Here is a 44632-nt window from a genome sequence, read left to right as displayed (position 1 = left end):
GCCGCCGGCGACACCGCAGCGAACGAAGTGAGCGAGGAGCGCAGCGAGTGCACGGCCTCCCCGTGACTGGGGCTTTGGACGTGTTCACCGCGCCAGCAACGATCTCCTTCGTATGACCCCGATCACACACGAAACACCCGTTCGATAGGCAAGCGAGTTCTACCGGATCGGTCGCCTCTCAGGCCGGATCCTCATCCAGCCGCCGGAACGATCGGCCCGCGAGCCACACGCAGAACCCGGCGATCCCGAGGGTGGCGAGCGCCAGCCCCGCGCCGGGCTCGTACAGCAGCGGCGGGGAGTAGCCGAGCCAGTAGTCGACCACGACGTTCGCGACGCCGACCGCGCCGGCGACCGCCAGCGCGCCGCGGGTCGTCCGGCCGAACGCCGGGAACAGCAGCGCGAGGCCGACGAAACAGAGGTGCGTCCCCAACACGCCCCAGTAGTAGATCCACGCGTCGGGGGCGCTCACGTACGACTCGAACGCGAGGTTCAGCGAGACCAGCGGCCACAGCCCGAACTGGACGAGCCAGACGAACGAGAGCGTGTGGAGGTGCGCGAGCGCCCGGTTCGTGGGCGTCTCCGTCACCGGGTCGCCGGAGCCGACGGTCGGCAGGAGCGTCGCGAGCGAGAGCGCGCCGAGCGCGACCGCCACCGCCGAGTCGGCGTACAGCGGCCACAGCACCGTCGGGACCTCCCCGAGGCTGCCGGCGTAGTAGTCGACGCCGATGAGGAACATGAACGCGGTCAACACGAGGACGACGGCGAGGCTGCGGGCGTCCCCGAGCACCTCCTCCGCGATCGCGTCGCGAACCCGCCGGCGAACCGCCCGATCGCGAAGCCGACGAAGCCGGCGCAGCCGACGGAGAGAGGTCACGGTCCCGACTGCGCGGAGGGGCGGCTAAAAGTTCACGCTCCCGACACCGGGGTTATCAATCCCGGATATTTGCGAGACACCTTTTTCAACGGGAGCCGGGTGGATCCGCCCATGGACGGAGGGGACGCGGGGCGCGACCCCGTCACCGCGGGGGACGGTGACGGCGACCGGGAGGTGGGAGCGACGCCCTCGTCCGACGACGGTGCGAGCACGACGAACCCGAGCTCGAACGCGACGGCGACGAGGCCGTCGACCTCCACGAGCGCGACGCCGACGTCCGGCCACCCCGTCAGGGTCGGCCGGTACACCTGGCAGGAGTTCCTCACGGAGCGCGGCGACGACGACGTCGCCGCAACGCTGTACGAGTGGGTCCCGAACGTCCCCACCGTGCCGGCGAGCGCGATCAAGGGCCGGCTCGACGACGCGAACCGCACGGGCGCGACCCTCCGGGCGGTCGGGGTCGTCGAGCCCTTCCTGGCGGACGGCGAGACGCCGGTCGACGGTCACGGGACGCCCGAGGCTGGCACGCTCGTCGTCGGCGACCGTGACGTGATCGTCGACGGCCGCGCCGTCTTCGACGATCGCACTGCCCCCGACGGCCGCCTCGCGGGCGTCGACGCCCACGAGTCGGGGTCGGTCGTGGTCGCCGGCACGGACGTCGAGCCGGCTCCTGCCGGACTCCCGACCGACCTCGACTGGGAGCGGGTCGCGTTCGACCCGACCGACCTCCTCGGGTTCCATCCCGTCGAGTCCGCGGATCGGGTCCGGTCGGCCGCCGCGGTCGGCGAGGTTCTGTGGGACCGGTTTCACGCCCGGTACGACCAGTACGAGGTGCCGGTGCTGAAGGGGTACTACACGTGGGACGACTACGCCGACGAGTACTTCTACGACGCGGAGGGGAACCCGCCGACCGACGAGGAGGGGGAGCCGCTGGCGTTCACCCACGCGGACAAGGCCGACGCGCTGGGGTTCGACCCGGACCGGATCGGCGAGGCGCTCTCAGGCGGCGGAGAGGCGGCCGCGGAGCTCGCCGACCTGGTCGACGAGCGAACCGTGAATGTGGACCCGGACCTCGACGAGGACGCGTTCTTCTCGACGGCGGACGGGGCGACGACCTTCGTGAACCGGTACGACCTCGAGAAGGCGGTGCCGATGCCCAAGAAGACGCACTTCCGCGAGGAGGAGCGCTACTGGGTGAACGAGCCGTACGCGTTCGTGATCGTCTTCCGCTCGACGAAGGAGAACGAGCGGAAGTACTACGCGGTCCAGCCGTACCTGACGCGGATCGAGACGGACCTGATCGAGTTCCTCACGGGGAAGCTCCGGACGTCGATCAAGTACGCCGACGAGTCGATCGCGGGCGGCGACGAGGCGTTCCGCGAGGGCGTCATCGCCGAGGAGACGCGAACCCTGCTCGACCGGTACGGCCTCTACGAGGAGGCGTCCGGGACGAACGAGTTCGTGAGCGACCTCCTCGGCCGGCTCGATCGGATCGACCTCGATCGCTTTGGCATCGATCCGACCGCGGGGATTCCGGGCCGGCTCGCCGAGGCGCTCGGGTATCAGCCGACCGACGGGGGAAGCGACGGTGACGCCGAGGACGCCCCCGTCCGGATCAGCGCCCGCCCCGAGCCGGCGGTGCTCGAGGAGGACGCGCGGACCCTCTCGGCGTACCAGGTCGAGAAGCTGTTGTACTACCTCAAACGCGACTTCATCGGATACGAGCGGATCGACCCCATCAAACACGACATCAACGTCGAGGACGTCTCCTGTGACGGGTACGACTCGCCGGTCTTCGTCTACCACGCCGACTACGAGCAGGTCATCACCAACGTCTACCACGGCACCGACGAGCTCGACGACTTCGTCGTGAAGCTCGCCCAGCGGTCCGGCAAGGGGATCTCGAAGCGCCGGCCACAGGTGGACGCGACCCTTCCCGACGGCTCGCGGGCGCAGCTCACGCTCGGCAGGGAGGTCTCAGACCACGGGACCAACTACACGATCCGGCAGTTCAACGACGTCCCCTTCACGCCGATCGACCTCATCAACTGGCGGACGTTCTCGCTCGACCAGATGGCGTTCCTCTGGCTGTGTATCGAGAACAACAAGAACCTGATCTTCGCGGGCGGGACCGCCTCCGGGAAGACGACGAGCCTGAACGCCGTCTCCCTTTTCATCCCCTCGAACGCGAAGATCGTCTCGATCGAGGACACCCGCGAGGTCGAGCTGCCCCAGCGCAACTGGATCGCCTCCGTCACGCGTCCCTCCTTCTCGGACGACGACAAGGGCGACGTCGACGAGTTCGACTTGCTCGAGGCCGCGCTCCGGCAGCGCCCCGACTACATCGTGATGGGCGAGATCCGCGGCGAGGAGGGCCGGACCGCCTTCCAGGTGATGTCGACGGGCCACACCACCTACACGACGTTCCACGCCGACTCCGTCGGCGAGGTGCTCAAGCGGTTCACCACCGACCCGATCAACGTCTCGAAGACGATGTTCACCGCCCTCGACCTGGTGTCGATCCAGACGTCGACGCGGGTCCAGGGGCGGAAGGTGCGCCGGAACAAGTCGCTCACCGAGATCAACCACTACGACGCCGAGAACGACGAGATCAACGTCCAGGACGTCTTCCAGTGGCAGGCCGAGACCGACGAGTTCCTCCGGATGGGCGACTCGAACGTCCTCGAGGAGATCATGTTCGACCGGGGGTGGAGCCGCGCGACCCTCGACGAGGAGCTCCGCAAGCGTCGGATCGTCTTGGCCTACCTCATCGACCGCGGGCTCAACAGCTACGCCCAGGTGGCCGCGACGTTCCAGGCGTTCATCAACGACCCCGAGACGGTGCTCGCGCTGATGGCCAACGACGAGCTGGAGCGCTCCCTGGAGGACCTCCGGGAGATGGAGTCGGTCCTGATCGACGTCGACCGCGACAAGGAGGAGATGGTGCCGCGGCCCGATCCCGACGAGGACGGGCGCGAGGAGGCGGCGGCCATCCTCGACGACGCCGAGGACGTCTTCGAGACCTATCGCGGGTCGATCCCCGACTCGGTCGCCGACGCGCTGCTCGCGGTCGATCCCGCCCGTCGCGTCGAGGCCGCTCCCGACGAGGAGCGGGAGGCGCTCGCCGCGGTCACGGCCGACGCCGCCGAGTTCGAGGCGGAGGCGAGCGGGCCGTCCGCGCCGGAGGCGAACGGGGCGTCCGAGACGAGCGGCCCGACCAGTGGCAGCGACGTCCCTCCCGGCGACGGCTCCGCGGACGCCGACGGCGACATCGACTTCGGCCGCCCGTTCGGCGACGGGGTAGACGTGGTCGGACCGGTTTCAGAGGCCGACGCCGGGGTGAACGACCTCGTCGGAGGCGGCGGGTCGACCGAGGGAACGCCGGCGGACTCGATCGATCGCGAGTGGGACAGCGACGAACACGCCGAGGAGAACGGCGAGGTTGACGGAGAATCCGTCGACGAGACGGCCCCCGACGAGACGGCCCCCGACGAGACGACCCTCGATGGGGTGGAAGACGCGGTCGACGACGCGGATCCGGACGCGGGTGGGGCCGAAGGCGACGAGGAGAGGGACGACCAGGGTGGGACCGAACGCGACGACGAGAACGAGATCGAAGGTGACGAGGACGGCGCCGACGCCGACCCCGTCGACGACGGGTGGGGGTTCGAGGCCGTCGAGCCCGCCGAGGAGGAGGGGTGACGCCGTGAGTCTCCTCCGGAGGTCTCGATGAGCCTCGACGCGGACGTCGGCGGGGAGTCGGTCGACGGCGACCTCCTCGGGCAGCTGTTCTATCCGGCGTTCGGGCTGCTCTTCGACCCCGACGGCGACCTCGTCGGCGACGTCGAGCGTAAGCTCGCGGAGGCGCGGATGCCCGATCCGGTCGAGATGTACGTCTCGCGAGCGCTCGGGATCGGCGTGATCGCGGGCGTCGCGCTCGCGCTCGTCGGAACGCTGCTCGGCTACGGGGTCTTCGCGCTCGGACTGCTCTCGCCGGCGTCGCTCTCGCTCGGGATCCCCGTTCCCAACCAGGGAACGCGGCAGCTGCTGCGGTCGCTCGTGGTGCCGGTCGCCGTCCTCACGAGCGGCGTCGTCTTCGGGTCGATCGGGTTCGCCGCGGGGTTCGGCGGGCTCCTCGCGGTCCCGTACTCGCGGTCGGCGAGCCGAGAGCGGGAGATCAACCTGCTTTTAGCCGACTCCGTCTCGTTCATGTACGCCCTCTCGGTCGGCGGACTCAACCAGCTGGAGATCCTCCGGGCGATGGCGACCGCCGAGGACACCTACGGCGAGGTGTCGCGGGAGTTCCAGAACGTCATCAACGAGACGGAGTACTTCGGCACGGACTACCGGAACGCGATCCGGACGCAGTCGATGGAGACGCCCTCCGAGGAGCTCTCGCAGTTCCTCGCGGACATGCTCTCCATCGTCAACTCCGGCGGGGAGATGGAGCCGTTCCTGAAGGACAAAAAGGAGAAACACCTCCGCACGTCCAAACAGGAGCGCGAGATGACCCTCGAGACGCTGGAGCTGTTCGGGGAGATGTACATGACGCTCTCGCTCTTTCCGCTCCTGCTCATCATCATCCTCGTGATCATGGGGATGATGGGCGAGGCCGACGACCGCCTGCTGTACGTCACGGTGTACCTCCTCATTCCGCTCACGGGCGTCGGGTTTCTCGTGTTGGTCTCGACGGTCAAACAGGACGAGCCGGGCGACGGCTACCTCCGGCCCGACGGCGGCAGCGACCGGCTCCGCCAGACGAGCCGCGAGGGGCTGCTCCACTTCGGGCTGATCGAGGCGTTCGTCGGGCGTGCGAGCGTCTTCGACCGCATCCGCGACCGCGAGGGCACCCACAAGACGAAGCGGATCCTCGCGGCTCCGCACCGCTTCCTGCGGGACAACCCGCTGTACACGCTCGCGATGACGGTTCCGGCCTCGCTGGCGCTCGTCGGCGTCGCGGTCGCGTCGGGGTCCGCGCCGACGACCGTCGACGGCTGGATCGCCCGCCCCGTCTGGTCGGCGTTCGTCTGGGTGTACGTCCCGGCGTATCTGACGCTCGTGCCGCTCACGGCGTTCTACGAGTGGGACCAGCGCGCCAAGCGGTCGGTCACGGGGAAGCTGTCGGAGAACCTCCGGAAGCTCTCCTCCGCCAACGACACGGGCCAGACGCTGCTGGAGTCGATCCGGACGGTCGCGGACACCTCCTCGGGGACGCTCGCCGAGGAGTTCGAGGTGATCCACGCGAAGGTGAACTACGGGATGAGCCTGCGAGACGCCCTCGTCGAGTTCAACAACACGTACGCGGTCCCGCGGCTCGCGCGCACCGTGAAACTGATCTCGGAGGCACAGGAGGCGTCCTCACAGATCACGGACGTGTTGACCACCGCGGCGCAGGCCTCCGAGAACCAGGACGACATCGAGCGCGAGCGTCGGTCCCGAACGCGGATGCAGGTGGCGATCATCGTCATGACGTACGTGACGCTGCTCGGCGTGATGGCGATCCTCCAGACGCAGTTCATCGACGTGATGGGCGGGCTCGCGGGGAGCGCGTCGGGATCGTCGGCGGGCGCCGGCGCGGTCGCGGGCGGGGGCTTCGGCGGCAGCGTCGATCCGGCCGTGTTGTCGATGCTGTTCTTTCACGCGGTGACGATCCAGGCCGTGCTCTCGGGGTTCATCGCCGGCTACATTCGGGACGCCCGGCTCCTCTCCGGCGTGAAGTTCGCCGTCGCGCTGATGACGCTCGCGCTGGGGGTGTGGATCTATGTCGGGTGAACGACCCTCCGGAGTCCGGGCCGCGGACGGGACCCGAAGCGAGGCGCGCGGACAGACACAGATCGACTTCGCCGTCGGCGCGGGCGTGTTCCTGGTAACGCTCGCGTTCGTGGTCGCGTTCGTCCCGACGCTCTTCGAGCCGTTCGCGGCCGGCGAGACCGCCTCGCCGCTCGTGGCCGACCGGATCGCCGCCGGAACCGTCGACCGCCTCGGCGCCTCCGGGAACGTCTCCGGTGTCTCCACCGCGGTCCACGCGCCGACCGAACCCGGCGTCCTCTCGCCGGCGTGTACGGTCGCGTTCTTCGCGGCGAACGCGACGCTCGCCGACGACGCGGGCTGTCCGTTCGACGCCGGGACCGATCCCGCGGCGTCGTTCGGCGTCGACGACGACGTCCAGGTGGTGATACACGGGCTCGACGAGCGCGACCCCGCGGCGACCCCGGCGACCGTCGCGTTCGACACCCGGCACGGCCCCGTCGGGGCGACGCTGAACCGATCGACCGCACCCCCGACCGCGACGACCGGCGACGTCACCGTCGCCGGCCGCGTCGTCTCGCTCCGGGGGGTCCAGTACCGGCTGACGGTGCGGGTGTGGTGACGATGGTGCGGTCACGACTCCCCCTCGTCCCGAGCGCCCCCGACGACCGCGGCCAGGCACACACGCTGGAGGCGTTCGTGGCGGCGATGCTGCTCGTGGCCGGGCTCACGTTCGCGCTCCAGGCGACCGCGGTGACGCCGCTGTCGGCGAGCACGTCGAACCAGCACATCGAGAACCAGCAGCGCGCGGCCGCGACGGGGCTGCTCGAGACGAGCGCCGCGAACGGCGACCTCCGCGAGGCCGTCCTCGACTGGCACCCCGGCAACGACACGGTCGAGGCGGGATTCCGCGGGACGCACGGCGACGTCGGGTTCCACACGCGGGGCGGGCCGCCGAACGGCTTCGGCGACGCGCTCGACCGGACGTTCCTCGACCGGCGGATCGCGTTCAACGTCTACGTCCGGTTCCACGTCGAGCCGACGACGTACGACGCGACGCCGGTGAAACGACAGCGCATGGTGTACATGGGGACGCCGAGCGACAACGCGGTGACGGCGACCCGGACGGTCACGGTGTCGAACGACACCACGCTGACCGCGGACGGGTTCGAGGAACACACCCTCGAGGCGGTGGCCGACGACCCGGACGCGACGTTCTACGCGCCGCCCGTCGGCCCCGGCCCGACGTACAACGTGCTGGAGGTGTCGATCGTCACATGGCGGATGTGAACCCGGATCGGACGCGGGAGCGACGCCTCCGCGATGCGGACCGCGGGCAGCTCCTCGTCGTCGCCGGGCTCGTGATGGCGGTCGCGCTGGTGGCGCTCGTCGTCCTGTTGAACGCCACGATATACGCCGAGACGCTCGCGACTCGCGGGGTCGAGGACGCGGACCGGGAGGCGGCCGACGTCAGGGCGGCCGCCGTCGGCGGCGTCGGGGAGCTGCTCGAGGCGACGAACCGCGCGGGACCGTCGTCCCACGCGGCCGCGAACGACACCGTGCTCGAGGGGGTCGCCGATCTCGACCGTCGGATCGCGCGGAGCTACGCCGATCGGGGCGGCGCCGTCCGCCTCGACGCCGACGCGGCGGGGCTCCGTCGCGGGAAGCACCTCGCCACCGACGGCAACGCCACGTCGCTCGCGAACGCCACGGGCGCGACGACGTACGCGTTCGTCGACGGGATCGACCGGACGCGGGCGTTCTCGCTGTCGCTTGCGGTCGACGACCTGGCGACGACGACCGCGGCGAACGCGACCGGCGAGGCGTTCCACGTCGCGTTCGACGGGGCCGCACTCGCGGGGAGCCGGGAGGTGTACGTCTACCGGAACGGCTCCGGCGGCGTGGTCGTCGCGAACGGGACGAACGGTGCCGCCCCGACGGCCCTGTGTTCGGTCGCGGCCGCGCCGGGCGAGAACGTGACGCTGGATCTCACCGGCGAGCGGTTCGGATCCGCGGCGTGTCCGGGGGTCTGGCCCGCGGATCTGGTCGTCCCGACCGATCGGTACGGGATCGGGTTCGCGAACGCCGACGCGGCCGACGGCACCGTGACGGCGACCGTCCGCCCCCGGCCGGCGGGTACGGACCCCGCGACCGACCACGCCGGCGTCTCGCCCGCGGTCTACGACGCCGCCGTCGAGCTCCGGTATCGGACGGCCGACCTGCGGTTCCGAACCACGGTCCGGGTCGCACCGGGTGAGCCGCGTGCGTGACTCGGCTCCCGCCGGCGGGGCGGACGCTTCGGACGGGTCGGCGGATCCGAGCGACTCGGCGGAGCCGGGGAGATCCGAGCGGTCGATCCGTCGTGACCGCCGGGCGGTGAGCACGACGGTCGGGTACGTGTTGACGCTCGCCATCGGGGCGGCGCTGCTCTCCGGGGTCGTCATCGGCGTCGGCGGGGTCCTCGACGCGCAGACCGACCGGGCGGTACACGGCGAGCTGGCGGTCGCGGGCCAGTCGCTCGCGTCGACCCTCGAGAGCGCGGACCGAACCGCGCGGCTCGCGGAGGCCGGTCGCGCCGATCCGGACCTCGACCCGGCCGACGGAACCGCGGTTGCCGTGATCGAGGCCGACCTGCCGACGCGGGTGGCCGGGATCCCCTACACCGTCGAGATCGCGGGCGACCCGGACCCCGCGGTGATCCTCCGAACGACCCACCCCGACGCCAGCGTCCGGATCCCCTACCGATCGCGAACGGCGGTCGCGGAGACGACGCTCCGCGGCGGGCCGGTTCGCGTGACGTACGTCGCGGACGCCGCAGACCCGAGCGCCGGCACGCTGGCGGTGACGGAGCGATGAGCGACGGCCGCGGGGGGCGATCCGAGCGCCCGTTCCGCTCCGACGACCGGGGCGTGAGCGACGTGGTCGGCTACGTGTTGGTGTTCGCGCTGGTCACGGCGACGATCGCGTCGGTGTTCGCGGTGGGGATCACCGGACTGGAGGAGCGTCGGGACGCGGAGCGCGTCGAGAACGTCGAACGCGCCTTCGACGTCCTCGACGACAACCTGCGGGACGTCCAGCGACACGGCGACCCGAGCCGGGCGACAGAACTCCGGCTCAGCGGCGGCGAGCTGGCGCTGTCGTCGACGACGAACGTGACGATCGAGCAGGTCGACGCGAGCGGGACGCGGGTCGGCAACCACACCACCCGGACGGTCCACGCCGTGACGTACACCCGCGGGGAGACGACGATCGGCTACGACGCGGGCGCGCGGTTCCGGACGGACGGGAACACGACGCTGTTCCGGTCGACGCCGCGGTTCGTCTCGCTCGCCGGGGGGACGAACCGGACGGTCCTCCCGCTCGTTCGAACCCGGCCCGGCGACGGGCCGGCCGCGGTCGACGGCGACGGGACCGTCCAGATCGCGACCGACGCCGGCGAGGTGAAACGCTTCGCGTTCCCGGAGGACGCCGTCGCCCCCCACGCGATCCGGCTCCGGATCGAGTCGCCGCGGGCCGACGCGTGGGAGCGATACCTCGCCGAGACGGACGGCTTCACCGTCGACCCGGCGGAGACGACGGGCGACGTGGTCGTCGCGACGATCGACCGCGACGAGGCGGTGTACCTGCGCGTGATCGTGGTGGACGTCTCCTACCGTCGGTGAGCCGGCGGCGGGAGGGGCCGACTCCGCCGGTCGACTCACTCGAGCCGAACCGAGACCGCGTTTCGGCTCACGTGGAGGTACGTGATCGGGTTCCGTCCGGGACCGCCGCCGATCGTCAGGTCGATCCCGGTCAGATCGGCGTCGTACGCCATCGAGGACGCGCCGCCGAGGTCGAGCCGCTCGAACACGAACGCCCCCCGAAGGGTCGGGTTCCCGTTCGCCTCCACGTCGGCGTTCGGCGCGTAGACGATCGCGTCGATCGCGGCGTTCCCGATCCCGTTCGTGTTCTCCGCGATCCCGCCGTTCACGTAGAACCGGGTCCGGTCGGCGTCGATCGACGACGCCGTCGTCCCGATCGTCGGGTTGTTGAGTTCGACGCTCCCGTTGACGTAGTACGTGACCACGTTGTCGCTCCCGTCGGTGATCCGAAGGTCGTTGCCGCCGATCTCCAGGTCCCCGTCGATCGCGACGGTCACGTTGCCGCCGCTCGTATCGAACTCGACGTCGTCGCTCAACGAGACGTCCCCGCTCGCGTGGTAGGTCCCGGCGGTACACGTTCCGTCGCCGACGCAGTCGCCGATGGGTCGGCCGCTCGTCGAGGCGTTCTCGATCCGCTCGTCGATGACCGCCGACGGCGACGGGTGTGCGACGCCGAGGTCGTACTCGTCCTCGTGAAGCGGAACGTCCATGTTCGTGTCCTCGCTGCCGAGCGAGAGCGGCTTGTCGAGCGGCACCTCGCCGGGGACGACGAGGCGTGCGGTCGCGGTCCGGTTCGCGTCGTCGATCGTCACGTCTCCCTCCGCGCGCTGGCTGAAGAAGTCGTACCACCCCTCGTAGTAGTCGCTCGTGACCGTCACGACGACCGTCCCGTTCTCGAGCGGGTTGGAGACGTTCGGGAAGACGGTCTCGCCGGCGGTCGTTCGGCGAACCACTCCGGTTCCGCGGGCCGGGACGGGTCGGTCGCCCTCGCGGGTCAACTGAACGATCGGGAACGTGAGCGTCGAGTCGCGGTAGTGGTACTCCGGCGGCGATACCATCCGCCCGCGGGTGCCGTCGGTCGACCAGACCCCGCCGCCCTGGACCGCGATCTCCCGCCCGTCGCCGGCGTACACGAGCGTCCCGAGCGGGTACGACTCCGCGGTGACGTTCCCGTCGGGCCGCTCGATCCGGACCTCGACGCGGCCGGCGTCCTCCTCGAGCCGGAGGTCGCCGCCGTCGACCGACCCCAGATCGAAGCGCTTGGCGTCCGCCTCGCCGAGCGCGACGAGGCTGGCCCGCGAGGTGAACTCGGACATCCCGTTCTCGACGCCCGCCGCCTGCGCCTCGTCGGTGACGGCGCCGAGCGCGACGCTCCCGGTCGCCACCGTGGCCGTCACGGCGGCGATCGTGATCCCCAGGAGCAGCACGGTCCCGATCACCTCGCTCTGGGCACGCTCGCCGCGGTACATGTCGTGGCCTCTGGCCCCGGAACGGTTAAACGCCGGCCGCCGGGTATCGCGTCTGATAGCTGCGGTCCGGGGTCCGGGAGGTCCCGCGCGCGGACGCACCACTTAACACCGACGGCGCACGACGGTCGGACATGACGGCCCGGCCGCGGCGAGAGGAGAAACGACGCTTCAGGCGGGCAGCCGGGGTGAACGTCCTCGGCAACGCCGCGAAGATCGTCGCCGAGGGGGCCGCGGGACTCGCGTTCGGCAGCGTGGCGCTGCTGGCCGACGCGGCCCACTCCGTCGCGGACCTCGTCGCCAGCGGCGTCGTGTTCGTCTGGGGCGGGGCCCGCTACGACGGCGCCGACGCGGAGCATCCGCACGGCCACCAGCGGATCGAACCCCTGACCGCGCTGTTCGTCGGCGCGGTCGTCGCCCTCCTCGGCCTCAACCTGCTGTGGAGCTCGATCGAGGGGATCCGGTTCGGCACCGACGTGCGCTTCAGCCGGCTGCTGCTCGTCGCGCTGGCGTTCGCCCTCGTCGACATGTACGTCCTCTACTGGTACACGATGCGGGTGAACGCAGAGCTGGGATCGACCGCGCTCTCCGCGCTGGCGGTCGACTGTCTCAACGACATCTACACCACCGTGGCCGCGGTGATCGGCGTCTTCGGCGTGTTCTTCGACCTCCCGATCCTCGATCCGATCGCCGGCGGGATCGTGAGCCTGCTCGTCGTGTATCAGGGCGTCGAGATCGGCCGCGAGAACGTCACCTACCTCGTCGGTGCCGCCCCGCCGGCCGGCGATCGCGACCGGATCACCGCGTCGCTCCGCGATCACCCCGAGGTCGTCGGCGTCCACGACCTGCGGGTGTTCTACGACGGGACCGACCTGGAGGTCGAGGTCCACGTCGAGGTCAACGGCGAGATGACGCTCCGCCGGGCGCACGACATCGAGACGGAACTCGTCACGCGGCTGCGCGGGCTGGAGGACGTCGGCGACGTCCACGTCCACCTCGACCCCTCCGGGGTCGGCGAGTGGAAGGAGGCGGACGACGATCCGACCGACGGGGGACCGATCGACGGCGATCCGGCCGACGGCGGGCCGATCGACGGCGACTGACTCCCCCGTCGTCGCCGGCTCGGGCGGACGGGGCGCTCGGCCGACTCGACGCTCGCCGTGTGGATTATGCCTCTCACGCCCGTAGGATCGCCATGTTCGATCGCCGCTGGCTGGAGATGACCTGGCGCGACGGGCTGTTCGTTCACTGGCCGGTCGAGCCGGAGGTCGTCGCCGGACGGCTTCCGGAGGGGCTCTCCGTCGCCACCCACGACGGCGACGCGTACCTCGGGATCGTCCCGTTCGTGATGGCCGACATCCGTCCGCGGGGCTCGCCGATCGGCCGGTCGTTTCCCGAACTCAACCTGCGGACCTACGTCGACGGACCGAACGGCCGCGGGGTCTACTTCTTCAACCTCGATGCCGCAGACCCGATCGGCGTCGCGGTCGCCAGGCGGCTGTTCGCGCTGCCGTACTACCGCGCCCGAATGACGGTCGACCGCGACGACGACGCGGTTCGCTTCGCCAGCGACCGCACCCACCGCGGAGTCCCGCGGGCGACGTTCGACGCGACCTACGAGCCGTTCGGAGCGCCGTTCACGCCCGAGCCGGGATCGCTCGCCGCGTTCCTGGTCGAGAACTATCGCTTCTACGCCGACGGCCGCCGGCTCTACTGCGGCGAGATCGGCCACGACCCGTGGACCTTGCGGGACGCGAGCGTCGACCTGCGGACGAACACGCTGTTCGACGCGAACGGATTCGACCGGCCCGACGGGGAGCCGCTCGTCCACGCCGCCGAGCCGCTCGCGGTGACCGCGGACCGGATCCGTCGGGTTTGACCGCTCGATCGGCCCCTCGCGAGACCGTCGGGAGTCCCTACGGGAACAGGCCGCGGTACTCGTGGGCGCTCGCGGTGCGTTCGAGCGCGAGGGTGTACGCGGCGGTCCGGAGGTCCGGGACCGACCCCTCGTCGTAGCGCTCGATGGTCTCGTCGAAGGCGGAGCCGATGCGCCGCTCCAACTCGACGTTGACCGTCTCGAGCGGCCAGGAGAACTCCTGGGAGTTCTGGACCCACTCGAGGTACGAGACGATGATCCCGCCGGCGTTCGCGAGGATGTCCGGGACTACGGGGACGTCGCGCTCGGTGAGCACCTCGTCGGCGGCCACCGTCGTCGGGCCGTTGGCCGCCTCGACGATCGCGCTCGCGCGGAGGTCGTCGACGTTGTCGGCGGTGATCACGCCCTCGACCGCCGCGGGGATGAGGACGTCGACGTCGAGCGTCAGCAGCTCCTCGTTCGAGACGAGGTCGGCGTCGTCCCCGGACGAGCCGCCGGGAGCCTCCGCGCGCGCCTCGCCCGCGGTGTACTCCTCTATCATGCCGCCGGCCTCGACGTGGGCGGCCAGCGCACCCACGTCGAGCCCGTCGGGGTCGTAGGCGGCCCCGGTCACGTCGGAGGTCGCGACGATCCGCGCGCCCGCGTCGTCGAGCAGGCGGGCCGCGTTCGAGCCGACGTTCCCGAAGCCCTGGATCGCGATGCTCGCGTCGGTGAGGTCCCGTTCGAGGTACTCGAAGAGCTTCTGGGTGATGAGCGAGACCCCCCGGCCCGTCGCCTCGACGCGCCCCGGCGTGCCGCCGATCTCGAGGGGTTTGCCGGTGACGACCTTGGGGACCGTGTACCCCTCGTACATCGAGTACGTGTCCATCATCCACGCCATCGTCTGCGGGTTGGTGTTCATGTCGGGCGCGGGCACGTCGACGTCCGGGCCGATCATCCGACGGATGCCCTCGGTGTACCGTCGCGTGAGTCGCTCGAGGTCGCGCTCGGTGAGGTCCTTCGGTTCACAGATGACGCCGCCCTTCGCGCCGCCGTACGGGAGGTCGACGAGCGCCGCCTTCCAGGTCATCCACCCCGCGAGCGCCTCGACCTCACGCTGGGAGACCGTCGGGTGGTAGCGGACGCCGCCCTTGAACGGCCCCCGTGCCCCGTCGAACTGGCACCGGAACCCCTCGAAGACCTCCACCTCGCCCGACTCCAGCTCGACGGGAAGCGTGACCTTCAGGGTCCGTTCGGGGTGTTTGAGCCGCTCGAAGACGCCGTGATCGACGTCCGCGAACGCCTTGGCGCGGTCCATCTGTGCGAGCATGTTCTCGAACGGATCGTCGGCCATCGTCGAAGGGTCCTCCATGATCGATTATATTCCTTTCGCAAATATTGCGGAAGCGTGTAAATAACACGCATGGGCGGGGGCGGTCGGACGGCGCGGCGTCCGGGGACGCTCGAGTCCGCCCGTCCGCCGGATCTTATAAGCACCCGTCGACAACGGTGGTCCATGAGCCCTCGACACGCGACGGAGGACGGTCGATGACGACCCAGCGGCTCCACCCCCGCGTCCGGATCGTCTGGGTCCTCCGTGCGGTCCTCGCGGCCGCGATACTCACCGCTCCCGCCGCCGGCGCACACCACCTCGGGTACGTTCCCGAGTGGGTTCCGGTCGTCGCCGGCGCGACCCTCCTCGTCCTCGGCGTCGTCCACGCGCTCCTCCGGTACCGCCGCTGGAGCTACGAGATCCGCGAGGACGCGCTCTACCTCGACCGCGGCGTGATCACGCAGGTCAGAACGACGGTCCCGCTCGTGCGCATCCAGCACGTCGACTCCCGGCGCGGTCCCGTCGAGCGTGTCGTCGGACTGGCCTCGTGTGTGGTGTACACCGCCGGCTCCCGCGGAGCCGACGTCCGCATCCCCGGCCTGACGCCCGACGGGGCGAGCGACCTCCGCGAGGAGCTGAAGCGACTGGCGATCCGCGCCGACGGGGAGGACGCGGTGTGAAGCTCGCGCCCCAGTCGATCCCGTACCGCGCGCTCCAGAAGGTCGCGGGGATCGTGGTCGTCCTCTTCTTCGTCGTGAACGACACCGGGTGGGGCTTCCCGGCTGCCGCCGGCGCGGGACTCGCCGTGCTGCTCGTCGCCGGCGCGTACGAGGTCGCCTACTACCGCCGGTTCGAGTACGCGCTCACCGAGGACACCCTCGACATCCGCTCCGGCGTGATCTCGCGACGCGAACGGGAGATCCCCTACCGACGGATCCAGAACGTCGACGTGAGCCGGAGCGTGATCCAGCGCGCGATCGGCGTCGCCGCCGTCGACCTCGAGACCGCGGGCGGGTCGAGCACCGAGGGGTCGATCCGCTTCGTGACCCCCGAGGAGGCCACGCGGCTCCAACGCGAGGTCCAACGGCGGAAGTCCGCCGGTTCCGCGGCGGAGGGCGGCGATACTGACGCGGACGCGACGGGCCCGATCGAGGAGGAGCTGTTCGCCATCTCCCCGCGCGAGCTCGCGCTCGTCGGCGCCCTGTCGTTCGACGGCCGGCTCATCGGGCTCCTCGCGTTCGCCGGGTCGGGGTCGGTTCCGGTGGTGTCGGGGTATCTCCCGGACGTGTCGACGCTGGCGCTCAGCGCGGTCGCGGTCGCCGCCGTCGGGGCGCTGTTCCTCGTCTCGTGGGCGATCGGCGCGGCGGTGTCCTTCTCGAACTACTACGGCTTTCGGCTCGCGCGCGCCGGGGACGAGCTCCGGTACGAGCGCGGCCTGTTCCGCCGGTACAGCGGGTCGATCCCCACGGAGAAGGTCCAGACCCTGACGGTCTCCGACAACCCGGCGAAACGCGCGCTGGGGTACGCGACGCTCTCGATCGAGACCGCCGGCTACGCCCCCGGCCAGGGCGGCGAGTACGGCAGCGAGGCGGCGATCCCCATCGCGCGATCCGGACGCGTGTACGAGCTGGCCCGCGAGATCGAGCCGTTCGGCGAGCCGTCGTTCAGCCGGCCTCCGCGACGGATCCGCTGGCGGTACGCGTTCCGGTACGTCCTCCTCCTCGCCGTCCTCGTCGGCGTCGCCTTCGCGGCCGACTGGTACCTGCCGACGGAGATCCCGTGGTACGCGCCGGCCGCGCTGCTCCTCGCGGTGCCGCCGGCCGCCCACCTGAAGTGGAAACACCGGGGGTACTGGCTCGGCGAGGACCACCTCCTGACCCGAAACGGGTTCTGGAGCCGGAGCGTGCGGGTGGTTCCGTACTACCGGATCCAGAACGTGATCGACAGCCGGTCCGTCTTCCAGCGGCGGTGGAACGTGGCGACGGTCGTCGCCGACACCGCCGGCACCAGCTCGCTCACCGGGAGCGACGCCGCGGCCGTCGACTTCGACGTCGAGGAGGCGGAGGACCTCCAGACGTCGCTCGGCGACCGACTCCAGGCGGCGCTTCGCGACCGTCGGGGCGGGAGCGCGTCCTTCGAGTGGCTCGACGGCGGGGCGGGCGTGTCCGCCGAGGACGACGGGACGCTCGACGCCGCGGTCGACGCGGCCGCCACCGACGCCGACGCGAACGCGGGAGCGTCCGACGGGGACGCGGATCCGGACGCCCTCGACGCGGACGTGAACCCGGACATCTCCGACGAGGGCGTCGTCCGCCCCGACCGCTCGTCGGGCCGCGACTACTCGACGCCCGCGGAACGCGTCGACACCGGATCGTACGCGGTCGACCGGTTCCCGTCGGACGCCGACGTGGCGTACCGCCCCGAGGATACCGAGGGTTCGGCCGACGCGCCCGACGACGGGGAGGGCGACGGGACCGCGGAGGACGGCGAGGGGGCCGCGGAGGACGGCGGGACGGAGCCGGCCGGCTCGGACGCCCCGGACGGCACGGATGACGGGGGCGATCCGGACGACCCCGACGGGATCGACGACGGGCCGACCCGCTGAGTCACCCGTTACCGGGCGGGAGCGTCCGAGCCGTCCCGCGAGGCTTTTTTATGGGTCGTGCCGTAAAGACGGATAACTGAATGAGCGGACGAGAACACGACACGGCCGACCCCGACCTCGAGTGGTGTCACGAGGCGGTTCAAGGCGTGTCCCGTACCTTCGCGTTGACCGTGGACGTGTTGGAGGAGCCGATGGCCTCACAGATCTGTCTCGGCTACCTCCTCTGTCGCGTCGCCGACACCGTCGAGGACGCCGGCCACATCCCGCCGGCGGAACAGACCGCGGTCCTCGAGACCTACCGGGAGGCGATCGACCCCGACGGCGACGCCGAGATCGGCGACTTCCGGGCCGCCGTCGACGAGTGGCTCCCCGCTCCCGCGGAGCGCGACGAGGACTGGGCCGTCGTCGCCGAGTCGCCGACGATCGTCGCGACCTTCGAGGATCTCGAGCCCGAGGCGCGCGAGGCGATCGTCCCGCCCGTCCTCGAGATGGTGGACGGGATGGCGATGTTCGTCGATCGTCACGCCGAGGAGGGGGGACTCCGGATCGACGACCGCGACGAGCTCGAACAGTACTGTTACTACGCCGCCGGCACCGTCGGCAACCTCATCACGAACCTCCTCACGCGCGGCGAGGTCGGCGAGGCGCGCGCGCGGCGGCTCCGCGAGACCGCCGAGGAGTTCGGCCTCCTCCTACAGCTCGTGAACGTCTCGAAGGACGTCTACGACGACTTCACCGAGGAGAACAACGTCTACCTCCCCGCCAAGTGGCTGGAGGACGAGGGCGTCGACCAGGACGCGGTGATCGACCCCGAGAACCGCGAGTCGTCCGCCCGTGTCGTCGACCGCACCGCCGACTACGCCCGGTCGTTCCTCGACGACGCGCAGGCGTACCTCGAGACGATGCCGCTCTCACACGGCAACACGATGGAGGCGTGGACGGTGCCGTACCTGCTCGCGGTCGGCACGCTCAGGGAGCTCCGCTCCCGCCCGGAGGACGCGCTGACGGAGCGGGGCGTGAAGATCTCCAGGGAGGAGGTGTTCGCGGTGATGGCCGTCGCCGGCGACGCCGGCCGCGACTCGCTCGCGGACCTCAGAGAGACGATCGCGAACACCCCGTATCACCGCGCGGTCGAACCGGCGGACTGAGCCCGTCTCGACCCTCCTCCGCTCCGAACGTCCGATCAGATCCGACTCCTGGCCCGCGTCACCGCCGGCACCGAGACGCCGATCGTGTCCGCGATCGCCTCCGCCGCGCTCAACAGCCACTCCGCGCGCTCGACGCGCGAGTCGAGGTCGCCGGGACCGAGCCGGTACGCCTCGACCAACTCCTCGACGGTCGCGCCGCCGATCCACTCCTCTAAGATCCGGGCGGTCTTCACCGACTCCAGCCATCCCTCGAAGTCGTCCGGCTCGTTCATCCCCGTCGTCAGCCGTGCCGCGTTCCGCCGGGCGAACCGGTACATCTCGGCGCGCTCGCGGTTCCCGAGGTACGTGTCCTGCATGTCCGGGGTGTCACACACCACCTCGAAGACGGTGAGCGTCGTCGCCTCCGACATCCCGGCCGCGGTCCGGAGCCCGTCGACGATCCGCGCCCCGGTCTCCGGCCGGACGTACTGTCTCGAGGTGGTCTCGCCGACCGGCGTCGCGACGATCCGGTAGCGTTCCGCGTCCCCGCGTCGCCGCACCATTCCCGCCTCGACGAGGTCGTCGACCGCGACGGCGACCGCGTCGGCGAGCCCGCCCGCACCCGCCTCGCGGGCGTAGAAGGTGCCGTCGAGCACCGCGAGGATCTCCGCCTCCGTCTCCGCGAAGCCGGTCGCGACCGCCGAGAGCACGTGCGTCCGGAGCGAGGCCGGGTCGGCGAGCTTGGACTCGACGGCCTCCGGCTCCCCCTCGACGTACCGCTCCACGAGCGCCTCGCGGGTCGACTCCTCGCCGACGAGCACCGCCTCGCCGTGCGGGTCGAGCCCCGGCCGGCCGGCCCGTCCGCACATCTGGTGGACCTCGAGCGTCGGCAGCCACTCCATCGCCGACCCGGTGTACCGCTTCTGGTCGCGGACCACGACGCGGCGCGCCGGGACGTTCACCCCCGCGGCGAGCGTCGGGGTGGCACAGATACACGCGACGTGGCGGTCGCGAAACGCCGTCTCCACCGCGGCGCGGTGATCGGCTCGGAGCCCCGCGTGGTGGAACGCGACGCCCGCGCGGAGACGGTCCGCGAGCTCCCGGCCGGTCACCGTCCCGTCGATGTCGGCCACCTCGTCGCCGACCGCCTCCGCGGCCGCCCCGATCCCCATCCGGTCGGCGAGCCCGTCCTCGGCGAGCCGCTCGGCGAGCGCCGCGGCCTCCGCCCGCGAGCGGACGAACGCCAGACACTGGCCGCCCGCCTCGACCGTGTCGACGACGAGTGCGGCCGTCACCTCCGTCGCGTCGAGGTCGTCGTCGCGGTCGTCGGCTGCGGGCTCGTCGTCCGGATCGCCGACCGGGACGCGGCGGATCGTGCCGTCGTCGAAGGCGACCTCGCCGCCGACGCAGACGCCCGTGCGGAGGTCGACGGGTCGCCACTCCGACTCCACGAGCGTCGCGTCCAGCCAGTCGGCGATCTCCTCGGGGTTGTCGACGGTCGCCGAGAGCGCGACGACCTGGAGCGACGGGTTTCGTCGTCGAAGCGTCGCCAGCGTCACCTCGAGGGTCGGGCCGCGCCGCTCCGCGCCGAGCAGGTGGACCTCGTCGACGACGACGCACGCGAGGTCGTCGACCCACTCCGCGCCGTTGCGGATCGCGGAGTCGACCTTCTCGCTCGTGGCGACCACCACGTCGTGGCCCGCCAGCTCCTCGCCCGTCGCCTCGAAGTCGCCGGTCGAGATGGCCACGTCGACGCCGGGCAGCGCCGCGAACGCCTCGTACTTCTCGCGGGCGAGGGCGCGGAGCGGACAGACGTACAGCCCCGGCCCGTCGGCCGTCAACAGCGCCGACTGCGCGATGAAGGTCTTCCCCGAGGCGGTCGGCACCGCCGCGACGACGTTCGCGCCGTCACAGACGCCCGCCTCGACGGCGGCGACTTGCGGCGGGTACAGCTCGCGGATCCCCCGTTCCGCGAAGTGGTCGGCGAGCCGCTCGGGAAGGGGGAGGGAACGGACGCGCATCCGACCGTGCGTTCGCCGCGACCGTATTTAAAAGGTGTCCGCGGACGCGGGCGGCCCCCGTCCGCCGCGGCTCACTCCTCGGCGTCGAACTCCCGGAAGAGCGCCTCGAAGTCGTCCTTCTGGGTGACCGCCTCGAGCGAGCGGTCGGCCTCGTCGCGAAGCGTCTCGATCCGGGCGGTCAGCTCCTGGTACTCCTGGTTGTCCGCGAGCTCGCTCGCGCTCTTTTCGGCCTCGAGCATCGCCTTCTTCGAGGTCAACGCGAACAGGTCCTGAATGCCCGTGTCGTACTCTCCGCGGCGGAGGAGTCCCTCCACGGTCTCCTTGAGGGTGTCGCTCGCGACGGGCTTGACGAGGTAGTCGTCGAACCCCATCTCGAGGATGTCGAAGTCGGGCTCGACGGCGGTCACCATCGCGACCCGACAGTCGATCCCCCGTTCCCGAACGGCGGCGAGGACCTCGTCGCCGGAGAGTCCGGGCATCCGCCGGTCGAGGAGGATCGCGTCGACGTCGTCGTCGAGATCGTCGATGGTTTCGAGTGCCTCGTGGCCGCCGTACGCCGTCCGAACCCGGTACTCGTCGCCGAGCCAGGCGGCGTAGAGGTCTGCCAGGTCGGGTTCGTCCTCCACGACGAGGACGAGCGGCGGTTGTTCACTCATGGGTCACCCGAGCGACGACGAGTTCGCTCACACGTTTCGTCTCGTCGCGGACTATATTAAAATACCTCTTCGACCCCGACCGAGGAACGCGGGGGACGGCGGTCGCGGTCCGGTCGGAGGCCACGGTTCGATCGGGGGCCGCGGTCCGGTCGGACGCCCTCCTCCGGTCGAGGACCCGCGGGGTTCTCCCCGCGGTCATGCGTCGACTTCCCCTGGGATCGCCTTCTCCGGTCCGTCGTATCCCGTGACGGTGATGCGTCGCGCCTCGATGTCCTCGACGACCGCCCCCCAGCCGCCCACGGTCCACCGCCGGTCGTCCGAGCTCACTTCGACGGTCACCTGGCCCGCGAGCTGTCCGATCGGGATCTCGCCGTCGCTGCGGGGCTCGCCGGCGTACACCACGTCGGTGACGATGCCGGAGACGCTGACCGGGCCGCCGGAGCCGATCTCCGACCCCTCCACGGTCACGTGGACCTCGGCCCCCTCCGCGAAGAGCGGCTCGATGTCGCGCACGAACCGTCGGAGGTTGGCGTACACGAGCGGCGGGTCCTCCGGGCGTCCGTCGTAGACGACGTCCCACACCTCCCAGAGGCTGGTGTCGAAGTACCAGCGGAAGACGTACGTGAGCGAGAAGTCGCGAACGAGCACGCCGTACTCGTTGACGGACCGACGGTGCGGCGCGAAACACGTGGTGGTGCGGTCGACGATGGCCACGAACGGCGTCGGCAGCGTTCGGTTGCGGACCTCCGTCGCGACGCCCTCGTACTCCGTCGGGACCGCCTCGCTTCCGTCCGTCGTGTGGATCGACGCCTTCACGATCGCGCCGTTGTCGTGGGCGGTCGCCAGCGACTCCCGGAGGTCGTCGAACCCCTCCGGCGTCACCGCCACCTGTACCTCCGTTTCGGCCTCGGCGATGGCCTCGCGTGCGTGCTCGAACACCGTGTCGAACCGGGTGACGATGTCGACGCGGTGATGCTCGAGGGAGGGGGCCTCCCAGCGCGTCTCGATCTCGTCCGCGGCCGCCGAGAGCTCCTCGGAGCGTCGTCGCAGCTCCGAGAGCGCGGTGTCCGGCTCCGACGCGCGCGCTCTCAGCGTGTCGCCGTCGTACGTCTCGACGTACCCCTTCTCCTCGAGGTCCCGGAGAACGTCGTAGATCCGTGCGGCGGGAACGCCGCTTTCGTCCGCGAGCTCGGTCGCGCTCGCCGTTCCGAGGCGGAGGAGCGCGGTGTACGCCTGCGATTGATATTTCGAGAGGCCGGCGTCGCGCAACACCCGGCACAGCTCGGATGTGTCCATGTCACGGTACACAGTCACGCGGGCATTAAGTCCAACGCGTGGGGATCCATCTCACGGAGGGCGACGGAGCGCCCGGCCGGATCGCGGTCACTCCTGCGGGCTGTAGTTCGGCGCCTCGTCCGTGATCATCACGTCGTGGGGGTGGCCCTCGGTCTGGCCCGCGCTGGAGACGCGGACGAACCGGGCCGTCTCGTGGACCGCCGGGATCGTCTCGGCCCCGACGTACCCCATCCCCGAGCGCATGCCGCCGGTGAGCTGGTGGAGCTCCGAGGCGAGCGTCCCCTTGTACGGCGTCGCGGCCTCGACGCCCTCGGGGACGAACTCCTCGTCGCCGTCGTCGTCCTTGAGGTAGCGGTCGCCGCCGCCGGACTTCATCGCGCCGACCGATCCCATCCCGCGGTACTGTTTGTACTTCTTCCCCTGCATCGTGATGACGCGTCCGGGGGCCTCCTCGGTGCCCGCGAAGTACGAGCCGAGCATGACCGCGTCCGCCCCGGCGGCGATCGCCTTGATCGCGTCGCCGGAGTAGCGGATCCCGCCGTCGGCGATCACCGGCACGTCGCGGTCGGCGGCGACGTCAGCGACCTCCGAGACGGCGGTGATCTGCGGCATCCCCGCGCCGCTGACGACGCGCGTGGTACAGATCGAGCCCGGCCCGATCCCGACCTTGAGCCCGTCGGCGAAGTCGACGGCCGCCTCGGCGGCCTCCCGCGTGCCGACGTTGCCGACGACGACGTCGGCGTCGACGGTCTCCCCTATCGCCTCCGCGGACTCGAGCACGTTGAGGTTGTGCGCGTGCGCGCAGTCGATGAAGAGCACGTCGGCGTCGGCCTCGTCGGCGGCGACCGCGCGCTCCTCCTCGAACGGTCCCACGGCCACGCCGACGAGCAGGCGGCCGTCCTCGTCGCGGGCGGCCTGCTCGTGCTCGCGTCGCTGGAGGACGCCCTGCATCGTGACGAGCCCGACCAGCCGGTCGCCGCCGTCGACGACCGGCACGCGCTCGATCTTGTGGTCGTACATCAGCTCGAGCGCCTCGCGGGCGTCGACCGACTCGGGGGCGGTGATCACCTCGTCGGTCATCGCCTCCCTGACCGCGTCCTCCTCGCCGACCTCGAGGTACGGACGGATGTCCGTCCCGGAGATGATGCCGAGGACGACGTCGTCGTCGTCGACGACCGGCGCGCCGGAGACGCCCTCGCGTTCCATCAGCCCGTCCGCCTCCCGCACCGTGTCGTCCGGCGAGACCGTGACGACGTTCTCGCGGCGGATGACGAGCTCGTGGGCGCGTTTGACGCGTTCGACCTCGGCTGCGGTCTCCTCGACGGTCATGTTGCGGTGGAGGACGCCGAGTCCTCCCTCGCGGGCCATCGCGATCGCGAGGTCGCTCTCGGTGACCGTGTCCATCGCCGCCGAGAGAACGGGAACGTTGAGCTCGACGTTGCGCGAGACGCGCGAGGAGAGGTCGGCGTCGTCGGGCTCGACGCGGCTCTCCATCGGACGGAGAAGCACGTCGTCGAACGTCAGCGCTTCCGGCACGTCGAGTTTCGCCGAGAACCGGTCGGAATCTGTCGCCATGTAAACCGTCGTGAGAGCGGAATCAAAAACGTTGCGAGTCAGCACGGATGTGGTGGGAACTCTCATTCGAGCGCGCTCGGTTGATCAGGATCGTGGATTGATCTCCCCGCCGCTTCCGCGAGGAACACCCACGGCTGACTGGACGACGAACGGGATCCGGATCGTCTCTCACGGTATTCGTTTACCGTGGATCGTTCGACGGAACCGGGACGTTTTCTAAATTCCGTCACCTTAGTATATAAATGCGCGTTCCGAAACGACAGAGTCGTGCGACCACCCCTCACACAACGTTTAACCCGAACGCAACACGTACTACGGGTATGGACTCCGACAGTCCCGTGAACGTGCGCATCGCCGGTCAGCCGACGCTCGAGCTCGGCGCGCCCTTTACAGCCGGCAATACGCACCCCGTCTTTACACGGACTCGTCGGACCCACGTCGGCTCCGACTCCGATGACCGGTCCGGTCATCGGAGGTCGTCCGCTTCCCGCCGTGTGCCCCATGGTCACGGGCATCACCCCTGAATGAGCGTCTCACGTCACCCGGTCGCGCTCCGCTTGGAGCGGCAGGTGGGCGGCGCGACGAAGCTGCTCGCGACCGTGATGGCGCTGCCGCTCGTCGACGGGATCTTCCCGGCGCTCGTGGTCGCCGGCGTGATGGGGTCCGCGGCGGGCGTCGTCGAGACGGGCATCCTCATTTTCGGCGGCTCCGCGACGATCGCCGTGATCCTCGCGGAGATGGACGGGAGCCGCAGGGAGATGGCGACCTCGGTGCTGCTCATCGGCGCCGTCATCGTCCCGGTCGCGGCCATCGAGGCCGCGTTCGCGCCGACCCTTCGAGGGTTCCTGAACCTCGCCATCTTCGAGCGGTTCGCCGGCCTGGTCATCCTGTCCATCGCCGCGAAGACCGCCAGCGCGGAGTTCGGCGAATACCTCCCCAGCCCCGCCGTCATCATCGGGCTGGGTCTCGTCGCGAGCTTCGACCCGAGCGGGTTCGCCGTCGAGACGTCGATGGAGTACGTCGTGAACGGTACCGCGGCCGCCGCCATCGGCGTCGGCTTCGCGCTCGCGGTCGCGCTGTTGTCCCCCCACCTGCGCGGCCGCGTCGATATCGACCGGTTCCGCTTCGGCTCCGCGGTCGCGCTCGGCGTGCTCGCGCTCCCGATCCTGTTGCGGCCGTTCGGCCTGATGCAGACGGAAGTCCCCATCGCGCTGGCGGTCCTCGGCGTCACCGCGCTGTTCGCGTACGACCCGGACGCCGAGGGCGTCGGGGCGACCGACGACTCGGCCGACGACGACTCGACCGACGCGCCGGAGGACGACGCGTCGTCGGACGCCGACGAGGAGGACGAGGACGTCGTCGGTCCGGTCGAACCGGACCCGACCGATCGGCCGGTGGACGCGCCGGACGGCCTCGACGACGACGTCGCGGTGACCGCGACCGGCGACGAGGGTGACGGCGAGGAACCCGTGACCCCGTTCACCGAGGACGACTCCCGCGCGCCGTGGCTGTAGCTGCGGTTCCGTTCCTTCCACCGTCGGTCGGCTTGACGGGTTTTAGGTACCTCCGTCGCGTACGACGGGTATGTCAAATCGCGTCGTCCAGGGACGGATGGTGACGCCGGAGACGCTCGCGGAACTGGTGGAGGGCGAGTCGGTCCTCGAAGCCGAGGACATCGCCGACGCCGACCGGGAGTGCCCCGACTGCGGCGGCGACGTCATCACCGTCGGATACATGCCGAGCGTCACCGAGTTCGTGACCGGATACAAGTGTCAGGAGTGCGACTGGTCTGACGACGACCGGGAGTAGCTCGGCGCCCGTCGCGTCCGCCGATCGCGCGGGATCGAAACCCCTTTATCCGCGTTTCGGCAACGTGCGATCGCAGACAGCGGGGCTGTGGCCAAGCCAGGCATGGCGACTGACTCCAGAGGCCACGCCCGGGACGACGCTCCAGACTGATATACCGAGCGGGCGACTGATCATCGCCCGCGTTGACGACCCTCTGGAGTTCCGAGGCGTACCGGAGATATCAGTCGATCGGGGGTTCAAATCCCTCCGGCCCCATCTTCCTTCGAAACGCTCGATAATTGCCAGCAGAAGCCCTGTTCCTTAAGTTCTCGATCTCCACTCGCAGTGAGATTTCATTCGATCAGGGGATGATGACACGCGCCCCATTACGATTTGAAGAGATGATGCCCGGTAAAAGTGGTCCGAGGTAATCCCCCTCAATGCGTTGAATCTTGTCATTCTAAATGCGCCGAGAGCTAAGCAACACAGGGACAAAAGTACAAATATTAGGCTCTGTTGAAATCCTCTATCGGTGATATATTCTTGGAGACTTGCTGAATACAGAGGGTGTAGTCAGTACGGGAACAACGTCATTTTCCCCACCTAAATCCTGAATCAGCCGATAGAATGTGTCTGCGAACCCCAAAATAATTTCAGGGGGCAGAGATTCCACTACGTAATGGTCACTCGCGAGACAGTCCGTAGCCGTTATCGGGAGTATGTTGAACAGTACCCTGAAAACACTAGTCTAAGTTTCGAATCCTCTGCTGACACACCTTACCCCATGCAGTCCAGAGCGCTTGGAGACAACACATTTGCAGGTATTTCTCGGAATGTTATTGCAAATGAAGATCAATATCTTTTTGAGCTTGATTCTGGTGTGCCCGATATTTCAGAGATTGACAAAGCACTACTCCCCACGGTTGGTGCTGAGCTATTAGGGACGCTGATGGTTCAGGCAACCCATGACCATTTTGCCTTCTGGGAACGCTCTCAATCGTTATTAGAGAAAATGACTGGAGGGAGTGAAACATACGGGTTGATACCTGACCTCTATACCTCTGTTCTTATGCTATTTGACCAGACCGGCCGTTCTGGAGTCTCTACCGGAGAACTTCCACTAAATGGTGACCATATTTCTGGGTATTTAGTGTACCCTCTTACTGAGGCTGTGGCAAAGTGGTTCTGCCAAGACTACGTCGAAATGGATGGCAGTATCAAACCAGGACGAGCAGTTATTGCGGGAAATGGTTGGATATACGGACCGCCCGAGGATGGAGATGCTCCTGATAATTGTTCAAATCTCGGAGGTTTTCTACATCATGCTGAGCAGGTTGTTGCAGAGCCCGAGCTACAGGAAGAGTTGGAGCAAGCTCGTGAGTACATCGCACGGTTGTACGGTGAACGTGCTAATAATATCTACCAAGATGTGATTACGGCACAAAGAAACCGCTCTCTCCATGGAGAAACAGAAGCACCAGTCGAATTTGGTGTACTTCTAACATTCATTGGAATATTAGTCTCAGCAAAAGCAAGAAATTAACCAGCGAATATTATGATCTCTACTGAGCGATCTGACCCCATCGAATCTGATGATGATTCTGTGCGAGAAACGCGCTCTGTATTCAGCAGCCAGTTCCCATCAGAATATGAGAATTTTTCAACAGAGCCATTATAGGTTATCTAAATACTGTTTCCGGGTCTTTGCTCGCTCTCCCTCACTCCGACTGTCGTAATGTTCGTCCAGCACGTCCACACTTACATTGGCTCGTTCGCTGATCTTCTCTCCCGGCCAGTCACGGTTCAAGTGGTACGTGATAGCTGCCCGTCGAACCGGGTGAGGGCTGCGGCTGGATGGACATTTGGAGGCGTCTTTCTTGCGGATGGCCGCATCGCACTCCTCAATGTCTCGGTCATGCGGACAGTTCCCGATGACCTTACACGGACGAGTAATCGCGTAGAAGTTCTTGCGGAGGGTTGTGAGGGTGATCCGTCCGTAACTTGTAGTGAACAGAGGCTCGCGCCCGTAGTCGTCAGTCACGCTCTGGCGCGGAACCTCAATGTAGTCGTCTAACACCTCCGCAACTTGGTCGTCGATATTGACGACACGCTCCGCCTCTTTGCCGTTCTTTAGTGGAGTCCCGGTTTCGGGGCGATGGCGCACTTTGAGCTGGTTCCGACTCGAAACGTAATCATCGAGATCGAGAGCGACGGCTGTCCCCATTCGAAAGCAGGTGTGCCACATCACTTGGAAGATGGCGTGATTGCGTGTCGCGTACTCATATTTGTAGTAGTAGTCGAGGATGTCCTCAATGCGGTCGAGTGAGAGGATCGTCTCGCTGACTCGCTCCTCGTGGTCGAGGTCGGGTAGTTGTACCAACTCGGCGAAGTCCTGATCGACGAGTTCCGCCTGCTCGCACCACCGGAGGAACACGCGGAGTGTCGAGAGGTTGTTCTTCAGCGTGACCTCCTTGATTCCTTGCCCTCGTCGGTGGAGTTTGTACTTCTTGAGATGATAGCCGTGGAGGTCGCCAACCCGCTCAATGCCGTTCTTCTCACAGAACCGCACAAGCTCCTCAAGCGCGTATTTGTAGTTGCGGTGGCTTGCTTCACTCACTTCTCCCTCACGCTCCGCGAGGAAGTCCTCTACCGCTTGCTCGGGTGATATGTCGAAGTCCATTGATCGCTCCAATCGCCGGACGATGGGTCTGCGATCATCGCTCGCGTGGACGAATTTGCGGGATTCCGATCCCCCTGGTATCAGTTGTGCCCGCCGAGACGCGCTGTTTTCGTGCGGTTCAGCGCTTGTCGAGGCGGAGGGGGTTCCTAAATCCCTCCGGCCCCATGGCGGTTTTGACTCTAACTCATCACTTCTCGGTGGCAAGTCCTCGACGAAGGACAAGTCCGTCATCGGAGCGGTGGACGGTCCGTTCGGCGCGATGTACGTCACGTCCGACGGTCCCCGATCTCGGGTGTGCGTGCGATGAGCGACGGCTACCGGGCGTGAACCCGACCGGAAGGTCGGGTTTAGGTCACTCCCCGTGTCAGTGATCGTATGGCCTCCTATGTCGGAGTCGACTGGGCGTCCCGTGGATGGCTTACGGTAGCGATCGACGACGGCGAGTGGACGGCGCGGATGTCTCCCTCGATACACAGCGTCTGGTTCGACCATCACGATGCCGAATCGATCCTGGTCGACGTTCCGATCGGGCTCCCCGAGTCGGAGCGCCGGGGGTGTGATCGGGGTGCGAAGGAGTTCCTCGGTTCGGACCGCGCCCGAAGCGTCTTCTGGACGCCGTGCCGCGACGCGGTCGAGGCCGACACGTACGACGACGCGAGGCGGGCGAACCGCGATGCTCGCGACGACAGCCTGTCGAGCCAGGTGTGGGGGCTGATCCCGCGGATTCGGGAGGTCGATCGCCTCCTCAGAGACGTCACGGAAGCGCGGAAGACGATGTTGGAATCGCATCCGGAGGTGTGTTTCGAGGCGTTCGCGGAGGAGGGCCTCCCCTCGAAACACGAGGACGACGGACTCAGTAGGCGACGGGAACTCCTCGAGGGGACCGACGCGAGCGCCGACGGCGTCTACGACGGGTTCGTCGAGAGATACATCGACGGTCAACCACCGTGGGCGCGGCGCATCGGAAACGCGAACCGCGACGACCTCCTGGATGCGATGGTGCTCGCGCTCGCCGCGAAGGTCGCCGACGGCGACTTCGAACGGGTCCTCGACCACGCGGAGGACGGCGTGGAGTCGATCCCACGAGACGAGGCGGGGCTCCCGATGCAGATCGTCTACGCCGACCCGGAGTAGGCGAGATCCGGTCGAGATTTTCGGTTCCCGGTCGATCGACGCCGACCTCCCGTGCGGTGGCGCACCGTCGCCAGGGCGACCTCGTCGCCGACGGGGGCCGGGACGACGGCACTCCCGGAGCGCGGTCGCCGGTCGACCACGCCGACGGCCGCGCACGCACGTCGGTCGAGCGTCCGCCGCTACTGGGCGAGCAGCCCGCCGTCGACGATTATCGGCTGTCCCATCACGTACGAGGCGTCCTCGGAACAGAGCCAGACGACGGTGTCGGCTATCTCTCGCGGGTCGCCGAGCCGGCCCGCGGGGATCCCCGCGGTGATGCGATCCAACTCCTCGGCGTTGTCCTCGCCCGCCTGCTGGACCATGGGCGTGTCGATGACGCCGGGGCAGACGGCGTTGAAGCGGATCCCGTCGTCGGCGTAGTCGACCGTCGCCCGTCGGGTCAGTCCGATGACGCCGTGTTTGCTGGCGGCGTAGTGTGCGCTCCCGTTCGCGCTCACGCCGGCGACCGAGGAGGTGTTCACGACGGCTCCGCCGCCGCGGTCGACCATCTCCGGTATCTCGGCTTTCAGACACCGCCAGACCCCCTTCAGGTTCACGTCGATCATTCGGTCCCACTCCGCCTCGTCGTACTCGGCGAGACGGGTCCCCTCGTCGGCGATGCCGGCGTTGTTGTGTGCGAAGTCGAGCCCGCCGTACTCGTCGATCGCCGTCCGCACCATCGCGTCGACGTCGTCGGAGTCGGTGACGTCCGTCCTGACGAACGTCGCCTCGCCGCCGGCGTCCTCGATCGTCTCGACCGTCTCGTGGCCGCCGTCCTCGTCGACGTCGGCGACGACGACCGCCGCTCCCGCCTCGGCGAAGCGAATCGACGACTGTCGACCGATCCCCGAGCCGCCGCCGGTGACGACCGCCACTCCGTCCTGTATTCCGTTCATGATATCACCCGCCACGCCGTCTGACGTGGCGTGGTATCACTTACCAAGCAGACGGCATATACCTGCCGAACGCGGAGCCGAGTGACGCCCGCGAGAGCGCTCTCCACGGCCCGGCGGCGTTCTCGACGAACCGCCCCGGTTCCCGGACACGAGAGGACGGCTCACCAGAACAGGATCGTCGGACGCTTCGCCGCGGCGTCGACCGACTGGTCGTCGGCGATCTCGGGCAGCCGTATCGTCGCGCGGGAGCCCTCCCTGGTCGACCCGATCTGGAACGAACCGCCGTACCGCGTCACGATCCAGTTGACCAACCACAGTCCGAGCCCCGACCCGTGTTCGAGGGCGCGTTCCTCCCCCTTCGAGATGACCGCCGCCTCCATCTCGTCGATGCCGGGGCCGTCGTCCTCGACGGACAACACGACCCACTCGCCGTCCGCCTCCACCGTGACCGTGACCCGCGGATCCGACGACCCGCCGTGTTTGAGCGCGTTCTCGAGCAGTTCGGAGACGGCCCTCCGTAGTTCGGTCCCGGCACAGACGTCCCGATCGGTCCGTATCCGCACGTCCACCGTCGCGTCCGGATACTCCCGACGGTACCGGGAAGCGATCTCGGCGAGCAGCGGCTCCGGATCGAGACGCGACGGGGTCGCGCTCCGGTTCGCCGCCTCCTCGAGTTCGCGGGCCGTCTCGCTCAACTCCAGCAGTTCCGCCGCCTTCGTCTCGATCGTGCTCCCGATCGCTGCGGCCTCGTCGGGGTCGCTCCCGAGCAGTTCACCGAGCCCCTGGATCACCCCCATGTCGTTCCGGAGGTTGTGACGGAGCACGCGGTTGAGCACCTGGACCAGTCGCTCGGACCGCTTCCGTTCGGTGACGTCGGTCTGGATTCCGAGGAAGTGCGTCACGCCGCCGGCGTCGTCGGTGACGGGCGTGACGCGAACCTCGTTCCAGAACGGCGTCCCGTCCGCCCTGTAGTTGACGAGCTCGACCGTCCCCGGCTCGGCCGCACCGATGCGTTCACCCAGCGTCGAGACGGCCTCGGCGTCGGTTCGCTCCCCCTGTAGGAACCGGCAGTTTCGGCCGATCATGGTCGCCGCGTCGTACCCCGTGATCCGCTCGAACCCTTGGTTCACGTACACGAGCGGGTTGTCCGCTCGCTGCGCGTCCGCGATCGTGATCCCGACGCGGGCCTCGTCTATCGCCTGGTCTTTGATCTCCAGTTCGCGCTTGGCCTCCTTCCGGGCCGTGACGTCGCGACCGACGCCGTGGACGCCGACGACGTCGCCGTCGTCGGTCGCCGGCGTCCCGTTCACCTCCAGGACGACCGTCCCGCCGTCCGCCGTCAACACGTCGAGTTCGACCGCCTCGATGTCGTCACCCCCGCTGACCGTCTCGTACGCGCTCATCGCCCGTTCGATCGAGTCCGCCGTACAGAACTCGCTGAAGGGTTCGTCGACCATCTCCTCGGGCGCGTACCCCAGGATCCGCTCCGACGCCGACGAGACGTAGGTGAACCGCCCGTTCGCGTCGAGCCTGAAGAGCAGGTCGAAGGTCGTGTCCGCGATCGTCTCGAACCGGCTCCGCTCCCGTTCGAGACGGTGGTTCCTCGCACGCAGCTCCCGTTCGAACCGCCGTCGTTCGAGCGCCTGTCCGATCAACCGAGCGAGGATCTCGACGAAGGTCTCCTCCGACTCGGTGAACTCGACGCCGCGCGTCCGTTCGGACGCGAAACAGACGGTACCGTACCCCTCGTCGTGGACGTGGATCGTCACGCCGATGTACGTCCCCAGGTCGAACACCTGGCGTGCGCGCTCGCTGATCGCCTGCGACGCCGAGGCGTCCTGGACGGCCAACGCGCTGTCGATCTCGATGGTCCGCCGACAGTAGGCCTCGTCGAGGGGACACCGGTTTCCCGGCACGATCAGGTCGTGTTCCCCGACGACGTGGGCGATCGACTGCGTCCCCTCCTCGATCTCGGTGACGAATCCGAGCGGCAGATCGAGATACTCCCTCCCGAGGTCGAGCGCACGCTCGATGGCGGCTTCAGTATCGGCGTCGGACGTCAGAAACAGCTGATACAGTCGCTCCCGATACTCGCTCTGCATGGCACGGATACGTGCCTGGAGCGATAAAATGTGTCGCTACGTGACATTCCCGTCCCACGGTCGGCCGTCCCTCGGAGGTCTCGCCGCCCGAGGATCACGGGGCGGATCCGTCGACCGACCGCCGGGGATGCGAGCCTACAAGTCCGTCCGGTCGGGACGGTTCCCATGGCACGCGTCACGGTCTGGAACGAGTTCCGTCACGAGCGCGCGAACGACGACGTCACGGCGGTGTATCCCGACGGGATCCACGCGGTGCTCGCCGAGGCGTTCGAGGCGGCCGGCCACGAGGTGCGGACCGCCACCCTGGACGAGGGCCCGGACCACGGGCTCACGGAGGAAGTCCTCGAGGACACCGACGTGCTCACGTGGTGGGGCCACGCCGCCCACGACGAGGTCCGCGACGAGGTCGTCGACCGCGTTCACGAGAACGTCCTCGACGGGATGGGGCTCCTGGTGCTCCACTCGGCGCACTACTCGAAGATCTTCAAGCGGCTGATGGGCACGAGCTGCTCGCTCAAGTGGCGCGAGGCGGCCGAGACGGAGCGGCTGTGGACGGTCGAGCCCGGCCACCCGATCGCCGACGGGATCGGCGAGTACGTCGAACTCGAGGAGACGGAGATGTACGGCGAGCGGTTCGACGTCCCGCAGCCCGATTCGCTCGTGTTCACGTCCTGGTTCGCCGGCGGCGAGGTGTTCCGCTCCGGCTGCTGTTACCGGCGCGGGAACGGCCGGGTGTTCTACTTCCGGCCGGGCCACGAGACGTACCCGATCTACCACGACGACGACGTTCGGCGCGTGCTCCGTAACGCCGTCGAGTGGGCCGCTCCCGGCGACGGACCGACGCCCGAGTTCGGGAACGCCGACCCGATCGAGGGGATCGACACGAGCGACGACCGGACGGTTCACTGACCGCGTCGTGCCGGGCAGCCCCCCGCCCGGCCGGGGGCGTCGCCGAGCCCCCGTCGGCCGGCCCTCACGACACCTCGCGCAGGTCCATGAACGCGGCCATCACGGCCGACTCGGCCTTTCGGAGGTGCTCGGAGGCGGTGCTCGGCGCGGCGTCGATCCGGTCGGCCACCTCCTCGACGGTGGCCCGTCGAGGCGAGTCGTAGTACCCGCTCTCGACCGCGGCCGCGAGCGCGTCGAACTGCCGGTCGGTCAGATCCGGATCGAAGACCGCCTGTCGCCAGTCGTACTCGCCGACCCGGAGGACGGTGGTCTCGATCGGGTCCGGGAGGTCCGCGAGCGCGTTCCGGAGCGGCTCGCCGGTTCCGACCATCGTCAGGCGGGCGATCCCGTCCGGCCGGAAGTCGATCGGCGGGACGACCACGACGCCGGTCCGCTGGAGCGGATCGAACATCGCGTCGTCGACCGGGTCGCGTCGCTGGGTGAGAAACACGTAGTAGCCCGTCTCGTCGATCCGCGTGACCTCGAACTCACGGATCCGATCGGCGGACCGGAGCGCGTCGGTGTACACGTCGATGTCCCCCTCCACGTAGAACAGGAAGGTGTCGTCCGGCTCGTCGAGCACCGTCCCGTGGACGAGAACGTCGCGCTCGACCGCGTCGGACTCGTCGACGAGCAGGTGTATCGGATGCATGAGCTCGCGAGGGTACCGAAGCTCGACTCGGAGATACTTCACGCCGGGCAGTGTCGACCGGGTGCTTATAAATACCCGTCCTGGTCCGGCAGAAGCTCCGGGTATCCCGGACGCGTCGGTTCACACATGTCGATCGACGCGACGAGCGAGGCTGTCGCAGCCGACGCGGAGCGGGACCCGTTCTCGGCGATCGAGGAACAGATCGTCGGCCGCGAGACGCACCTGAACGCGCCCGCCGTCCGCGTCCGCCCGGACGCGGTCCAGGAGACCCTCTCGACGCTGAAGGAGCGAGCCGGCTACGACCACCTCGCCTGCGTGACCGCCCAGGAGTACGAGAACCGGTACGAGACGATCTATCACCTCCGCTCGTTCGACGACCCGACGCGGGAGGTGAGCGTCGTCGTGCCGGCGGACAAGGACCGTCCGGTCTCGGAGTCGGGCGAGGCGGTGTTCCGCACGGCGGACTGGCACGAGCGGGAGGCGTACGACCTGATCGGGATCGAGTACGACGACCATCCCGACCTCCGGCGGATCCTGCTGCCCGAGACGTGGCAGGGACACCCGCTCTCGATGGACTACGACGAGGACCGCCCGCAGATCGTCACGCTCTCCGAGAACGAGCCCGTCGAACCCGGATCGTCGACGGCGACCGGGAGCGACACGATGCTCCTCAACGTCGGCCCGCACCACCCGGCGACCCACGGCGTCCTCCACCTCCAGGTCACGCTCGACGGGGAGGACGTGGTCGGCGTGGAGCCGGACATCGGCTACATCCACCGCTGTGAGGAGCAGATGGCCCAGTCGGGCACCTACCGCCACCAGATCATGCCGTACCCCGACCGGTGGGACTGGGGCGGCGCCGGCCTGCTCAACGAGTGGGCGTACGCGCGGGCGGCCGAGGACCTCGCGGACGTCGACGTCCCCGAGTACGCGCAGGTGATCCGGACGATGAGCGCGGAGTTCAGCCGGATCCTCTCGCACATGCTCGCGATGGGGGCGTACGCGCTCGACGTGATCGGCGACTTCACGGCGACGTTCATGTACGCCATCCAGGAACGCGAGCGCGTCCAGGAGATCCTCGAGGACCTGACGGGCCAGCGGCTGATGTTCAACTACTTCCGGCTCGGCGGGGTCGTCTGGGACCTGCCCGAGCCCCGCGAGGAGTTCTTCTCGCGGATCCACGAGTTCCTCGACGGGCTCCCGCGACGACTCGAGGAGTACCACGATCTGCTCACCCGCAACGAGATCCTCCAGCTGCGGACCATCGACACCGGGGTCCTCCCGCCGGCGGTCGCGAAGGACTACGGCTGTACGGGGCCGGTGCTCCGCGGGTCGGGCGTCGACTACGACCTGCGTCGCGACGACCCGTACGGCTACTACGACGAGCTCGACTGGGACGTGGTGACCGAGGACGGCTGTGACAACTACTCGCGGCTGCTGGTCCGGATGCGCGAGGTCGAGGAGTCCGCGAAGATCATCGAACAGTGCGTCGACCTGCTCGAGGACTGGCCCGAGGACGAACGAACCATCCAGGCCAACGTCCCGCGGACGCTCCGCCCCGACGACGATACGGAGATCTACCGCGCCGTCGAGGCCGCCAAGGGCGAACTCGGCATCTACATCCGGTCGGACGGCACCGACAAACCCGCCCGCTTCAAGATCCGCGGCCCCTCCTTCTCGAACCTCCAGGCGCTCCCGGAGATGGCCGATGGCGAGGCGATCCCGGACCTGATCGCCTCGCTCGGGAGTCTGGACACGATCATGGGGGAGGTCGATCGGTGAGGCGACCGCGACCGGACGAGTGACGGGCCGCCCTCGACGAGCCGTCGGCTGGCGGCTGTAGGGCGACCGCCGCTACGGTGCGGACGTTGAAAGGTGACCGCCTCACGCGAACGCGAGACGACCAGCGGTGTCACACACCGGCGGCCGGTCACGTGGGTCTCGTCCGCCGCCACTCATAAACCCTCGTTCACGTTCCCGTCGTCCACCGCGCGGGCGAGCGTCGCGGCGGGACGCTCCCGGCCCGCCGGCGACCGCGGGGGAAACGCATACCCTCCGGCGATCCCACGGCCACCACGTCCGCCCGGTCGACCTGTTGCCGCTGTGGACGCCGGTACGACGACGCGTTCCGCGTCCGGTGTGGCTGTGGGGAGCCGCTCTGGATCGAGCCGGAGACGGCGGCGTTCGCGCGGGACGACTGATCGCGATCTACTCCGGGCGGTGGACCTTCCCATCGCGGCCGTCGGCGTCCTTCCGGCGGAGCGCGGCGGCCGCGTTGTTGGCGTCGTAGCCGAAGAACACGTCCTTCGCGTACGTCTCCGCCACCTCGGCGGCGTGGATCAGCTCGTCGACGCCGACTTTCACGGCGTAGAGCTCGGCCGAGACGGGCGTCTCCGGCGGCGCGCCGTGGAGGTCGTAGTCGCCGCCGAGCCGCGAGCGGAACCCGCGGAAGATCGACTCCAGCCAGTAGGTGGTCGCGTACTCGGTGTCGTACAGCGGGACGACGAACTCGTCGACGTGCGCCGTCAGGGCGTCGAGGTCGAGCCCGGAGCGCGCGCGGAGGTGGCCGGGATACGGGTCGGGGTAGAGGGTGAGGAGCGTCCGGCCGGGGATCCGGTCCGCCGCCTCGGCGACGAACTCCGTGATGACGTCGGCGCGCCAGTCGGCCCACTCCCCGTGGTCGCTCTCGGCGAACAGCCGCTCGCAGCGGTCACAGCGACAGAACCCCTCGCGCGGGAACCCCACGTCGTCGAGGCGCACGTCGTCGCTCTCGGCGGCGCAGTCCTCGATGATCTCGAGGAGCCCCTCGCGGTACTCCGGGTGGGTCGGGCAGACGTACGCCCAGTCGAAGTACTCGCGGTCGCGGGTCGCGGGCTCGCCGCGGTCGTCGACCGGGACGAGCTCCGGGTTCTCGCTCGCGGCCGCGTTGTCCCCGAAACACGACACCATGTTCACGGCGTTCGGGAGGGGCGCGGCCGCCCGCCCGGTGACGTCCTTGACCTCGTAGCACCCGAGGTCGAACGGCTCCATCTCGACCTCGTCGGCGTTCCGCGTGACGACCCCGTACATGCGAGTCGCTACGCGGGTGACGGGTAAAAACGGCGGGCTTGCGCCCGAGCGGTCGCGCGTCCGCGGCTGTTCTCTCCCGTGGTCCCCTACTCCACCTCGACCGGCTGTTTATCGCCGGAGAGGAGGACGTACGCGAGGACCACGAGCGACAGTACGACGACGAGTTTCGCTTTCGTTCCCATGGGCGTACCATCGACCGGCGGTCGCTAAAAACTATCGACGTTCGAGCGCTCGGATGGGGGAACCCGACGACCGCGACGGGGGCAGGGGATCCGACGACCGTAACGGGGGCGAGGAGGCCGACGACCGCGACGGGCCGTGAGCTAGACGTCGATGTGATCGGCGATGTCGGACCGCAGCACCGTCGAGCAGTAGTCACAGCGGACGCCGTCGGCGACGACCTCGAACCGGGTGTCGACCGGCTCGTCGGCGTTGGTGATACAGTTCCGGTTGGGACACGAGAGGACGCCGACGACGCGGTCGGGACGGGTCACGCGGTTCTTCTCTACGACCTCGAACTCGCGGATGATGTTGATCGTCGCCTCGGGCGCGATGAGTGAGAGGACGTCGACCTCCGACTGGGAGAGCTCCCGTCCCTCGACCTTGACGAGGTCCTTCCGGCCGAGCCGGTCGGAGGGGACGTTCATCCCCACGGAGACGCCGAGCCCCTCGGAGCCGTCGATGCCGAGGATCGCGAGGACGTTGAGCGCCTGCCCCCCCTCGACGTGGTCGATCACGGTGCCGTCGCGGATCTTCGAGACGCGAAGCTCGTGGTCGCTCATCGGTCCACCTCCATCCCCTCGGCCGCCTCGGCGTTCTCCAGCAGCGTGTCGAGAAGCGCCATCCGGACCGGGATCCCGTTGTGCGCCTGTTCGAAGTAGCGGGCGTGCTCGGTGTCGTCGACGTCGGGGGCGATCTCGTCGACGCGGGGGAGCGGGTGCATCACGGTGAGGTCGTCGGGGGCGGCGTCGAGCGTGTCGGCGTCGATCCGGTACTCGCCGGCGACGCGGTGGTACTCGTTCTCGTCGGGGAACCGCTCCTTCTGGATGCGGGTGACGTACAGCACGTCGAGCTCGGGGAGGACCGCCTCCAGGTCGTCGTGCTCGCGCACCTGCGCGCCCGTCTCGTGGAGATCGAACCGGACGGACCGGGGCAGCCGCAGCGACTCCGGGCTGATGAAGTGCTGGCGGGCGTCGAAGTTGGTCAGCGCGGTCGCGAGCGAGTGGACCGTCCGGCCGTACTTCAGGTCGCCCATGATCCCGACGGTGAGGTCGTCGAGCCCGTGGTTCTCCCGGATCGTGTGGAGATCGAGCAGGGTCTGGGAGGGGTGTTGGCCCGCCCCGTCCCCGGCGTTGATCACGGGGACGTCGACGAACTCCGCGGCGAGCGTCGCCGCGCCCTCGCTCGGGTGGCGCAACACGATCGAGTCGGCGTACCCCTCGATGACGCGGACGGTGTCCGCGAGCGACTCGCCCTTCGAGACCGACGAGGAGTCGACGTCGCCCATGTCTATCGTGTCGATCCCGAGCCGCTGGGCGGCGGCGTCGAAGCTCATCCGCGTGCGCGTGCTCGGCTCGAAGAAACAGAGCGCGAGCATCGTCCCCGCGTGTCGGCCCGCGTACGCTTCGGGGTCGGCGGCGACCTCGCGGGCCCGATCGAGCACCGCCTCGATGTCATCCCGCGAGAGCTGGGTCGCGGTGATGAGGTGGTCCTGACGCATCGTCGGAGAAGGCGTTCGGCAGTATCTTGAATCCCTCGGGTCGCGGAGGCGGGAGGGTGTCCACGCCCGTGGATCGCCGAGGGACGGCACGTTTCGAGATCCGCAACGGCTCCGCCACAACCGCCTTACCGACGCGGCCCCTACGCCCGCCATGAGCGACACGAACGCGCCGTCGACCGACGCGGACGACCTCGCGGACCTGACCGACGAGGAGTGGCGAGAGCGGCTCTCCGAGGAGGAGTACCGCGTGCTTCGCGAGAGCGGCACCGAGGCGCGCTTCTCGGGCGAGTACGTCGACCACCTCCCCGAGGACGGCGAGTACCGGTGTGCGGCCTGCGACGAGGTCCTCTTCGACGCCGGGACGAAGTACGAGTCGGGCTGCGGCTGGCCCGCGTTCTACGCCGCCGAGGAGGACTCCGTGACGACGACGCTCGACACCAGCCACGGGATGCGCCGCACCGAGGTCAGGTGTGCCTCGTGTGACTCACACCTCGGCCACGTCTTCGACGACGGACCGGAGCCGACCGGCAAGCGGTTCTGTATCAACTCCGTCGCGATGGAGTACGAGGAGTGAGCGACGCGGCCGCGCCCGCGACGGTCGCGCCCGCGATGGCCGGACTCACGCCGGTCACGCCGACCGCGCTCGATGCCCTCCGGCTCACGCCGCGAGCCGGAGTCGGATGACGAAGACCGCCCCCTTCGGCTCGTTGTCCTCGACGCGGACCTCCCCGCCGTAGGTCTCGACGAGCGACCGGACGAGGTACAGCCCGATCCCCGCGCCCGGACTGTCGAGACCCTTCTCGCCCTTCCCGAAGACCTCCTCGCGCCGGGCCGTCGGGATCCCCGGTCCGTTGTCGCCGATGCGCACCTCGAGGTACTCGGGGTCGCCGTCGGCGTCGTTGCCGTCGGGGTCGTCGACGACGGCGGCGGAGACCTCGACCCTCGGCGGCGTCTCGTCGTTGTGTTGGACCGCGTTCCGCAGGACGTTCCGGAAGACCGAACTCAACATCTCGTCGGCGACGACCGCCTCGTTCGGGAACGACCCCTCGACGGTGAACACCGCCGTCGAGTACGCCGAGCGGACCTCCTCGACCTGCTGGGAGAGGATCCGGTCGAGGGGGACGCGCCCGGTCTCCACCTCGTCGCGGAGCATGACCTCCGCGAGGTCCCGCACCGTCGCGGTCAGGTCCACCGCGCTCCGTGTGTTCTCCCTGATGATCTCGAGGTACGCCGCTCCCTCCTCGTCGACGTGCTCCTCGAGGAGCTCCGCGTACGCGCCGATCAGCTGGAGGTCGTTGCGGATGTCGTGACGCATCACCTGATTCAGTAGCCGGAGGTCGTTCCGCTGTCGTTTGAGCCGCTCCTCGGCGTCCACGTTCCCGTCCCCGTCGGCGTCGTCTCCCATCGTCGGAACACACGCCGCCGCGGAGTTTCTACGTACCGATCCGGCGACACCGGCGACGACGGTCGAGCCCTGCGCTCACGAGCCCGGCGTCGACGCGTCGGTCCCCCCGATCACGCTCCGGCGTGACGACCCCTTATCCCGGCGACCCGAACTGTTCGGTCTCCCGGCCCGGATCGCGGGAACGCTCACCGGGGGTATCCCCCTCCGACCCGTACGCGAGACCGTATGACCCGAGACACACTCGACCGGCGGACGGTCATCGGAACCACGGCGACGATCGGCGTCTCGACGCTCCTCGCGGGGTGTTCCGGAGGCAGCGCCGGCGACGGATCCGGCGGAGGCGGCGGAGGCGACGGCGGATCGGGCGGAGGCGGCGAAAGCGACGGCGGATCCGGCGGAAGTGCCGGAGGCGACGGCGAGGACGGATCCGGGGGAGACGGCGGCGAGTCGGGCGGCGGGGACGTCGACTACCTCTCGGAGGAGCCGAACTACGACGGCTGGTTCGACGGCGTGAGCAACTACGAGGCCACCGTGGACCGCACCGACGCCGACGAGGTGACCGTGAAGGTCGGCGCCGCGAACGGGCTCTCCTTCGGCCCGGCCGCAGTGGCGGTCACCCCCGGCACGACGGTGGTGTGGGAGTGGACCGGCGAGGGCGGCGACCACAACGTCTCCCACGCCGACGGCGCGTTCGAGAGCGAGACCGTCGGCGAGGCCGGCCACACCTTCGAGCACACGTTCGAGGAGTCCGGCGTCCACCCGTACGTCTGTACGCCCCACGAGGCGGTCGGGATGAAGGGCGCCGTCACCGTTCGGGAGTAGCGTCGTCGGCCTCCACCACCGCCGCGTTTAATCCGACCGCCCCGAACCGTGAGCCATGCCCGCCGAACCGGCGATCCCGACCGCGGAGGGGTCGCTGTCGATCGGTTCGTTCGCGGACCCGCTGCTCGTCGATCCGGCGTCGTCGCTCCTCTCGGCGGTCGTCGAGGCGTACCGCGAGGCCGCGCCGGACCTGGTCGATCCGGACGTCTCCGCCCTCCGGGCCGCCGCCGACGGATCGAGCGCCCGCGGGTCGGACGCGGCCACGCCGTCGACCGACCTCCCCTCGACCTCCGTGCTCGCGGCTCCCGTCGCGTTCGAGTCGGTCGCGAGCGGCTTCCGGGAGGCGAGCCGCCTCGCGGCGCTCGCCGACGCGGACGCGCTCGAACTCCTGACGCTCCCGGACCCCCAGCCGAACGCCCTCCTCGTCGGCGACGACGGCGGCTGCGTCCTCGTCGAGGCCGCCGACGAGTCGGCCCCCCGGTGGCGTCGCGTCGGCGACGATCCGACGCTTCGGGACCGGTACGAGCCGATCGTCGCGGACGCCGACCCGTACCGGATCGACACGCCGAGCCGCCGTCGGGTGTACGCCGCCTTCGCGGACCGGTGTGGAGCCGCGGCCGCCGCGGACGTCGTCCGCCTGCTCGATCCGGGGCCCGCTCTCGACTCGGCGGACCCCGTGGGACCGCGGATCCGCGCGTACGCCGTCGGCGCGCGCCACGGCGCGCACGACCGCACCCTCCGGCGCGCCTGCGAGGACGCCGGCCTGGGGAGCCCCTCGACGTTCACCCGGATCAAGCGCCGCCTGATCGACGCCGGTCTGGTCGAGACCGCGCGGGTGGCGCGGCCGGTCGGCCGCCCTCGCGAGCGGGTCGTCGCCGTCGATCCGCTCGCGGGGCCGCCGATCGAGCGCGTCGCGGCCGTGCTCCGCGAGTCGCTCGAGGACTGACGGCCGCCGGGCGACGCCGCTCGCCGACTACGTCGAGCGGTCGGTCTCGGACGCGACCTCCCGCTCCGCGGTGGCGCGCTTTTCGATCTCGCCTTTGAGCTCCGCGGCGGCGAAGTCGTGGTCCGGGCGGATCGCGACGAAGTCCAGGAACCGGCGGGCCGCGAGCAGCTCGGCGGGATCGTAGCTCGCGAGCGCGGCGTCGATCGCCGCCGGCGCGCCGATGAGCGGTTCCAGCGCGGCGAGCGTGCTCGCGAGGTCGTACGAGCGGGCGTCCTCGCGGCCGTCCTCGCTCACGTTCGTGGCGTCTATCACGTACACCTCCCCGTCGAGCACCAGGACGTTCTCCGCGCGGACGTCGCCGTGTGCGAGCCCGGCGTCGTGGATCCGCCGGAGGGTCGAGAACAGCTCCGGCGCGAGCTTCCGCTCCCGCTCGTGGTCGACCTCGTCGAGCGTCCGGAACTCGGGGAGGTACTCCAACACGAGGACGCCGAACTCGTCCACCTCGAACGCCTCGATCGGCTCGGGGGCGTTCACGCCGATCTCGCGGACCTTCCGGGTGGCCTCGAGCTCGTGGCGGGCCATCTCGTAGGGGGTCTCGTGGCGCTCGAAGAACCCCTCGGTGCCGGCCGAGAAGGCGCCGAGGTTCCGGCCGGTGGTGAACAGCGTGTGGACGAGCGTGTTCTGTCTCGTGATCACCTTCACGAAGAGGTCGTCGTCGAGGACGAACGGGATCGACAGCCAGTTGTCGGCGTCGAGGAACTCGACGCGCACGCTCTCGCGGTCGTACCGGTCCGCCAACTCGCGAACGACCCGCTCCAGCTCGGGCCAGCTCACCGTCCCGCGGACGAGTCGGCGGAACTCCATACGAACCGCTCACGCGCCCGCGACGCATAAAGGATCGCGAGCACGGGCAACACGGGTCGCGAGCCGCCCCGAAACCGACCCGATCGATCGTGACCGTCGTGCCGTTTATGCTCGCGGCGGGTGAACCCTCTCGTCATGGAGTTCGAGCCGTCCGCGGAACACCGGATGATCAGGGACACCGTCAGGGAGTTCTGTGAGGCCGAGATCCGGCCGATCGCCCAGGAGATCGAGGACGACCACCGGTTCCCCGAGGAGGTGTTCGCGTCCCTCGCCGACCTCGACGTGATGGGCGTCCCCGTGAGCGAGGCGTACGGCGGGCTCGGCGGCGACCAGCTCACGTACGCGCTCGTGACCGAGGAGCTGGGCCGCGTCTCCGGCGGGATCGGGCTCTCCTACGCGGCACACACCTCGCTCGGCGCGAAGCCGATCGAGGCGTTCGGGACCGAGGCCCAGAAGGAGGAGTGGCTGCGCCCGCTGGCGGAGGGCGACGGGATCGGCGCGTGGGCGCTGACGGAGCCGGGCAGCGGCTCGGACGCCTCCGGGATGGAGACGACCGCCGAGTACGACCCCGACGCCGACGAGTACGTCCTGAACGGAACGAAGCAGTTCATCACGAACGCGAGCGTCGCGAACTCGGTGTTAGTGAAGGCGGTCACCGATCCCGACGCCGGCTACGACGGGATCTCGACGTTCATCGTCGACCCCGACGACGACGGCTTCGAGGTGACGACCGTCTGGGAGAAGATGGGACTCAACTGCTCGCCAACCTGCGAGATCCGGTTCGACGACCTCCGCCTCCCGGCCGATCGCCTGCTCGGCGAGGAGGGCGAGGGGTGGGCACAGACGATGAAGACCCTCGACGGCGGGCGGATCTCCATCGCCGCGCTCTCCGTGGGACTCGCGCAGGGGGCCTACGAGGCCGCCAAGGAGTACGCGGGCGAGCGCGAGCAGTTCGGGAAGCCGATCGCGAAGTTCGACGCGATCCGCGACAAGGTCGTCCACATGTACCGCCAGATCGAGCGCGCGCGGCTGTTGACGCACAAGGCGGCGACGCGGTACGACGCGGGCGAGCCGGTGACGAAGGCGTCCGCGCTGGCGAAGCTCGACGCCAGCGAGGCCGCCCGCGAGGTCGCGGAGGAGGCGGTCCAGACGCTCGGCGGCTACGGTTACACCACCGACTTCGCCCCCCAGCGGTTCTACCGGGACGCGAAGCTGATGGAGATCGGCGAGGGGACGAGCGAGATCCAACACGTCGTGCTGGGTCGCGAGCTCGGCCTCTAGCGGCGCGGCCGTCTCAGGCGCGCTCGCCGCTCGGGTCGTCGACCCCCGCGTCGTCGGCGAAGGCGACGAGGTCGTCGTCGACGCCGCGG

At 69.2% G+C, this 44632-nt stretch carries 38 protein-coding genes and 1 tRNA gene; 23 read left to right on the top strand and 16 right to left on the bottom strand.

The genetic code is table 11. The annotated features are described in order from the left end of the window. Window positions 1–178: 178 nt before the first annotated feature. Window positions 179–874 carry a DUF1405 domain-containing protein gene (locus DJ70_RS04695; protein ID WP_094530615.1) on the bottom strand — a complete coding sequence of 232 codons (696 nt, stop codon included), beginning with the start codon at window positions 872–874 and terminating at the stop codon, window positions 179–181. A 111-nt stretch (window positions 875–985) separates the two neighbouring features. Here DJ70_RS04695 and DJ70_RS04690 point away from each other — a divergent pair, with 111 nt between their 5' ends. From DJ70_RS04690 to DJ70_RS04660, 7 genes are all read left to right on the top strand, one after another. Then, window positions 986–4576 carry an ATPase, T2SS/T4P/T4SS family gene (locus DJ70_RS04690; protein WP_094530613.1) on the top strand — a complete coding sequence of 1197 codons (3591 nt, stop codon included), beginning with the start codon at window positions 986–988 and terminating at the stop codon, window positions 4574–4576. Window positions 4577–4603: 27 nt separating this feature from the next. Further along, complete coding sequence (locus DJ70_RS04685) at window positions 4604–6646, top strand: type II secretion system F family protein (RefSeq protein ID WP_094530611.1); 2043 nt, start codon at window positions 4604–4606, stop codon at window positions 6644–6646. Then, entirely contained in the window at window positions 6636–7244 is a 609-nt protein-coding gene (locus tag DJ70_RS04680; protein ID WP_094530609.1) for a DUF7287 family protein, read from the top strand. Before DJ70_RS04685 ends, DJ70_RS04680 begins: the two co-directional genes overlap by 11 nt. Window positions 7245–7246: 2 nt before the next feature. Beyond that, a complete protein-coding gene (locus DJ70_RS04675) occupies window positions 7247–7912 on the top strand; it encodes a DUF7288 family protein (protein ID WP_094530607.1) in 666 nt (221 codons plus the stop codon). Beyond that, entirely contained in the window at window positions 7900–8892 is a 993-nt protein-coding gene (locus DJ70_RS04670; RefSeq protein ID WP_094530605.1) for a DUF7261 family protein, read from the top strand. Before DJ70_RS04675 ends, DJ70_RS04670 begins: the two co-directional genes overlap by 13 nt. Window positions 8893–8998: 106 nt before the next feature. Beyond that, window positions 8999–9478: a DUF7266 family protein gene (locus tag DJ70_RS04665; protein WP_094530623.1), complete on the top strand. Its 480-nt coding sequence runs from the start codon at window positions 8999–9001 to the stop codon at window positions 9476–9478. Continuing rightward, entirely contained in the window at window positions 9475–10284 is an 810-nt protein-coding gene (locus DJ70_RS04660) for a DUF7289 family protein (RefSeq protein ID WP_245810687.1), read from the top strand. The genes DJ70_RS04665 and DJ70_RS04660 overlap by 4 nt, the downstream gene beginning before the upstream one ends. Window positions 10285–10319: 35 nt before the next feature. On the opposite strand, the gene DJ70_RS04655 is transcribed toward DJ70_RS04660, so the two are convergent. Further along, a complete protein-coding gene (locus tag DJ70_RS04655) occupies window positions 10320–11732 on the bottom strand; it encodes a DUF7289 family protein (protein WP_094530603.1) in 1413 nt (470 codons plus the stop codon). Window positions 11733–11863: 131 nt separating this feature from the next. Here DJ70_RS04655 and DJ70_RS04650 point away from each other — a divergent pair, with 131 nt between their 5' ends. Both DJ70_RS04650 and DJ70_RS04645 read left to right on the top strand, forming a co-directional pair. Beyond that, entirely contained in the window at window positions 11864–12832 is a 969-nt protein-coding gene (locus DJ70_RS04650) for a cation diffusion facilitator family transporter (protein WP_094530601.1), read from the top strand. Window positions 12833–12924: 92 nt separating this feature from the next. Next, the gene (locus DJ70_RS04645) at window positions 12925–13608 is read left to right on the top strand and encodes a YqjF family protein (protein ID WP_094530599.1); all 684 of its coding nucleotides are present in this window, start codon (window positions 12925–12927) and stop codon (window positions 13606–13608) included. Window positions 13609–13645: 37 nt separating this feature from the next. On the opposite strand, the gene DJ70_RS04640 is transcribed toward DJ70_RS04645, so the two are convergent. Continuing rightward, a complete protein-coding gene (locus tag DJ70_RS04640; protein WP_094530619.1) occupies window positions 13646–14938 on the bottom strand; it encodes a Glu/Leu/Phe/Val family dehydrogenase in 1293 nt (430 codons plus the stop codon). A gap of 194 nt (window positions 14939–15132) precedes the next feature. Between DJ70_RS04640 and DJ70_RS04635 the strand changes: the two genes are divergently transcribed. The 3 genes from DJ70_RS04635 (at window position 15133) to DJ70_RS04625 (ending at window position 18670) form a co-directional block, all read left to right on the top strand. Continuing rightward, window positions 15133–15597 (top strand): PH domain-containing protein, encoded by a 465-nt coding sequence (locus tag DJ70_RS04635; protein ID WP_094530617.1) that lies wholly within the window; start codon window positions 15133–15135, stop codon window positions 15595–15597. Continuing rightward, window positions 15594–17522, top strand: coding sequence for a PH domain-containing protein (locus DJ70_RS04630; RefSeq protein ID WP_094530597.1), 1929 nt, complete (start codon window positions 15594–15596; stop codon window positions 17520–17522). The genes DJ70_RS04635 and DJ70_RS04630 overlap by 4 nt, the downstream gene beginning before the upstream one ends. 80 nt (window positions 17523–17602) lie before the next feature. After that, window positions 17603–18670: a phytoene/squalene synthase family protein gene (locus DJ70_RS04625; RefSeq protein WP_094530596.1), complete on the top strand. Its 1068-nt coding sequence runs from the start codon at window positions 17603–17605 to the stop codon at window positions 18668–18670. Window positions 18671–18705: 35 nt separating this feature from the next. On the opposite strand, the gene DJ70_RS04620 is transcribed toward DJ70_RS04625, so the two are convergent. The 4 genes from DJ70_RS04620 to guaB all read right to left on the bottom strand — a co-directional run bounded on the left by DJ70_RS04620 (window position 18706) and on the right by guaB (window position 24197). Beyond that, window positions 18706–20670 (bottom strand): DEAD/DEAH box helicase, encoded by a 1965-nt coding sequence (locus tag DJ70_RS04620; protein WP_094530594.1) that lies wholly within the window; start codon window positions 20668–20670, stop codon window positions 18706–18708. A gap of 71 nt (window positions 20671–20741) precedes the next feature. After that, a complete protein-coding gene (locus tag DJ70_RS04615) occupies window positions 20742–21326 on the bottom strand; it encodes a HalX domain-containing protein (RefSeq protein WP_094530592.1) in 585 nt (194 codons plus the stop codon). A 195-nt stretch (window positions 21327–21521) separates the two neighbouring features. Beyond that, complete coding sequence (locus DJ70_RS04610) at window positions 21522–22622, bottom strand: TrmB family transcriptional regulator (protein WP_094530590.1); 1101 nt, start codon at window positions 22620–22622, stop codon at window positions 21522–21524. A gap of 87 nt (window positions 22623–22709) precedes the next feature. Next, window positions 22710–24197 (bottom strand): IMP dehydrogenase, encoded by a 1488-nt coding sequence (guaB, locus tag DJ70_RS04605; protein WP_094530588.1) that lies wholly within the window; start codon window positions 24195–24197, stop codon window positions 22710–22712. Between the two features lie 524 nt (window positions 24198–24721). Between guaB and DJ70_RS04595 the strand changes: the two genes are divergently transcribed. The 4 genes from DJ70_RS04595 to DJ70_RS16660 all read left to right on the top strand — a co-directional run bounded on the left by DJ70_RS04595 (window position 24722) and on the right by DJ70_RS16660 (window position 27528). Continuing rightward, complete coding sequence (locus tag DJ70_RS04595) at window positions 24722–25711, top strand: DUF5794 domain-containing protein (RefSeq protein ID WP_094530584.1); 990 nt, start codon at window positions 24722–24724, stop codon at window positions 25709–25711. A gap of 70 nt (window positions 25712–25781) precedes the next feature. Next, window positions 25782–26006, top strand: coding sequence for a DUF5795 family protein (locus DJ70_RS04590; protein WP_066415188.1), 225 nt, complete (start codon window positions 25782–25784; stop codon window positions 26004–26006). A gap of 81 nt (window positions 26007–26087) precedes the next feature. Further along, window positions 26088–26261 (top strand) — tRNA-Trp (locus DJ70_RS17235). A 508-nt stretch (window positions 26262–26769) separates the two neighbouring features. Further along, entirely contained in the window at window positions 26770–27528 is a 759-nt protein-coding gene (locus DJ70_RS16660) for a hypothetical protein (RefSeq protein ID WP_179233965.1), read from the top strand. A gap of 129 nt (window positions 27529–27657) precedes the next feature. Here the strand turns inward: DJ70_RS16660 and DJ70_RS04580 are convergent, their stop codons facing one another. Further along, window positions 27658–28665, bottom strand: coding sequence for a tyrosine-type recombinase/integrase (locus DJ70_RS04580; RefSeq protein ID WP_094530580.1), 1008 nt, complete (start codon window positions 28663–28665; stop codon window positions 27658–27660). 375 nt (window positions 28666–29040) lie between these two features. Between DJ70_RS04580 and DJ70_RS04575 the strand changes: the two genes are divergently transcribed. Next, window positions 29041–29799 carry a DUF429 domain-containing protein gene (locus DJ70_RS04575; RefSeq protein ID WP_094530579.1) on the top strand — a complete coding sequence of 253 codons (759 nt, stop codon included), beginning with the start codon at window positions 29041–29043 and terminating at the stop codon, window positions 29797–29799. Between the two features lie 179 nt (window positions 29800–29978). On the opposite strand, the gene DJ70_RS04570 is transcribed toward DJ70_RS04575, so the two are convergent. Together DJ70_RS04570 and DJ70_RS04565 are read right to left on the bottom strand one after the other, a co-directional pair. Beyond that, window positions 29979–30734, bottom strand: a complete 756-nt coding sequence (locus tag DJ70_RS04570) for a glucose 1-dehydrogenase (protein WP_094530577.1) — start codon at window positions 30732–30734, stop codon at window positions 29979–29981. A gap of 161 nt (window positions 30735–30895) precedes the next feature. After that, on the bottom strand, window positions 30896–32836 hold the full coding sequence (locus DJ70_RS04565) for a PAS domain S-box protein (protein WP_094530575.1): 1941 nt from the start codon (window positions 32834–32836) through the stop codon (window positions 30896–30898). A 165-nt stretch (window positions 32837–33001) separates the two neighbouring features. On the opposite strand from DJ70_RS04565, the gene DJ70_RS04560 reads away from it, so the two are divergent. Continuing rightward, window positions 33002–33745, top strand: a complete 744-nt coding sequence (locus DJ70_RS04560; protein WP_094530573.1) for a ThuA domain-containing protein — start codon at window positions 33002–33004, stop codon at window positions 33743–33745. A gap of 64 nt (window positions 33746–33809) precedes the next feature. Here DJ70_RS04560 and DJ70_RS04555 read toward each other — a convergent pair whose 3' ends face one another. Continuing rightward, a complete protein-coding gene (locus DJ70_RS04555; protein ID WP_094530571.1) occupies window positions 33810–34478 on the bottom strand; it encodes a helix-turn-helix domain-containing protein in 669 nt (222 codons plus the stop codon). A gap of 84 nt (window positions 34479–34562) precedes the next feature. Between DJ70_RS04555 and DJ70_RS04550 the strand changes: the two genes are divergently transcribed. Then, window positions 34563–36218, top strand: a complete 1656-nt coding sequence (locus DJ70_RS04550) for an NADH-quinone oxidoreductase subunit D-related protein (protein WP_094530569.1) — start codon at window positions 34563–34565, stop codon at window positions 36216–36218. A 426-nt stretch (window positions 36219–36644) separates the two neighbouring features. Here the strand turns inward: DJ70_RS04550 and DJ70_RS04545 are convergent, their stop codons facing one another. The 3 genes from DJ70_RS04545 to pyrB form a co-directional block, all read right to left on the bottom strand. Further along, window positions 36645–37505, bottom strand: coding sequence for a hypothetical protein (locus DJ70_RS04545; protein WP_094530567.1), 861 nt, complete (start codon window positions 37503–37505; stop codon window positions 36645–36647). A gap of 323 nt (window positions 37506–37828) precedes the next feature. Beyond that, the gene (pyrI, locus tag DJ70_RS04540; protein ID WP_066415447.1) at window positions 37829–38287 is read right to left on the bottom strand and encodes an aspartate carbamoyltransferase regulatory subunit; all 459 of its coding nucleotides are present in this window, start codon (window positions 38285–38287) and stop codon (window positions 37829–37831) included. Further along, window positions 38284–39225: an aspartate carbamoyltransferase gene (pyrB, locus tag DJ70_RS04535; RefSeq protein ID WP_094530565.1), complete on the bottom strand. Its 942-nt coding sequence runs from the start codon at window positions 39223–39225 to the stop codon at window positions 38284–38286. Before pyrB ends, pyrI begins: the two co-directional genes overlap by 4 nt. 151 nt (window positions 39226–39376) lie before the next feature. Here pyrB and msrB point away from each other — a divergent pair, with 151 nt between their 5' ends. Further along, window positions 39377–39799 (top strand): peptide-methionine (R)-S-oxide reductase MsrB, encoded by a 423-nt coding sequence (gene msrB, locus DJ70_RS04530; RefSeq protein WP_094530563.1) that lies wholly within the window; start codon window positions 39377–39379, stop codon window positions 39797–39799. A gap of 84 nt (window positions 39800–39883) precedes the next feature. Here msrB and DJ70_RS04525 read toward each other — a convergent pair whose 3' ends face one another. Then, window positions 39884–40630, bottom strand: a complete 747-nt coding sequence (locus DJ70_RS04525; RefSeq protein WP_094530561.1) for a sensor histidine kinase — start codon at window positions 40628–40630, stop codon at window positions 39884–39886. Between the two features lie 225 nt (window positions 40631–40855). On the opposite strand from DJ70_RS04525, the gene DJ70_RS04520 reads away from it, so the two are divergent. Both DJ70_RS04520 and DJ70_RS04515 read left to right on the top strand, forming a co-directional pair. Beyond that, window positions 40856–41452 (top strand): halocyanin domain-containing protein, encoded by a 597-nt coding sequence (locus tag DJ70_RS04520; RefSeq protein WP_094530559.1) that lies wholly within the window; start codon window positions 40856–40858, stop codon window positions 41450–41452. 55 nt (window positions 41453–41507) lie between these two features. After that, window positions 41508–42398 carry a transcriptional regulator TbsP domain-containing protein gene (locus tag DJ70_RS04515; RefSeq protein ID WP_094530557.1) on the top strand — a complete coding sequence of 297 codons (891 nt, stop codon included), beginning with the start codon at window positions 41508–41510 and terminating at the stop codon, window positions 42396–42398. A 27-nt stretch (window positions 42399–42425) separates the two neighbouring features. Here the strand turns inward: DJ70_RS04515 and DJ70_RS04510 are convergent, their stop codons facing one another. Next, a complete protein-coding gene (locus DJ70_RS04510) occupies window positions 42426–43262 on the bottom strand; it encodes an RIO1 family regulatory kinase/ATPase domain-containing protein (protein WP_094530555.1) in 837 nt (278 codons plus the stop codon). Between the two features lie 135 nt (window positions 43263–43397). Between DJ70_RS04510 and DJ70_RS04505 the strand changes: the two genes are divergently transcribed. Next, window positions 43398–44543 carry an acyl-CoA dehydrogenase family protein gene (locus tag DJ70_RS04505; RefSeq protein ID WP_094530553.1) on the top strand — a complete coding sequence of 382 codons (1146 nt, stop codon included), beginning with the start codon at window positions 43398–43400 and terminating at the stop codon, window positions 44541–44543. Window positions 44544–44632 lie beyond the last annotated feature (89 nt).

It is taken from the genome of Halorubrum halodurans, from assembly GCF_002252985.1.
Classification (GTDB): domain Archaea; phylum Halobacteriota; class Halobacteria; order Halobacteriales; family Haloferacaceae; genus Halorubrum; species Halorubrum halodurans.
The sequence above is the reverse complement of the archived record's forward strand: the minus strand, read 5'-3'. Positions and strand labels throughout refer to the sequence as shown.

Bases quoted from the DNA above. Each gene is read 5' to 3' on its own strand.
- DJ70_RS04510 (WP_094530555.1), bottom strand. From the start codon at position 43,262: ATGGAGTTCCGCCGACTCGTCCGCGGGACGGTGAGCTGGCCCGAGCTG.
- DJ70_RS04680 (WP_094530609.1), top strand. From the start codon at position 6,636: ATGTCGGGTGAACGACCCTCCGGAGTCCGGGCCGCGGACGGGACCCGA.
- DJ70_RS04520 (WP_094530559.1), top strand. From the start codon at position 40,856: ATGACCCGAGACACACTCGACCGGCGGACGGTCATCGGAACCACGGCG.
- DJ70_RS04620 (WP_094530594.1), bottom strand. From the start codon at position 20,670: ATGCGCGTCCGTTCCCTCCCCCTTCCCGAGCGGCTCGCCGACCACTTC.
- DJ70_RS04675 (WP_094530607.1), top strand. From the start codon at position 7,247: ATGGTGCGGTCACGACTCCCCCTCGTCCCGAGCGCCCCCGACGACCGC.
- DJ70_RS04545 (WP_094530567.1), bottom strand. From the start codon at position 37,505: ATGTACGGGGTCGTCACGCGGAACGCCGACGAGGTCGAGATGGAGCCG.
- pyrI (WP_066415447.1), bottom strand. From the start codon at position 38,287: ATGAGCGACCACGAGCTTCGCGTCTCGAAGATCCGCGACGGCACCGTG.
- DJ70_RS04645 (WP_094530599.1), top strand. From the start codon at position 12,925: ATGTTCGATCGCCGCTGGCTGGAGATGACCTGGCGCGACGGGCTGTTC.
- DJ70_RS04640 (WP_094530619.1), bottom strand. From the start codon at position 14,938: ATGGCCGACGATCCGTTCGAGAACATGCTCGCACAGATGGACCGCGCC.
- DJ70_RS04690 (WP_094530613.1), top strand. From the start codon at position 986: ATGGACGGAGGGGACGCGGGGCGCGACCCCGTCACCGCGGGGGACGGT.
- DJ70_RS04595 (WP_094530584.1), top strand. From the start codon at position 24,722: ATGAGCGTCTCACGTCACCCGGTCGCGCTCCGCTTGGAGCGGCAGGTG.
- DJ70_RS04505 (WP_094530553.1), top strand. From the start codon at position 43,398: ATGGAGTTCGAGCCGTCCGCGGAACACCGGATGATCAGGGACACCGTC.
- DJ70_RS04590 (WP_066415188.1), top strand. From the start codon at position 25,782: ATGTCAAATCGCGTCGTCCAGGGACGGATGGTGACGCCGGAGACGCTC.
- DJ70_RS04650 (WP_094530601.1), top strand. From the start codon at position 11,864: ATGACGGCCCGGCCGCGGCGAGAGGAGAAACGACGCTTCAGGCGGGCA.
- DJ70_RS04635 (WP_094530617.1), top strand. From the start codon at position 15,133: ATGACGACCCAGCGGCTCCACCCCCGCGTCCGGATCGTCTGGGTCCTC.
- DJ70_RS04570 (WP_094530577.1), bottom strand. From the start codon at position 30,734: ATGAACGGAATACAGGACGGAGTGGCGGTCGTCACCGGCGGCGGCTCG.
- DJ70_RS04660 (WP_245810687.1), top strand. From the start codon at position 9,475: ATGAGCGACGGCCGCGGGGGGCGATCCGAGCGCCCGTTCCGCTCCGAC.
- msrB (WP_094530563.1), top strand. From the start codon at position 39,377: ATGAGCGACACGAACGCGCCGTCGACCGACGCGGACGACCTCGCGGAC.
- guaB (WP_094530588.1), bottom strand. From the start codon at position 24,197: ATGGCGACAGATTCCGACCGGTTCTCGGCGAAACTCGACGTGCCGGAA.
- DJ70_RS04670 (WP_094530605.1), top strand. From the start codon at position 7,900: ATGGCGGATGTGAACCCGGATCGGACGCGGGAGCGACGCCTCCGCGAT.
- DJ70_RS04565 (WP_094530575.1), bottom strand. From the start codon at position 32,836: ATGCAGAGCGAGTATCGGGAGCGACTGTATCAGCTGTTTCTGACGTCC.
- DJ70_RS04655 (WP_094530603.1), bottom strand. From the start codon at position 11,732: ATGTACCGCGGCGAGCGTGCCCAGAGCGAGGTGATCGGGACCGTGCTG.
- DJ70_RS04615 (WP_094530592.1), bottom strand. From the start codon at position 21,326: ATGAGTGAACAACCGCCGCTCGTCCTCGTCGTGGAGGACGAACCCGAC.
- DJ70_RS16660 (WP_179233965.1), top strand. From the start codon at position 26,770: ATGCAGTCCAGAGCGCTTGGAGACAACACATTTGCAGGTATTTCTCGG.
- DJ70_RS04625 (WP_094530596.1), top strand. From the start codon at position 17,603: ATGAGCGGACGAGAACACGACACGGCCGACCCCGACCTCGAGTGGTGT.
- DJ70_RS04515 (WP_094530557.1), top strand. From the start codon at position 41,508: ATGCCCGCCGAACCGGCGATCCCGACCGCGGAGGGGTCGCTGTCGATC.
- DJ70_RS04560 (WP_094530573.1), top strand. From the start codon at position 33,002: ATGGCACGCGTCACGGTCTGGAACGAGTTCCGTCACGAGCGCGCGAAC.
- DJ70_RS04580 (WP_094530580.1), bottom strand. From the start codon at position 28,665: ATGGACTTCGACATATCACCCGAGCAAGCGGTAGAGGACTTCCTCGCG.
- DJ70_RS04610 (WP_094530590.1), bottom strand. From the start codon at position 22,622: ATGGACACATCCGAGCTGTGCCGGGTGTTGCGCGACGCCGGCCTCTCG.
- DJ70_RS04550 (WP_094530569.1), top strand. From the start codon at position 34,563: ATGTCGATCGACGCGACGAGCGAGGCTGTCGCAGCCGACGCGGAGCGG.
- DJ70_RS04685 (WP_094530611.1), top strand. From the start codon at position 4,604: ATGAGCCTCGACGCGGACGTCGGCGGGGAGTCGGTCGACGGCGACCTC.
- pyrB (WP_094530565.1), bottom strand. From the start codon at position 39,225: ATGCGTCAGGACCACCTCATCACCGCGACCCAGCTCTCGCGGGATGAC.
- DJ70_RS04575 (WP_094530579.1), top strand. From the start codon at position 29,041: ATGGCCTCCTATGTCGGAGTCGACTGGGCGTCCCGTGGATGGCTTACG.
- DJ70_RS04525 (WP_094530561.1), bottom strand. From the start codon at position 40,630: ATGGGAGACGACGCCGACGGGGACGGGAACGTGGACGCCGAGGAGCGG.